Source organism: Rothia nasimurium (genome assembly GCF_928381415.1).
In the GTDB taxonomy this organism is placed as follows: domain Bacteria; phylum Actinomycetota; class Actinomycetes; order Actinomycetales; family Micrococcaceae; genus Rothia; species Rothia nasimurium_H.
Map to the genome: position 1 here is coordinate 173,015 of NZ_CAKMSF010000007.1, position 57,671 is coordinate 230,685.

Genomic DNA, 57,671 nt, shown 5'->3' on the forward strand with positions numbered 1-57,671 from the left:
GGGACGTGGGCTCGGGTAAAACCGTGGTGGCCCTGCGCGCCATGCTGCAGGTGGCAGATAACGGTGCCCAGTCGGCTATGCTGGCCCCCACCGAGGTGCTGGCCGAACAGCACTACCGGTCGGTCTGCGAGATTCTGGGTGACATGCTGGCCCCGCAGGACAGCTCCGGGAGCGCCGGGGCGGGCGTCCGCGTCGTGCTGCTCACCGCCTCCCTCAAAACCAAGGCCAAACGGGAAGCCCTGCTGGCTATCGCCTCGGGTGAGGCAGACATCGTCATTGGTACCCACGCCCTGCTCGGAGACTCGGTGACCTTCGCCGACCTCGGGCTGGTCGTGGTCGATGAGCAGCACCGCTTCGGCGTTGAACAGCGCGATGCCCTGCGCGGACCCGGCGGGGAGCTGCCCCACCGGCTGGTCATGACCGCCACCCCCATACCCCGTACCGTCGCCATGACCGTCTTTGGCGATCTCGACACCTCGGTGCTTGATCAGCTACCGGCCGGCCGCCAAAAAATTACCACCCACGTGGTGCCGCTGGCAGAGCACCCCCGCTGGGCCGACCGCATCTGGGCCCGCGCCCGCGAAGAAATCGACGCCGGGCATCAGGTTTATGTGGTGGTGCCCAAAATCGGCGGGGCCGATACCCCCGGTGACGCCGAGGCGGGCCAGACCCTCTTCGGGGCAGGTGGCCTCACCGGTAAGGGGCTGGGCTCCCAGGCTGCGGCGGGGGAGAGCGCCCGCGGTTCGCTGGCTTCGGTAGAGAGCACCCTGGAGGAGCTCGAGGACGTTCCCGCCCTGGCCGGGGTGCGTATCGAGGGGCTCCACGGGCGAATGGATACCGCCGAGAAGAACCGGGTCATGACCGAATTCTCCGCCGGTCGCGTTGACCTGCTGGTGTCTACCACCGTGATTGAGGTGGGTGTGAACGTGCCCAACGCAACTCTCATGATCATTATGGATGCCGACCGCTTCGGTATTTCTGGCCTCCACCAGTTGCGCGGACGCATTGGCCGAGGCTCCCTGCCCGGCACCTGCCTACTGGTCACCAGGCAGCCGGCGGACGGCGTCAGCCGGGAGCGACTGGCAGCGGTAGCGGCCACCACCGACGGCTTCGAGCTTTCGCGGGTTGACCTGGAACAGCGGCGCGAAGGCGATATTCTCGGCGCTGCCCAGTCAGGGAAGAAGTCCACCCTCAAGCTGCTGCGGGCCCTGACCGATGCCAAACTCATTGAGCGGGCCCGGCAGGACGCCTTCGGAATTATTGAGGCTGACCCCACCCTGGCTAAACACCCCGATCTGGCCCGCACCATCGACCGGGCCCTCGACGCCGACCGCGAGGCCTTCCTAGGGCGTGGGTAGGTTCGGCCAAGGCCGTAGGCCCCCGCATTTATTCTGGTTTACCCGCAACTAGTTGCGGGTAAACCAGAATAAATGCGGTCAACTCAAGTACTCGGCGGGCCCTCCGTCACCGGTCACCCATACCTAACCCTCTCTTTGTTCTCACCAGCCCTACCGGTACCCTTATAACAGTCCCACCCTCTACCACTACGAGCGGAGCGCAGCCGAATGAGCCGCATCATTGCAGGAGCCGCAGGCGGCCTGCGCCTAGCCAACGTCCCCGGCGATAACACCCGCCCCACCACAGACCGGGTCAAAGAAGCCCTCTTCTCCCGCCTGGATACCTACAACATGCTGGACGGCGTGCGCGCCCTCGACCTCTTCGGCGGCTCGGGTGCCCTGGGCTGCGAAGCCCTCTCGCGCGGGGCTGCCCACGTGGACTTCGTAGACCACTACCCCAAGGCCGTTACCGTCATTGAAAAAAACATTGCCGCCGTGGGCAAGACCGCCGGGGGTACTGCCCGCGTACATAAGATGACGGCCCGCACCTACCTTTCGGCGGGGGCGTCCGCCTGGGACCTGGTCTTTATTGACCCGCCCTACGCCGTGACCAACAGCGAGCTCGAAGACCTGCTGGTCCTGCTGGCACCCCGCCTGACCGAGGGGGCGGTGGTGGTTGTTGAACGGGCCTCCCGCACCGACGAGCCCGCCTGGCCCGAAGGCCTTGAAAAGTTTGCCGAGAAAAAATACGGTGAGACCGTGCTCTATTATGTGGAGCCCGCCGTCTAGTTTAGGGTGGAACTATGAGTGAGAACACAAACAACCCCGGGTATCAGCCCCAGCCGACCCCAGAAACGAACCAGGGAGCGTCCGCGCCCCTGCTGACCGAAAACACCCTGGTGGTGCAGCAAACCCGCAGCTTCATGAGCAATGACTTTGAGATGCAGAGCCAGGACGGGCGCGTGCTCGGCCGGGTGCTCACCACCGGCTCAACCGCAGGCCGCCTGCTCAAGGGTAACCGCACCTTTGACCTGGTCGACGGTAACGGGAACCTTCTTCTTAAGATTGTTGACCCCTTTGATTTTGGCCTGGATCGCTACGAACTGCTGAACCCCGATGGTTCCCTCTTTGCCCACGTGCAAAAGCAGTTCTCTTTCATGCGCAAGCGCCTCACCATCGAGCTGCCGGGCCTCACCCTGGAGCTCGAAGGTAGCCTCTTCGAGTACGACTTCAACATCACGGTTAACGGCCATGTAGCTGCCCGCGTTGCCCGCGAATGGGGCGGCCTGGTGGCGGGGCTGCGCGGTAAGAGCCGCTACGGGGTGAACTTCGACCCCGGCGCCCCCGAACCCGTGCGCCTGGCCATGCTGGGCGGTTTGGTTGCCCTTGACCTCATTCGGGCAAAGGACGCCCGCAACTAGGGCTTAGCCGCTATAGGCGCGCAGGCGGGTGGCGGCGTCCTGTAGTACTTCCGGGCGTTTGCAGAAGGCAAAACGCACATAGGTCTGCACCCGCTGCCGGTAGGCCTCGGTCGTAAAGGCTGTCAGTGGAATCAGTGCGACCCCGGCCTGCTCGGGAAGCAGGTGGCAGAGCTCTTCTGCTGAGGTTAGGCCCCGCTCAGCCAGGACCTGCGACACATCAGCTACCGCGAAGAAGGTACCTGCCGGGGGAGTTACCTCCCACGGTGATTCCGCTAGGTTTTCCACCAAAATGCGCCGCTGCTGGGCGTAGCGGGCCTGTACCCCGGTATAGAAGTCATCGCCCAGGCCCACGCCAACAGCCGCAGCTGCCTGCAGGGGAGCGGCCGCCGAGTGCGTGAAATAGCCCTTCACCAGGCGGATGGGGAGTATAAGGTTTTCTGGTCCGGTCATCCACCCCACCCGCCAGCCGGTGGCCGAGTGGGTCTTAGAAATCGCTGAAACCGCCACCGTGCGCTCAGCCGCCCCTGGCAGGGTCTGAATGGGCTGATAGGGGCCGGTAAAGATCAGGTGCTCGTAGACCTGGTCAGCCAGAATCACAGCATCGTACCTGGTCGCCAGCTCCACGATCTTAGTCTTTGCTTCGGTTGAGAAGACCATACCTGTAGGATTGTGCGGGTCGTTGACCACCACCAGGGCTGTGCGGTCAGAAAAAGCTGCTTCGAGGGCGTCCAGGTCGGGTTCAAAGATGGGTGGCACGAGCGGCACGGTGCGGACGCGCGCCCCGGCTAGGGCGGCAGCGGCAGGGTAGAGGTCGTAGTAGGGTTCGAAGAGAACAACCTCGTCGCCCGGTTCTACCAGGGCCGCGATGGTAGCTGCCAGGGCTTCAGAGGCGCCGGCGGTTACCGTGACCTGGGTATCGGGGTTGAGGGTGAGCCCGTAGAAACGCTGCTGGTGCTCGGCAATGGCCTGCCGCAGGGCGGGGTTGCCCGCAATGGTAGCGTACTGGTTGACCCCGCTAGCCAGGGCGTCAGCTGCTGCCCGGAGCATCTCTGCAGGGCCGTCCGTATCTGGAAAACCCTGCCCCAGGTTCAGGGCACCGTATTGGTGGGCAAGGGCCGACATCTCTTCGAAGATGGTAGAGCGCCAGTGGCCGTCCGCCCCCATCAGCCCGGCCGCTAGCCCAACCCGTTCAAAGGCCCGTTGCTTCTTCTCAGTGGCCATCCGGTGCCCACCCCGCTCTCGTCTAGCCCACCATCACAAGTGCAGGGCGGGCGTCCGTATCTTTGTCTGAACCCAAGATTACCGGCCTAGCCCTGTTGCCCAAGAGAGCATGACTTAGTGTGTCATACCTAACCAACCTGCTGTAGCCTAGAGACATGCAATTGGTTGTCTGCCCCGGATCCTTTGACCCCATCCACAACGGTCACGTCGAAATCATCACCCGCGCCGCAAAAATCTACGGTAACGTCATCGTCGCGGTCTCCCACAACACCAAGAAAAAGTACCGCTTCACCCTCGAAGAGCGCGTCGCCATGGTTGAGGAAACCTTCGCCCTCTTCGACGGGGTGAGCGCCAAGGTGCTACCCGAGGGGGAGCTGCTGGCTAACTTCGTGCGCGACCAGGGGTCCGTGCTCATCGTGAAGGGGCTGCGCAATACCGCCGACTATGAATACGAGGCTCCCATGGCCTCGATGAACCGGCACATCGCCGGGGTTGAAACCAGCTTTATCGCCGGGGACCCCAAGTACAACCACATCTCATCGACCATCGTTAAAGAGGTCGCAGGCTTCGGTGGGGACGTGCGGGCTTTCGTCCCGCGCGCGGTGCAGCGAGCCCTCTACCCCGAGCATTAATGTGGTCAGCCAAACAAGAGGTTAAACCTAGAGCGCTTGATTCGGCCGGTCTTAAGCCCCTAAAATAGGTACTTGGTTTAAAACATTCGATAGGGAGTTCGTCATTTCACGAAAAGATTCATCGCCCCTTAAGATCTCGGTTCGAGATCTAGCTCATCGCCCGGGCGCAATGGAGACCCTTGATGAAGTTCTGCCAGCGCCAAGCGACTTTGGCAACGCTCTGATTGAGGCGGAAGAAGGCAGCGACATTGACCTCAATGTTCGCCTGGAATCCGTTTCAGATGGTATCTTGGTAACTGGTACTGCAACTGTCACCGTTTCCGGTGAATGCAGCCTCTGCCTAGACCCGGTTGACTTTGATGTTACAGCCGATGTTCAAGAGCTTTTTGTTTTCGAGAAGGCCCCCGAAGGCGGCCCCGAAGATGAAGTAGATGAGCAGTACGCCGTAGAGAACGATGAAATTGATCTCGAACCGGCGCTGCGGGACGCAGTGATTCTTCAACTGCCGTTCCAACCTGTTTGCAGTGACTCCTGCCAGGGCCTGTGCTCCGAATGCGGCGCACGCCTAGAGGACGACCCTGAGCACCACCATGAGGTCATCGACCCCCGGTGGAACGCGCTATCAGCGCTGCTCGATGCGAACGACAAATAAAACTTATAAAGCAACAAGAGAAAAGAGATAGCTGTGGCTGTTCCCAAGCGGAAAATGTCCCGTGCTAACACCCGCGCCCGCCGTTCCCAGTGGAAGGCTTCCGTTCCTCAGCTGGTCAAGACCGTAGAAAACGGTCGCGTCACCTACTCCCTGCCCCACCAGGCAAAGCTCGTGACTGACTCAGCTGGCAACGAACTCTTCTACGAGTACAAGGGCCGCAAGGTAGCTGACGCCTAATTCGCGCCTTATGACTAACTCTGCATCACAAGAGTTTCTGAAACGTCTCGGTATCGACCTCGATACCGAGACGTTTCAGCTTGCAATGACTCACCGCTCCTACTCCTTTGAAAACGGCGGCATACCCCACAACGAGCGCCTAGAATTCCTGGGCGACTCCGTGCTGTCCCTGGCCGTCGCCTCAGAGCTCTACAAGAAGTTCCCTGACCTGCCCGAGGGCGAGCTGGTCAAGCGCCACCACGTGATTGTTTCTACCCGAACCCTGGCCAACCTGGCCCGCAGCCTCAAGCTGGGGCCCTGCGTCCGCCTGGGTAAGGGGGAGAAGAAAACCGGTGGTGCCGATAAGGACTCCATCCTGGCTGACACCATGGAGGCCGTCTTCGGTGCCGTGTATATGAAGCACGGCCCTGAGGCCGCCCACCAGCTGGTGCTGGCTCACACCTCCCACCTGCTGGATGACAACAAGACCCTGAACATCGGGCGCGACTGGAAGACCGAAATCCAGGAATACGCTGCCGCCCAGGGCACCGGCGAGCCCGTCTACGAGGTTGAGGGCACCGGCCCCGACCATGCCCGCCGCTACACCGCCAAGGTCCTCCTGGCCGGGAAGGTCATGGGGCAGGGCAAGGGCACCAGCAAGAAGGAAGCCGAGCGTATGGCTGCCGAACAGGCCTACTACAGGGTCTACGGCTAGGCCAGGCAAGACTTTACCTACATAAAGAGGGGCGGCCCCACCGAAAGATATCGGTGGAGCCCCCCCTCTTGTCGTGCTACCAGGCTGATGCCTTGCTGCGGCTAGGGCAGGCTAATTTCGTCATCCCTACCCACAATGTTGATAGAGGTGGTCTGGGTGGGAACCTGCTCTAAACGCTCGGCTGCCAGAGCCCGTACTCGCTTGCGGACGGCCAGCCAGCCAACCACCAGCACGGGCACTACCAGAATCATGGCTGCCAGGGCGTAGGTGCCGATGGGGTAGTCGAAGGCAATGAGTACCAGCACACCCACCAGGAAGGCCATGGTGAGCCAGTTGGTGACGGGTGCTAGGGGAGCCTGATACTCGGGGCGGACGCGCTCACCCCGGCGGGCCATGGCCACAAAGCGCTGGTGGGGTAGGGTGATGGCCATCCAGCCAATCACGATACAGACAGCCGAGATGTTCAGGACGATCTCAAAGGCCTCTGAGGGCTTCCAGTAGTTGATGGCCACACCGAGCAGGGCCACGGCGCCGGTGAGTAGGATACCGCCGATGGGTACGCCAGACTTGCTCATAGCTCCGGTGAAGCGGGGAGCTGAGCCGTTCATGGCCATGGAGTGGGTGATACGGCCGGTGGAGTAGAGACCCGCATTCAGCGATGAGGCCGCTGCGGTAATGACCACCAGCTGCATGATGGGGGCGGCATAGTCCACGCCAATAGAGCCGAAGAAGGTGACGAAGGGGGATTCATCGGCCGAGTAGGCGTCGTAGGGTAGCAGCAGGGAGAGCAGCAGTACGGAGCCTACATAGAAGAGGGCGATACGCCAGACCACGGTATTGATGGCCTTGGGGATAGCCTTGCGGGGGTCCTTGATTTCACCCGAGGCTGTACCGACCAGCTCAATACCGGAGTAGGCGAAGATAACGCCCTGGGAGACTACCAGGGCAGCCAGCAGGCCGTTGGGGAGGAAGCCGGACTCGGCGATATGGGTAAAGCCCACGGGGGAACCGGTGGGGGTACCGAAGATGACGAAGAAGATGCCAATCACCATGAAGAGCAGCAGGGAGCCCACCTTGATGAGGGCAAACCAGAATTCGAGTTCACCAAAGATCTTGACCGAAATCAGGTTCATCGAGACCACCACAACAATGACGACCAACGCCACAACCCACTGGTCTATCTGCTCAATAGCCGGGATGTACTGGCCGAACCAGTTGAAGTAGATAGCGATAGCGGTGGCATCGACGATGGCGGTGGCGGCCCAGGAGAACCAGTACATCCAGCCCACGAAGAATGCCCATTTTTCGCCGTAAAATTCGCGGGTGTAGCTCACGAATGAGCCGGACGAGGGGCGGTAGCTGACCAGCTCACCCAGCTGCCGCAGAATCAGGTAGCCGAAAAAACCTGCGATCGCGTAGAGGAAGATGAGGGAGGGGCCAGCGTCGTGCAGGCGTCCGCCCGCGCCGAGAAAGAGGCCGGTTCCGATGGACCCGCCCATGGCAATCATCTGAATCTGCCGGGGCTTGAGGCCCTGCTGGAAGCCCTCTTGCTCGTGGGCGAAGGACGGCACATCAGCGTGCTGCCCCGTGGGGGTTGGGGGTATCGACAAAAGTCTCTCCTTTTACAGAAGGGTTGGTTCTGCCCCTGCCGCCCGCCATCTATCAGTAGGCTGGTGACAGGTGAGAATGCACAGGGTCTATTCTGCACCTGATATGTTCAATATGTGGGCACCACGCGGTGCATATTTTTTCATTTTTGGAAAGGCGGAGTGAATATGCCGGAGTTACCCGAGGTCGAGGTGGTCCGCCGGGGCCTAGCCGGGCACATCCTCGGTGCGGTGCTGGAACGCGTGCAGGTAGTGGACGGACGCTCGGTGCGGCGCCACGAGCCCGGGCCGGTGGATTTCGAGCGGCTGCTGACGGGCCTGCGCGTGGTGGATGTGGCCAGGCGCGGCAAGTACCTCTGGCTGCTCTTTGAGGGCAACGAAGAGTTCGCCCTGGTCATTCACCTGGGCATGAGCGGGCAGGTGCTGCTCAAAGCCCCCGAGCTACCGGCAGAAAAACACCTCAAGGTGCTCATAGACTTAGCAGGCGCCACCGATGAGAGCGGGCGCGAAGCCCCGCTCACCCTGCGCTTTGTGGACCAGCGCATCTTCGGCGGCATGTTTGTAAGCCCCCTGCTGCCCACCCGCAACGCCGCCGGTGAGCCGGTGCCGGGGGCGTCCGCGTCCGCCCTGGGCCTGCCCCTCATCCCGCAGGCCGTTGCCCACATCGCCCGCGACCCGCTCGACCCTCACTTCGACTTCGGGCAGTTCAGACGCACCATGCTGGGCACCTCCACCGGCATCAAGAAGCTCCTGCTCGACCAAAGCGCCATTTCCGGGGTGGGCAACATCTACGCCGACGAAGCCCTATGGCGGGCCAGACTGCACTACGACAAACCCGCCAAGAGCATCCCAGCCTCAACCGCCCGCGAACTGGTGGACGCCGCGCGCACCGTCATGCGGGATGCGCTAGCCCAGGGCGGTACCAGCTTCGATGCACTCTACGTCAACGTCAACGGGGAATCGGGCTACTTTGACCGGTCCCTCAATGCCTACGGGCAGGCAGGAAAACCCTGCCCCCGCTGCCTAGACGCGGGGCGCACCTCGCTGATGGTGCGGGAGCCCTTCGGAGGAAGAAGCTCCTACCGGTGCCCTCACTGTCAGAGAAAGCCCCGTGGAGTGTAACTGCGCATGGAGCAGAAAGACAGGCAGAGCGCCTAGGCCAGCAACCCTCTTGGTCTCGCGCGGGGCGCTCGCCCAATTCACCGCCAGCCCCGGTCCAGCTGGCTGTCGGCGCTCTGCCTGCCTATTCGAAAAGGGCTAGTTATTAGTTCCTACGAAATCTACGCCCGTAGTAGTCGCCCAGCCGCTCGTACCCTTCCTCTAGGGAAACAGCGGGGGACCAGTCCAGGAGTTCCCGGGTGGTGCGCTGGTCGAACCAGTGGGCGGTGGACAGCTGCTTGGCTAAGAAAGAGGTCAGCGGGGGAATCTGCCCGGGGGCACAACGGGCCCAGGCCTTTTCCATCACCAAACCCAGCCCATAGGCCACGGACGCCGGCAACGAGTAGGCCGGGGGCTTGACGCCGCAGGCGGTACACATGCCGGCGATAATCTCGCCGACCGGGCGGGGCTGGCCGTTGGTGACCACCAGGGGCACCCCGCGAATCGCCTCGAGGCGCTGGTAGCCGCGCACAAAAGCGTCCGCCCCGTTATCGATGTAGAGGGTGTCAATCATGGCGGTGCCCTGGTTGAGCAGGGGCAGGCGCCCTGCGGCGGCGCGTTCTAGGACGCGCTCCACCAGCTGGGTATCGCCGGGGCCCCAAACAATGTGGGGGCGTAGCACACCCACCCAGAAGTCGTCCGCATCGTAGCTCAGGGCCAACAGCTCAGACTCGGCCTTAGACCGGGCATAGTTACCGCGGGCCTGGTCGGGGCTGGCGGGCGGGTTGCCTTCACCCACGATAGAGGCTCCGGTGTGGGCTACAGAGGGCGAAGAGGTGTGCAGGAACTTGCCGATACCGACTGCGCGGGCAGCCTCAAGCAGGGTGCGGGTGCCCTCGATGTTGACCTGCCGGTAGTCCTCCCAGTCCCCGACCACAGATACCTTAGCGGCCAGATGAATGATCCCCTGAACACCGGTAACAGCCCGGCGCACCGCCAGCTGGTCGGTGAGGGAACCCTGCACCTGGTCGAAGCGGTCGGCTAGGTGGGCAGGGAGCATTTGGGCTATACCGGAGTCCCCGCGCTGGAAGGCCCGCACAGCATACCCTGCCCGCAGCAGGGCAAAGACAACCTCGCGACCCAGAAGCCCAGAGGCACCGGTGACCAGCACCCGCTCAGACCGGGCAGGCTGGCAGACCTCGGGGGTAAGGGGACGCAGTGAAACTACCACGCGATAACCCCCTTGCCCAGACGGGCCTTTTTCCCCTGGAGGAGTTGCTCAGCCCAGGCAGCAAGAACCGGGCGGTCAATCTTCGAGTTGTGCCGCACATCGGTGGGGTGCTCAGCAACCACCAGCACAGCCGATACCTCTACGCCGGTCTCAGCCAGTACCCGCTCCCGCACCCGCTGGGCCAGGTCAGCCGGAGCCAGACCGTTGCGGGTCTTCTTGCCCCGGAAGGTGGGGCCAACCTCGGCCACGATCAGGACGGACGCTGCCCCGGCCGGGCCGGTAGCAACAGCGGCTGCCCGGCGCACCTCGGTATCGAGTTCGGCTGCCTGTTCCAGGGCAACCGGGGTGAGCACGCCCTGGGCGGTCACCAGCACGTGGGCAAGGCGGCCCTCAACCCAGAGGCGTCCGCTGGCATCGAAATGCCCCATATCGCCGGTACGGTGCCAGCCGGGGGTGGCGCTGGAAGCGCGTTCGGTGACCCAGAGGGTGTCGTAGCGGTCCTTAACATGCGGGGCAGACACCAGAATCTCACCGGTAATACCGGGTTCGCTGGTCACCTGCTCTGAGACTGTGCCGTCCTCGAGCAGGGGAGCAATCTGCAGGGCAGCACCGTGAACGGGTCTACCCACGCACACACCACCGCCAGCTCCGGGAAGCCCGTCTGAAGCGTCCTGCTCAGCCTGCTGAATTTCGGCAAAGGAAACGTCGGTGGTGGGAAGAGCCTCGGTCATGCCGTAGGGGGTATGCAGGGAGGCCGCCGGCAGCAGGGTCTGCAGGCGGGCCAGCAGGGGAGAGGTAATGGGAGCCCCGGCGGAGAGCAGGGTGGCGACCTGCCCCAGGGCAGAGCGCTGCTGGCTGCTCAGGCCATCGACGGTCTCGAGCACGTTCATCAGGGCTGCCGGGGAAGCAAAGACCGTAGTTGCCCCAATTGCCGAAGCTGCCGATGCCAGGGCTGCGGCGGTGAGGGTCTTAGGTTTAGTGACGTCCATGGCCGGGGTGACAGAGGTAGCTCCCAGGGCCGGGCCCAGCAGGGCGAAGGGGGCAAAGCCCGCCACCAGACCGCTGCCGGCAGCCAGATCGTAGGTGGCTGCGATGGTATCCCGCATAGCCGCCAGCTGGCGGTGGGTGTAGACCACGCCCTTAGCCGGGCCGGTGGAGCCTGACGTGTAGAGGATGGCAGCGTCCGCATCGGGGTCAGGGTCGGCTACCGCAAAAATCTCAGGGGCTGCAAAGTCATCGACCGCACCCACCACGCCCAGGGCCCGGGCAGCGGCAGCGGGAAGGGAACCGGCTGCAATACGCTGGCCGGGCCAGCCCAGGGTACGGGCCAAGGTGAGGGCAGCCGGAATACCGATGAGCCAGGACGGGCGGGCCCCCTTGAGCGCGCGCGTCAGCCCCGCAGCGCCCAGGCCGGTATCGGCCACAACAATCACGGCCCCAATTTTGAGGCAAGCATAGATGAGGGTGGTGAGCTTAATGCCGGGTGGCACCAGCAGATTGACCCGGTCGCCGGGCTTCACCCCGAGCCGGTGCAGGCCAGAGGCAACCCGGTCTACTTCGGCAGCTAGTTCAGCCCACGAGAGCTGGGCGGCTACCTCGGTGCCGTCCCCCTTGCTGCTCATATCAACGATAGCTAGGGTGGTGTCGTCAGCCCGGTCTGCCAGCTCGGCTCCCATGGGGCGGTAATGAGCGGACGCCGGTACCCGGGCAGCGCGTGCGGTGAGGTGGAGGTCCCTCTGGGTGGTGCCGGTGACGAAGCGCTCGGTGAGCCAGGCCAGAATGGGGGTTGCGATGTCTTCGTCTTCGGCAACCAGGTGGCTGGCGGTTTCAAAACGGTGGATATCTGCCTGCGGCAGGCGGGTAGCCAGGTCGGCCATGTAACGGCGCTGAAAGACCGGGTCTTTAGTGCCCCAGAGCATCAGGGCAGGTACATCGAGCTCGGTAATACCTTCGGCAATAGAGACCATAGGGCGATAGCTGGCAGCCGCTTCGGTTGCCGGTATGTCGGCCACGAAATTCCGCACACCCACCCGATGCTCGGCGGTGGTGTAGGGCAGCTTGTAGGCCTTCTTGACCGCAGCATCAAGACCGCCCTGGGCCAGGCCCAGAGTCACGTCGATAAAGGCGGTTGATTTTTCGGTCGCCCAGGAATGCAGAGCGGGGTTGAGGGCCGCCTGCAGGGCTACCGGGATCTTCTCACCGGCGTCATGAAAAACAGCGGTGTTGGTCAGCATGACACCCGAGACAATCTCACGGTGGCGCAGAGCCCACCCCAGCGAGATCAGCCCGCCCCAGTCATGGGCCAGCGTGACAAGGGGCAGCTCGGTAGCATCAAGCCCAAGCGCGGCCGTAAAATCACCGAGGTCAGCGATACGGTCTGAGAGCGAGCGTCTCAGGCCGGTGCGCTCCGAATAGCCCATATCGAGCTGGTCTACCGCTACAACGCGCCAGGGCTGCTCGGCAACAGTGGCGGCAGCGATGACCGACCGCCAGAGATAGGACCATGTGGGGTTACCGTGCACCGCCAGTACGGTACCGACCGGGGTGCGCCCGGCGGCCTCGAGCGCCGGGCCATTATCGAGGTAGTGCCAGCGGCGGCTAGCCCCGGCTTCTTCTACCGGGGCGGACGCGGGCACCTGCACCTGCTGGGACCAGGCAGGGTCAACACCGGGCCAGAGGGCAGGAACAGGAGTGAGCTGAGAAAACGTCATAGTGGCTCCTACCAGGTGATTTCCATGAGCGCGGTGTTCAGGCCGGAACCCACACCCATGCAGAGAATACGGTCACCGGCTACGAAGTGGGCGCTTTCCTCAGCCAGGGTCATGGGAAGGGCGGCTGCCGCCACGTTACCCCAGACCGGGAAGGTCATGGGGATGCGCTCGCGGTCGATACCCACGGCCTCAATAATGGCGTTGGTGTGGGCGTTAGAAATTTGGTGGGTTACGTAGGAACGCATGTTGCCCCAGTCCCAGCCGTTCTGGTGGGCTTCTTCCCAGGCCTCAGCGACCAGCTGCAGGCCGTGCTTGAGCAGACCCGCGGCGTCCGTATTCATCCCCTGGTCGGCTTCACCGCCAATGCAGAGGTTGCGGTGCTCGGTTCCCGCGCGGGAGACCGAACCGATAATCTTGTGGCCCGTCGGGTGCAGGTCGGAGCGGCCAATGACGGCGGCCGCAGCTCCCGAGCCCAGGGTCAGGGTAGCGAACTGGGCCAGTACGTCGTCTCGGGTTGAATCGGGGCGGTTGAGCTGGCGCAGGGCGGTGGCGTGCCAGGGGGAGGGGTCTTCGCCGTCGACGATGAGGGCATAGTCGATAGCCCCGGCATCAATCATGGTGGCAGCAACCGTAATGCCGTTAACGAAGCCCAGGCAGGCGTTGGTGATATCGAAGTTCAGGGCGTGGCGGGGCAGGCCCAGGCGGTCGTGAATACCCACGGCCACGGCCGGTTCAAAATTATCGCGGGTGACCGAGGTGTTAATAATCAGTCCGATTTGTTCCTTGCTGATACCGGCCTGGGCGATAGCCTGCTCAGCAGCCTGCACCGCGCCGTCCTCAAAGTGCATGGAAGTGCCCCAGGAGCGGCGCTCGCTAATACCGGCGAGGCGCTCGAGTAGGCCCTTGGGCATCCTCAGCCGCTTGTAGGTGGCCGCTAGTTGCTCGTCAAAGTAGGAGCTGGTGACGACCTCTGGCGGTAGCACCCTGGTTACCGATAGTAGGGAGGCGTTCTTGTGGCGAATATCTGAATTAGCGGTCAATCTACTCTTCTAGCCTTAGTGCGGACTTGGGTAAGCCCTTATTTGAAGAAACAGGGCACTTTTTCAATAATATGCCCCGGCGGGGCAGGTACGGTGATTGATGGTGCGGGTTCATCTCACACCGAACAGGGGCGCGGGCCTGCGGTAAAGTGGTAAGCCGACCCAAACCCGTTTTTACCCAACCGATGGGGCCTACCACTATGTACCTAAAATCTTTGACCGTGCGCGGCTTTAAGTCTTTTGCGTCGGCCACCGTCTTTGAGTTTGAGCCGGGCTTGAATGTGCTGGTGGGGCCGAACGGGTCGGGTAAGTCGAACGTGGTGGATGCCCTTGCCTGGGTGATGGGTGCCCAGGGGGCTAAGCAGCTGCGCGGTGGTGCCATGAAGGACGTCATTTTTGCTGGCGGTGGTTCCCGCGGTGCGCTGGGGCGCGCCAAGGTTGAGCTGGTGATTGATAACGAGGACGGCGCCCTGCCGCTTCCCCACGCTGAGATTCGTCTTTCACGCACCATGTTTTCTGCAGGCGGTTCTGAGTACGAGATCAACGGGGAGCCTGCCCGCCTGGCTGATGTGCAGGACCTACTGGCGGACGCCGGTGTGGGCCGGGAGCTCTACACCCTGGTGGGGCAGGGGCAGGTCGATAAGATTTTGCACGGTACCGCTGATGACCGGCGCGAGCTGATTGAGCAGGCTGCTGGCTTGCTCAAGCACCGTAAGCGCCAGGCGAAGACCGCGAGCAAGCTTGATGATTTGAAGACCAATCTTGACCGGCTGGAGGATTTAGCCGGTGAGCTGGCTGAGCAGCTGGAAGGACGCCGGGAGCAGGCTGACGCGGCCCGGGCAGCTAGCGAGGTGGCGGGCCGTGTTCGCAGCTTGACCGCTGATCTTCTGGCTCACGATGCACGCGCCATGATGCAGGAGCGGGAGGCCGAGCAGGCTGCTGGCCAACAGGCTGAGGCTGCCCGCCTAAGGGCGCAGGAGCGCAGTCGCACCATCGAGGGGCAGCTGGGGGAGTTGGCCGAGGCCCGGCAGGTAGCCCAGCAGGCGCTGGATGAAGTTACCCAGCGGCGCACCTCCCTGAAAGAGGTTGCCCACCTGGTGGAGACGGTTCAGCTGGTGGCTGCTGAACGTTTGTCCGCCTCCCACCATCGGGAAGAAGATCAGGACGCCGCCACCCGCCTGGTTTCGGCTCAGCAGGCCTGTGCCCGTGAGGAAGAAAACCTTGAACGGGCCCGGGAGGCGGGGAAAGCGGCTGAAGAAGAACTTACCGCTGCCCACTCTGCCCTAGAAAAGGCTCGGGCAGAGCAGAGCGCAGCCCAGCAGGCCCTGGCTACGGCCGACCAGCAGGTGCGGGACTATAAGGAGAACCTGTCGCAGCTTACCGCCCAGCTGGCTACCGCCCGCGTAGCTTTTGAGCGAGCCGGTGAAGAGACCGCCCGACGAGTAGCTGAGTATGCCGAAGCTAAAGAGCAGGGGGCTTCAGCCGGTGCTGATACCGAGCGGGCCCAGGCAGCTGTGAACGGCTACCGGGAGCAGCTAGAGCGGGCCGAAGCCGAAGAAGAAAACCTGCGTCGGGCGCGGCAGCAGGCGAATGAAAAAGTGGAATCCAGCCGCAAAGAACTGCATCAAGCTCAGGTAAAGCTTCATGCTGCTCAAGCTCGCTGCGAGGCCCTTGAGGCGGCCTGGCAGCATGACGATGCCGAAAGTGGCGATAGTGAAGGTCTCCGCCAGCAGGCCCTGGAGCAGGGAGCTCAGGAACTTATTTCTCTACTTGAGATTGAAGATACCTGGCAGGCTGCTGTGGCTGCTGCCTTGGGCCCCTATCTGAGGGCCCTCACCCTGACGAGCGGTGAGTCCCTGCCCGCTGGAGTAACCCAGCTTTATTCCTTTGAGGGTGACATTGAGCAGATTGACCTGCATGAACTATCTACATCTCAAGCTGAGGTTTATCAAGCCCGCCCGCTGGCGGACGTCCTGACCGCACCGCAGGCCCTCAGTCGCGCCCTCGCCGTGCTCACCGCCGATATCTACCTGGCTCCCGACGAGGAAGCCGCCCGCGCCCTGGTAGCTGCCCACCCGGGCGTCCGCGCTGTGACCCCCGACGGTACCGTGCTGACCGCAGGCTCAACCCTCTACCCCTCCCAAGAGCGACCCCTGACTGAACGCTACGCTGAACTCACCCGAGCTCAACAGACCCACCGGGAGCTTGCCCAGCAACAGGAGCAGGCAGAGAGAGCCCACCAGCAGGCCGAAGAAGTACTAAAGACTGCCCAGGAGGCTGAAAAAGCCCAGGCCCGCACCACCGGTTCACTCACGGCCCAGCTAACTGCCGCCCGGGCAGACCTTGCCACCCTCACCGGCCGGGCAGAAAGCTCACAGGCGGCCCTTGACCGTCTGCAAGAAGCCGCCACCCGTGCTGAAGAAGCCCAGAAAAAGACCCAAAGGCATGTGGAGGCCGCCCAAGAGGCTCTGGCTCGGGCTCGCAGCACAGAACCCCAAGCCGATAGCGCTACCCTGCGCGAGGCCGTCCGCACCGCAGAAAAAACCCTGGTCGAAGCCCAGGAGGCTAAAACCCTCGCCGAGGCCACAGCAACCTACGCCCGCGAAAAAGAGGAGGCTGCTCAGGCCCGTCTCGCCCAGGCCCAAGAAGCCCTTGCCGCCCTCGAAAAGGCTGAGGAAGCTCGTCAGCTGCGTCAACAAGAGGCCGCTGACGCCCGCCACCAGGCGCGCAAGGTCGCGGCCCGCGGTCAAGCCCTGGCACTGGCTATTGAGCGGGTACAGGCTCTCGAAGATAAGGCGCATCAGAAGGCCCTGAAGAAAGTCCAGGAAGCCAGCAAGGCTCTGAACGCTACCCGTGAAGAACTAGCAGGATCCCAGACTTCGCTTGCTGCCGCCCTGACCCTGCAAGCTGAAGCTGCTGCCCAGGGAGCCCGGGTTGAAGCCCGCTGGGAAGCCCTTGCCCGGCGGGTGGAGAAAGACCTGGGGCTCAGTCTCGACACCCTGCTCGAAACCAGAGAAGTGAGCGACCTGCCCCGCGAATCTCTTGAAGCTCACCTGGTAGCAGCTGAGGCAGAACTGGCCCGCTTTGGAGCCATCAACCCCCTGGCCCTTGAAGAACACGAAGCCCTAGAGCAGCGTCACAGCTACCTGCGCCAGCAGATTAAGGACATCAAGGCATCGCGAGCTGACCTACGGGCCGTGATGAAAGATGTGACCGGTCACATTGAATCCTCTTTCACCCGGGCCTTAGCCGATGTGCAGGTGGAGTTTAGCCGGATTTTTGCTCTGCTCTTTCCCGGCGGGCAGGCCGAGCTGGTACTGGCAGACCCCAACGACCTGGAACACAGCGGCCTTGATATCCGGGTCAAGCCTGCTGGCAAGAAGGTTACCCGCCTTTCCCTGCTCTCCGGAGGCGAGCGCACCCTGGCCTCACTGGCACTGTTGCTGGCAGTCTTTATGGCTCGCCCAGCACCCTTCTATGTGCTCGATGAAGTGGAAGCGGCGCTTGACGACCGGAATCTGGGCCGTCTGCTGGAGGTGCTGGCGCAACTACGGGAGAAGTCCCAGCTGCTGATGATTACCCACCACCAGCGCACCATGGCTCAGGCCGATACCCTTTACGGCATTTCCATGCGGCAGGGGGTTTCGACCGTCCTTTCTCATCGCTTAGAGGACTAAGAGTTGTTCTACCTGCCGGTGTAGCCTTCGTCGGCTATATCGGCCGGGAACTTGGGCCGGTAGCCGGGGAACCAGCCGATAGCTGCAAGAAGTAGCAGGGAACCTGCGACGATGAAGGTGGGGAAGAAGCCCCAGGCATCGATGATAAAGCCAGCTACGAGCGGGCCAACGATGAGGCCGATGTCTGAGACCATTTGGTAGTAGGCCAGGGGCTGACCGCCTGAGCGCTTGTTGCCCACAATGTCTGATACAGCAGCCTGCAGGGAGGGGCCGAGCAGGGCCGAGGCAATGCCCAGAAGTACGGCTGCCCCCACAAAGACAACCGGGTTAGTGATCAGGCCAAAGACGATGGTGACGATACCTGCCAGAATCAGCCCGGAAAAGACCATGGGGCGGCGGCCAATCTTATCGCCCATTTTGCCCGAGTAAATCTGGACCAGGGCGTTCCCGGCTGCGTAGGTGGCCAGGGTGAAACCTGCCAGCTTGGCTCCGGCAACGGCGGCGTCGTAGCCGGCTTCACCGGCGTGCAGGTTGGCGAGGAGGGCTACCGCGGCGAGGGGAACTACGGTGGACTGTAACCCGAAGACGCTCCACCCTACCGCCAGGTTGGTCACGAGGGCTGCTTTGAAGTTGGTGAACTTCAGGGCGTCGGCCAGCTTGAGTTCGGGCTTGGGTACAGCGATACCCTGGGTGTTGAGGTTGACCTCCTGCGGCTCGTCCTTGAGCTGGGTGAGCACCACCAGGGCAGCGCACAGGAGCATTGCCGCATAGACAAAGAAGGGTGCCCGCATACCCAGGGACGAGGCCGCTGCTCCCAGCACGGGCCCCAAAATATTGCCCAGCAGGAAGGACGTAGCAAAGTAGCCCGAGACCTTACCCCGAATCGTCGGGGGTGAGTTGCGCACCAAGATGCCCATGGCGGCCACGGTAAACATGACGGAGCCGGTGCCACCGACAATGCGGGAGGCAATCAGCATGGGGTAGTTAACTGAAAGTCCGGCTCCAATGGATCCCAGCCCCACGATAATGAGGCCCGCCGAGTAGATGCGGCGCTCGCCGAAGCGGGAGATGAGGCGACCGGACGCCGGTGCGAAAGCCAGGCGCGAGAGAGCGAAGGCTGAGACGACGAAGGTCGCTGCCATGGCTCCCACATCGAAGCTGCGGGCAAAGCCGGGGAGCACGGGGGCGACCAGGCCGTAGCCGAGGGCAATGAGGAATGAGGCGGCAATCAGGACTTTAATTTGGGTCGGCACCTTGACGGTTTCGGTGGCGCGGGGCTTTTGGTTGCGGCTTTCCTGCCGTACGGATTCGGGGATGATGGGGATAGCCCCGGTGTCCATAGAGGGGGTGGGAATGTGGTTGCTCATGCGCTTGTGTTCTGCTGCTTCTATGCTGCGTGTATCTGTCTGAAAAGTATCTTAGCTCACAATGCCTGCCGATGCGGGGTGGCAGTGTGCAGAAGTGCATTCTACTCCCATCGCTGGGGCTGTATGGGGCGGGGAGAATATGGCAAGCTAGAAGGGTGAATGATTCTCTAACTCTCATTGTGTACATACTTCTCGGTGTGCTGATTCTAGGGGGTGTGCTCGCGGTTCTGCTGCGCGGCCCTAAGGCCCCTAAGGAAGGCTACGAGGGAACCCGCGATGCCGATGACCTCCCCGCAGACAGCGCTGACGGGCCGGTCACCACGATCGAGCGTCCGGCGTCCGCCCAGGGCCGCCTGGTGCGCCTGCGCGCCCGCCTCTCACGCTCCAATAACCTGCTGGGCAAGGGCCTGCTGGCCCTGCTGTCCCGCGACAAGATTGATCAGGACGTCTGGGACGAGGTCGAGGAGACCCTGCTCCTGGCAGACCTGGGTGCCGAGCCTTCAGCCCGCCTGGTGGAGGCCCTGCAGCAGCGTGTGCGCGTGGAGGGCACTGAGAATCCCGCCCACGTCAAGCAGATGCTGCGTGAGGAGCTTCTTTCAATCGTGGGTGAAGATACCGACCGCTCCCTGGCCCTGGATGGCACTGACGGCAACCCCGGCGTCGTGCTGGTCGTTGGTGTAAATGGTGTAGGCAAGACCACCACCGTGGGCAAGCTGGCCCGCGTGATGGTCGCTGAAGATAAGAACCTCCTGCTGGGTGCCGCCGACACCTTCCGCGCGGCGGCTGCCGACCAGCTCCAGACCTGGGGCGACCGTGTAGGGGTGGATACCGTCCGCTCCGATAAGGACGGCGCCGACCCGGCTTCCGTTGCCTTCGAAGCTATCCGCGAGGGCAAGGCCCGCGGCGTCGATACCGTCATGATTGACACCGCCGGACGCCTGCAAAACAAGGCCGGCCTGATGGACCAGCTGGGCAAAATCAAGCGCGTGGTCGAGAAAGAAGCCCCGGTCACCGAGGTGCTCCTGGTCATTGACGCCACCACCGGCCAGAACGGCATGATCCAGGCCAAGGTCTTCTCCGAGGTCGTTCAGATTACCGGCATCGTGCTGACCAAGCTCGACGGCTCAGCCAAGGGCGGCATCGTGGTCGCTATCCAGGAAGAGCTGGGTGTGCCCGTCAAGCTCATCGGCCTGGGCGAAGGCCCCGACGACCTGGCACCCTTCGAGCCCGGTGCCTTCGTAGACGCCCTGCTCGACTAAGGCGCAGCCCGAGTTTATCGAGGAACCGGGGGAACTGTTTCTAACAGTTCCCCCGGTTTTTCATGCCCGCTAAGAGGGCCGGTAACCTGCCCGTTACCGCCCGAAACACCCCCGTAACCGGTGTTTTCATACCCGCAACACGGGGAGGGCACCTGTAACCGGAGCGAAACTCCACGCGCAAGCAGCCGAAACACGTGCAGAGAACAATAGAAACTGTCAACACACCAAGAGCCGGTCTACCGGCACACAGGTTTTCTTTACGGGTTTTGAAAGGGGTACAGGCATGGAACTCACCGCCAGTGATGTTTGGACCGTGGTTGCCGCGGCACTTGTTCTGTTCATGACGCCGGGTCTCGCTCTCTTCTACAGCGGTATGACGCGAGCCAAGTCAGCACTCAATATGATGATGATGTCGGTCATCTCAATGGGACTTGTCGGCGTGTGCTGGGTGCTCTGGGGCTACAGCATGAGCGGGGGAGATGCCCTCATCCACGACATCGTCGGCTCACCCTTCAACGATTTTGGCCTATCAGCTACGCTTGCGGACGGCGGCACCAACCTCCTCTCGGTAGCCTTTAGCTCCACTTTCGCTATCATCGCGGTGGCTATCATCTCAGGGTCTATCGCAGACCGCGCCCGCTTCGGGGCCTGGTGCATCTTTGTGCCCCTCTGGCTCACGCTGGTCTATTGCCCCCTGGCCTTCATGGTGTGGGGCGGCGGCCTCTTCGGTGAAGAGGGCTTCATCGGGGCTATGTTCGGCGAAGCCATCGACTTTGCAGGCGGCCTGGTCATCCACATCAACGCCGGCGTCGCCGGTCTCATCCTGGCCCTGGTACTGGGTGCTCGCAAGGGCTTTGGGAAAGACCCCAACCAGCGCCCCCACTCCCTGCCCCTGGTCATGCTGGGTGCAGCTATCCTCTGGTTTGGTTGGTTCGGTTTCAACGTGGGGGCTGCTGCGGACGGCGCCCAGGCAGGTCTGATATGGGTCAACACCCTTGCAGCCCCGGCAGCTGCCATGCTCGGCTGGGCCCTGCTGGAGCGCGTCCGTGACGGTCACGTCACCTCCCTGGGCGCGGTGTCCGGTCTGGTCTCGGGTCTGGTCGCTATCACCCCGGCCTGCGCTAACGTTGACCCTGTCGGTGCTCTGGCCTTGGGCTTTATCTCGGGTATCGCCTCAGGCTGGGCTGTGGGCCTCAAGTACCGCTTGGGTTACGACGATTCTCTTGATGTAGTGGGTGTACACCTGGTTTCCGGTCTCATCGGCACTTTGGCTCTGGGCTTTATTGCCACCCCGGCTACCGGTACAGCGGGCCTCTTCTATGGAGGCGGACTGGGGCTGCTGGTCACCCAGACCGTTGCAACCCTGATTTCTATGGCCTACTGCGCGGTTGTGACCCTGCTGATTGTGATTCCGATTCACCGCACCGTGGGTTTCCGGGTCAGCGAGAAGCAGGAGATCCAGGGTATCGACCTGGCTCAGCACGCTGAAACCGCCTACGCCATGTCGAGCGGCACTTCCGGTGCCTTCGCCAAGAACTAAAGGGAGTTGTTGTTATGAAACTTATTACCGCTTTGATTCAGCCCGAAAAATTTGACGACATCCGCCAGGCCCTCGAAAACTTTGGGGTCGACGGGATGACGGTGTCAGAAGCCCAGGGCTACGGACGCCAGCACGGGCACGTAGAGGTCTACCGCGGCAAGGAATACGACATTCGCCTGATCCCTAAGGTTCGCCTGGAAATCCTGGCGGACGCTGACCGGGCCGAGGACATCATCGACCTCATTATCGCCACCGCCAATACCGGTAGCGCCGGGGACGGCAAAATCTGGGTGAGCAGCGTGGACGAGGTAGTTCGAGTCCGCACCGGAGAACGCGGCGTCTCTGCCATCTAAACACAAGCGACATACAAATTTAGGGCAGATCCACGGTTTCGTGGGTCTGCCCTTACTTTTTGCAGTCTGGGTAGGAGAGCTGGCAGGGAGGGGCGGACGTGGGTCAGGGCGGCGGCGGGGGAGCGCCGGGTAGACTAGGGGGCATGAAACTTGTCTCCTGGAATGTTGATTCACTCAATGCTGCACTCACCAGTGAGTCGGCCCGTGCCCTGCTCTCCCGCGATGTCTTTGCCTCCATCGCCCTGCTGAAACCCGACGTCCTTGCCCTGCAAGAAACCAAGCTCTCGGCCAAGGGGCCCACCAAGAAGCATCTCGAAGCCCTGCACGCCTACTTCCCCGACTACAAGATTGCCTGGGTATCTTCCGACGAACCCGCCCGCAAGGGGTACGCGGGCACCATGTTCCTCTACAAACAGGAGCTAGAACCCACCGTCACCTACCCCCGCCTCTCTGCCCCCACCACCATGGATGCCGAAGGGCGCATGATTACCCTGGAATTTGAGGACTTCTACGTCACCCAGGTCTACACCCCCAACGCTTCGGACGGCCTGCGCCGCCTGCCTGAACGCCAGGTCTGGGACCGCCTCTATGCCGACTACCTTGCCGGCCTGGACGCCACTAAACCTGTGCTTGCAACCGGCGACTTCAACGTTGCCCACACCGAAATTGACCTGGCCAACCCCAAGGCTAACCGCCGTTCACCCGGATTCACCGACGAAGAGCGCGAAGGCTTTACCCAGATTCTCTCCCGGGGCTTTACCGACACCTTCCGCCACCTGCACGGGGACGTCACCGGAGCCTACACCTGGTGGGCCCAGCGTTCCCGTACCTCAAAGATCAACAACACCGGCTGGCGCATTGACTACTGGCTGGTATCAGACCGGGTCGCTGAGAAGGTACGAGCCTCAGAAATGATTGATTCAGGCCCGCGCCAGGACCATACCCCGATTCTCCTCGATATCGACCTGGGCTAGGTAAAACCTAATCTAATCGGTTAGAAGCCCGAGGGCCCCTGTACCGCCAGGGGCCCTCGGGCTTTGCTGTGTCCGGGTGATGGGGGCAGGACGGTCGTTCAACAAGGGTGAACTGATATGTGAGAAAAACCGGGGTAAATGTTTAATGTTTTTAAAGTTTTAGAGCGGTAGAAACTGCAGAATCAGGCTTAAGCGGGGGAGCGGCGAAGGCTGCGCCCGTGTATTCTCGGGCTTTTTAATGCGTGGATTATTTCGGCTACGTTTCGCCGACTCTTTGCTGCGGACGAGCGGTGTGTTGCCCAACTTGATGTGACGGGTGCGACTAAATATACTCAACTCAACACGTCAGTATATGTTGGGCATCACAAGCCTGGCAGTATCTGTAAAGGCTCACACACAATGTTCGTTACCCAGAAAGAGTTCGCCTCATGATTAAGTATCTGCTGAGGCGAGCAGCTACCTACGCCGTCATGATCTTCTTAACGACGACCGGTGGCTACTTCCTCGCCGTTACCTCGCTGAACCCCGCCCTGCTTGAACAGGAACGCATTCCCCGCCCCTCACCGGAGCAGGTTCAGCGCAACTTCGCTGCCCTGAACCTCGACCCCACCATGAGTGCCTGGGACCGCTACGTCCAGTGGCTGACCAACGTTGTTCTGCACTGGGACTGGGGCCGCAGCCCCAACGGCGCCTACATCAACGCTGAATTCGGTCAGCGCGTGTGGGTATCAACCCGCCTCTACCTGGTGGCTGTGATTCTCTCCCTCATCATCGGTGTAGCCCTGGGCGTTTACTCAGCAGCTCGTCAGTACAAGTTCTCTGACCGTGTGATTACCGGCTACTCCTACCTGGTCTACATCCTGCCCGCCCCCATTGCCTACTTCCTGGTCCAGCTGGGAGCTGTAGCTATCAACAGTGCAGCGGGGGAGCGTATCTTCTTCGTGACCGGTATTTCCTCGCCAGGCCTCACCCCGGGTAGCTTCGAATACTGGGTAGACTTGGCAGCCCACTACATCGTGCCCACCTTCTGTATCACGATTATGAGCTGGGGCGGCTACCAGATTTCCCAGCGCCAGTACCTGCTCGACAGCGTCAACGCCGACTTTGTGCGCACCGCTCGCGCTAAGGGCCTCACCCGCAACCAGGCCATCCGCCGCCACGCCCTGCGAGTCTCCTTCATCCCGGTAGCCCAGTCCATCGCCTTTACCGTTCCCTCCATCTTCACCGGCGGCTTCTTCGCCGAGGCCATCTTCGCCTGGCCCGGTATTGGTCTCTGGTCAATCCAGGCAATCGGTGCCCAGGACGTCAACGCGGCAGTAGCAACCCTGGCCTACGGCTCCTTCATCTTCGCAGTTGGCGCCATCATCGCTGATATCGCCACCACCATCGTCGATCCCCGAGTGAGGATCTCATGAGCAATTCACCTTCCATCGACCACAACAACCTCACCGGTATTATCACGAGGGTCGATCAGACTAACGCTGACTTCGACATCATCAGCAAGAAGAAGATTATCTTCCGCCGCTTTATGCGTAACAAGACCGCGGTCTTTGGCCTGGTCGTCCTGCTGCTGGTGATAGCTTTCGGTCTCTTTGGCGGCTTCCTCTCCAAGTGGGACACCACCACCATCGACCCCTTCTATATCTCCACCGGCCCCAGCGCCGAGCACTGGTTCGGCACTACCAGCGCAGGTACCGACCTCTACGCCCAGATGGTTGAAGCTGTCCGCACCTCGGTCTTCATCGGTCTGATCGTGGGCGGTGTCTCCGTCATCTTTGCAGCTATCTACGGCTGCGTCATGGCCTACTTCGGCGGCAAGATCGACAAGACCATGCTATTCGTCCTTGAGACCCTGATTATGGCGCCCAGCCTGCTGGTTGTAGCGATTGTCATCAACGGTGCTGGCGGCCAGGCCATCCGCGATAACCTGCCCGGCTGGCTCATCCTGACCATCGTGCTCCTAATCTTCAGCTGGATGTACACCGCCCGTGTGATTCGAGCTATGGCCATGTCGCTCATCTCCCGTGACTACGTCAAAGCCGCCCGCTACATGGGTGTGCACCCCCTCAAGATTGTCTGGCGTCACCTGGTTCCCAACATCGGCTCCCTGATGGTGCTTGAATTCACCCGCGGTATCACCGCTGCAATTCTGGCTGAGGTGTCTTACACCTTCATCGGTATTGGCGTGAAATACCCCAACTTCTCATTGGGGTCACTCATCGCCCAGGCTTCAAGCCAGATCAACACCCTGCCCTGGATGTTCTGGATTCCGCTGCTGTTCTTCTTCCTGCTGGTTGGCCCCCTGGCCCTGATGAACGACGGCTTGCGCGACGCCTTCGATCCCACCTCCCTGTCCGTTGGCAAAGTTAAGAAAAAGAAGAAGTAAATGAGCACTACACCAGTACTGAGCGTCCGAGACCTCAACGTAAAGTTCAATACCGAAAACGGTATTGTGCACGCGGTGCGCGGCATTGACTTCGACCTGTACGCGGGCAAGACGCTGGGCATCGTGGGTGAATCCGGCTCGGGTAAGTCGGTTGCCTCTATGGCGATTATGGGCCTGCACCCCACCACCGCAGACATCACCGGTTCCATCAAGTACAACGGCACCGAACTGCTGGGTCTGACCGATAAGCAGATGTGCGACTACCGTGGCAAAGAGATTTCCATGGTCTTCCAGGATCCGCTGTCATCACTCACCCCGGTCTTCACCATTGGCCACCAGCTGGCTGAGGTACTCAAGGCCCACAACAAGGGTATGAGCGATAAGGCTATTCAGGCTCGCTCCGTGGAGCTCTTGCGTCTGGTCGGCATCCCCTCACCCGAGAGCCGTCTTAAGTCCTTCCCCCACGAGTTCTCGGGCGGTATGCGTCAGCGCGTCATGATCGCTATGGCCATCGCGAACGAGCCGCGCGTACTGATTGCCGACGAACCCACCACCGCGCTGGATGTCACCATCCAGGCTCAGGTGCTTGAGGTGATGCAGAAGGCCCAGGAAGAGACCGGAGCGGCTACCATCATGATTACCCACGACCTGGGTATCGTCGCCGGTATGGCCGATGAAATCATGGTCATGTACGCGGGTAAAGCCGTGGAACATGCCGCAGCTGCTGATCTCTACAAGAAACCCTCCATGCCCTACACCATCGGCCTGCTCGGTGCCGTGCCCCGCGTAGACCGCAAGGAAAAGACCTCCCTGGTACCGATTGAGGGAACCCCGCCCAACCTGCTCAAGCCCGTGGTTGGTTGCTCCTTTGCCCCTCGCTGCCCGGTAGCGACGGACGCCTGCCTCACCCAGGAGCCGGAGCTTAAGCTGATTGCCGGTACCGGTGAGAACCACCGCTCAGCCTGCCTGTATGCGGAAAAGTTCGTGAACGAGCGTCCCGAGCAGATGTTCCCCGTACCGGCTATCCCCACCTCAGCCCTCGACGGTGTTCCCCGCGAGGAGCGTGCCAGCGTCCTTGAGGTAAAGAACGTCAAGAAGTTCTTCCCCCTCACCAAGGGTGCCCTCATCAAGCGCCGTGTGGGCACAGTCAAGGCCGTCAACGGCGTCAGCTTCGATATCCGCGAAGGCGAGTGCTTCTCCATCGTGGGCGAGTCCGGCTGTGGCAAAACCACCACCCTGCTCGAAATCATGGAGTTCTCCAAGGACATCGACGGCGAAATCGTCATCGCCGGTGTCTCCAACAAGCAGGGCCTGCGCGGCTCCGAACTCAACGCCCTGCGCAAGAACCAGCAGATGGTCTTCCAGGACCCAACGGGTGCACTCGACCCCCGCTTCACCGTCTACGAAATCCTGGCTGAGCCCCTACAAAACCAGGGCTGGGCCGTCAAGGACATCAAGAAGCGCGTGCTTGAACTGATGAAGACCGTCGGCCTGCAACCGGACCACGTCAACCGCTTCCCCAACCAGTTCTCCGGCGGCCAGCGCCAGCGTATCGGCATCGCCCGTGCGCTCGCTGTCAACCCCAAGCTGGTGGCTCTCGACGAGCCGGTCTCTGCTCTTGACGTTTCTGTTCAGGCAGGCGTCATTAACCTGCTGGAGAAGCTGCGTGTCGAACTGGGGCTGAGCTACCTGATGGTCGCACACGATTTGGCTGTGGTGCGCCATGCCTCTGACCGTGTGGCCGTTATGTATCTGGGCAGGGTTGTTGAGATTGGCAATGTGGACGAGGTCTTTGATAACCCCGTGCACCCCTATACCCGAGCTCTACTCTCTGCCATCCCTGTGCCCGACCCCGAGGTAGAGGCCAACCGCCAGCGCATTGTGCTCGAAGGCGACCTGCCCACCCCAGTGAATGCACCGGAGGGCTGTGCTTTTGCAACTCGTTGCCCCATCTTCAAGCTTCTTCCTGAAGATAAGCAGAAGAACTGCACCGAGAATGTGCCTGTTCTAAGCCGGGCGAGCGAGGACCACCAGTACGCCTGTCATTATCCTGAACACGAAGTTGCTATGAGTTAAATTACATGTATAGTATGTAATCGAAATCACTTCAAACCCATTTTTGCCCATCCTCTTTACAAAGGAGAAGAGAGAATGAACAAGAACGTAGTTCTGAACCGCCGTACCCTGCTCTGGGGCACCGGTATTCTGGGAACCACTGGTCTGCTCACTGCCTGTGGTGGTTCTGGCGGCAACACCACCAGCGCCGCAACCGCCAGCATGGCAGCAGCCGGTGATGAAATTAAGGTCGAAATCAACGAGCAGGACGTCGCTAACCTGCAGACCGGTGGCGTCGTCAACCTGCCCGTTAGCTCCCTGGGCCCTGATTTCAACATCTCCTCCCAGAACGGTAACTCAGCAAATAACAGCTTCGTTCTCTCCACCTTCCACACTTCGATGACCAGCGGTATCTGGCAGTCAGACTTCGACGGTACCCCCAGCATCAATCCCGACTTCTGTGAGTCCTACGAGTCTGAAACCGTTGATGGCGTGCAGACCATCCGCGTCAAGCTGAACTCCAAGGCTAAGTTCAACGATGGCACCCCCATTGATATTGAGTCCCTGCGCACCTCATGGAACGTCTTCAAGTCCACCGAGGGCGACTACAACATTGTTACCTCGGGCATGTACGAGTTCATCGAGTCCATTGAAGAAGATGGCGATGCCTTCTCTGCTGTTGTGACGATGAAGCAGCCCTACTACCCAGCAGATAACCTCTTTGGTACCCTGCTACACCCTGCCATGGCAGACCCGGCAGTCTTCAACGAGGGCTGGACCGACAACCCCAACCCCGACTACGGCGTAGGCCCCTTCAAGCTGGAAGAATGGAACTCAGCAGAAAAGCGCCTTTCCGTTGTTCCCAACGAAAACTGGTGGGGTACTAAGCCCATCCTGGACCGCATCACCTTCCGCCAGATGGAAGCTGCCGCAGCCCGCGCAGCCTTCCGCAACGGCGAAATCGATGCAGTGGGTGCTCGTACCCTGGCGGCCTACAAGGACGTTGAGGGAACCCCCGATGCTGAGCCCCGTCGCGCTCTGCGCCTCTTCTCCGGCGGTTTGAACCTCAACCCCGCCCGTATCCAGGACGCCGCCCTGCGCCGCGCAATCTTTGCAGGCACCGACCGCAAGGCCCTCTCAGATATCCGTTTCCAGGGCCTGAATTGGACCGAAGAGACCCCGGGCTCCATGCTTCTGTTGCCCATCTCTGAGTACTACCAGGACAACTTCCCCGCCGATCGTGGCGTTGAGGTTGCCCAGAAGATTCTGGAAGATGCCGGTTACACCAAGAACGGCGACTACTACGCTAAGGACGGCGCTAACGCTAGCTTCCGCGTGACCAACTTCGGTGACGACCCTGGCTCAGCTGCCCTGGCTCAGACCATGGTTGAACAGATGAAGACCATCGGCATTGAGTGCTCCATCGACCAGCAGCCCGACGCTAACTTCGCCTCGGTGGTTGGTAACAAGGAATACGACATGACCTTCTCAGGCTTCACTGTTGGCTCCGATGCAACCTCAGTAACCCGTCAGTTCTACCACTCATCTAACCTCGATGGTGCCGCAGGCTCTGAGGAAATCGATGCCATGATCGCCGAGATGGAAAAGATTGAGGACGACGCTGAGCGTAACGCAAAGTGCAACGAGATCGAAAAGAAGTTCATGGCCGAGTTTGCAACCCTCGGTACTGTCTTCAACGGTCCCGATATCCACTACTGCAAGACCAAGCTGGCTAACTACGGTGCCGCTATGTTTGGTGGCCACTCTGCCAACCCCCATCTCTGGGCCCGCCTTGGCTGGATGAAGGACTAAGCTCCTCGAGTCTAGAAATCTCCTAGGGTAAACCCTGACTTGCCCCATCACCTAATGCAGGTGGTGGGGCAAGTTGTTTGTTTAATCTGGGGCGTTATCTCCGCATGCTGTCAGGCCTGTAGGTTGGTGGCCGGGGGAGGAGCTCTGAAGATGTTGAAAACATCAGAAAAATTTAGAGAAGCTAATCTATTTCTGATAAAAATACTCAGCACTTACGGGGCCATTATGTGAAATGCGGGTTGAGAAAGGGTTACAGTGGCGTGAATTACCTGCTAGGGTAGTCTCAATCACACAAAAGGTGTGGCGAACATTAAGTTCTGCTTATCTAAGGATGGCATCATGACTGCACGTATTAACCTTAACCGCAGGTCCTTCTTCATTGTCTCGGGCGTCGCCGGTATGACCGGTCTGCTCGCAGCCTGTGGTGGCAATAGCAATACCTCAAGCGCCGAAACCGGCTCAGCCCTCACCAGCGGAGACGACATCTCAAAGCTCGTGGCTATCAACGAACATGATCGCGCAGACCTGCAGACTGGCGGCGTCCTTAACCTTGCCGTAGCCACCCTGGGCCCCAACTTCAACGTCGCAACCCAAACCGGTTACACCACCAGCAATCTCAACGTCATGGCGGCCGTCAACACCGCCACCGTCAGCGGCCTGTGGAAGACCAATGCCCTGGGTGAATACAGCATCAACACCGACTACTGCACCGCCTACGAAGCCAGCGAAGTTGACGGCGTGCAGACCATCTCCATCAAGCTCAACCCTGAGGCTAAGTTCAACGACGGTACCCCCGTAGACGTCAAGGCCCTGCAGGTTACCCACAAGACCCTGACCGAAGAGGGCTACAACATCGTTGATCCCGGCGTTTATGCCCACATCGCCTCTATCGAAGAAGACGGAGACGCTTACTCGGTCAAGATCACCATGACCGAACCCTATTACCCTATTGAGGGCCTCTTCGGCACCGGCCTGGTCCACCCCGCCATGGAAGACCCCGCAATCTTCAACGACGGCCTGCTCGATACCATCAACAATGACTACCTCTCTGGCCCCTACAAGGTCGATAACTGGGATTCCGCTCAGAAGGTGCTCACCGTCGTCCCCAATGAGAACTGGTGGGGCGAAAAGCCCCTGCTCGAACGTATCACCTTCCGCCAGATGGAAGCTACCGCCGCCCGCGCAGCCTTCCGCAACGGTGAAATCGATGCTGTGACCGCAAACAGCCTGACCGCCTACAACGACATTGACGGCACCAGCGGTGCTGAGCCTCGCCGCGGGCAGAACCTCTATGCTGGCGGCCTGGTCATCAACCCTGAGCGACTCACCGACACCGCCCTGCGCCACGCAATCTTTGCCGCAATTGACCGCCAGGCCATCGCAGCCGTCCGCTTCAACGGCCTGAACTGGACCGAAGAAGTACCCGGCTCCATGATGCTCATGCCCTTTGCTACCGACTACCAGGACAACTACCCAACCGAAACCGGTGCAGAGGCAGCCAAGAAGATCCTGGCCGATGCGGGCTACAGCCAAAACGGTGACTACCTGGCCAACTCTTCAGGCAATGCCAAATTTGCCATCACCACCTTCGGCGATGACCCGGTTTCATCAGCTACCGCCCAGACCATCGTGCAGCAGATGAAGGCTGCCGGTATCGAATGCACCATCGATAACCAGCCCGACGCAAACTTCTCCACCGTCATCGGTAACAAGGAATACGACGTAACCTTCTCCGGCTACGGCATCCTGGGTGAAGACGCATCGGGTTCGGCAGAGTACTTCTACCACTCAGCCACCTATAACGGCATCGGCACCGACGAAATCGACGCAATGTGTGAGCGCCTGCGCACCATCGAATCAATGGAAGAGCGTAACGCCCTGTCCAACGAAATCGAGAAGAAGCATATGGCAGAGGTTGCCACCATGATTCCCATCATTAACGGCCCCGAAATCTGGTTCTGCAAGACCAACCTGGCCAACTACGGTGCCTTCCTCTTTGCTCGCCCCTACGCCAACCCGTCCGCCTACATCAATGCAGGCTGGGTCAAGGAATAGGCCCAACGCCTAAGTTTCCACCCTTTCGCCGGTTTTCGACGGTTTTGCCGTTGAAAACCGGCGAAAGTGTCGAAACAGGGTTTCTAACTCTCAACCGCGCAAACCCGGCGGCTCCTTGCCTATATACGTTATTCTTAATAGCTGATTCTTAAATTTGTTAGCGGGCCGGTTAAGCCCGTGACGCCCATCCAGCCACGAAAGTAGTGCACAGCCCGTGTTTAATTCACTCTCAGACCGGTTGACAGCAACCTTCAAAAACCTGCGCGGCAAAGGCAAGCTGACTGAAGCAGACATTGACGCTACAGTACGCGAGATTCGCCGTGCCCTGCTGGATGCCGACGTCGCCGTCCCCGTCGTCCGTGAATTTACCTCCCACATCAAGGAACGCGCCCTGGGCGCTGAGGTCTCCGAAGCCCTCAACCCCTCCCAGCAGATCGTCAAGATCGTCAACGAAGAGCTGGTCAACATTCTGGGTGGCCAGACCCGCCGTATCAATATGGCCAAGACCGGCCCCACCATCATCATGCTGGCCGGTCTGCAGGGTGCCGGTAAGACTACCCTGGCCGGTAAGCTTTCTCACTGGCTCAAGAAGCAGGGCCACACCCCTATGCTGGTGGCTTCTGACCTTCAGCGCCCCAACGCTGTCAACCAGCTCAAGGTGGTGGGTGAGCGCGCTGGCGTGCCCGTCTACGCCCCGCACCCCGGCGTCACCAGCGAATTCGACGTGCCCACCGGTGACCCCGTTCAGGTCGCCCGCGACGGTGTAGCTGAGGCCCGCGCCAAGCTGCACGATGTGGTCATTGTCGATACCGCAGGCCGCTTGGGTGTTGACGCCGAGCTCATGCAGCAGGCCCGCGACATCCGTGACGCTATTGAACCTAACGAAGTTCTCTTCGTTATCGATGCCATGATCGGTCAGGACGCCGTCAACACCGCTAACGCCTTCAACGAGGGCGTCGACTTTACCGGCGTTGTGCTCTCTAAGCTGGACGGTGACGCCCGCGGTGGTGCCGCCCTGTCGGTTGCTTCGGTAACCGGCAAGCCCATCATGTTCGCCTCAACCGGTGAAAACGTCACCGACTTTGAGCAGTTCCACCCTGACCGCATGGCCAGCCGTATTCTCGACATGGGTGACGTTCTCACCCTGATTGAGCAGGCCGAGCAAACCTGGGACAAGGCCGAAGCTGACCGCATGGCCAAGAAGTTCGTTGACCAGGAAGACTTCACCTTTGAAGACTTCCTGGCCCAGATGCAGCAGATTCGCAAGATGGGGTCCATGAAGAAGCTGCTCATGATGATGCCGGGCGCAGCCCAGATTCGTCAGCAGCTGGAGAACTTTGACGAGAAGGAAATCGACCGCGTCGAGGCTATTGTTCGCTCCATGACCCCGCACGAGCGCGTGGCTCCCAAGATTATTAACGGATCCCGCCGTGCCCGTATCGCTAAGGGTGCCGGTGTGACCGTTTCTGAGGTCAACATGCTTATGGAGCGTTTTGCACAGGCCCAGAAGATGATGAAGAAGCTGGCTAGTGGCAATATGGCCGGTATGCCCGGTGGCATGCAGATGCCCGGTATGGCCGCTGCCGGTGGTGCTGCCCGTAAGAATAAGGGCAAGGGTAAGGGCAAGCAGAAGGCTCGTTCTGGCAACCCGGCAAAGCGCGCCCAGCAGGAGCAGGCAGCTGCGGCTAAGCAGCAGGCCGCTCTGGGCTCGGCCTTTGGTCAGCAGACCCAGGATGTGAAGCCTGAGGATCTGAATCTGCCTAAGGGCTTCGAGAAGTTCCTCAAGTAAAACCTGCTCATAGGGCGGGGGTAAGCAGTTGGCTTACCCTCGCCCTGTGGTTTTTAAGGACGCTTGTGGGTAGGGGCAGTTCTGCTGAGAGAGTGCAAGGGCCCCTCTGCCTTTTACCCGTTTGTCTGGCGCGGTACATTGGGTGTAGTAACCGCCCGTCGAGAAGGAGCAGCACCGTGGTTGATTCTTATCTGCCTGAAGAAGAACTGAAGGCTTTTATTGAAAGTCTGCCCACCCGTCGTCTGGCGGCCGGTGCTGTGATTCGTAATGAAGCGGGGCAGATGCTGCTGGTCAAGCCTAACTATAAGGACGGCTGGACTATCCCGGGTGGCACCGTTGAGGCGGGCGAAGCGCCGCAGCCAGCCTGTTTCCGTGAGGTGGCTGAGGAAGTTGGCCTTACCCTTGAGCCGGGCCGTCTTCTGGTGATTTTCCACGGCCTGCAGATGGGCATTTGGGGCGATTCAACCAGCTATATTTATGACGCCGGTGTACTTCCTGCCGATGCTGTGATTACCCTGCAGGAAGAAGAGCTGACCGCTTATGAATGGGTAGCGCCCGAAGATTTGGGTAACTACTTTGATCAGGGGCAGGCCTACCGTTTGCAGCAGGCTTTCCGTGCCTTGCAGACCGGGGCTGTGTACGAGTTCTCTAGCGATTCACCTGCACGCTAGCTATCCCTGCCTTGTGTGGCCCGGGGCTGAGCTCTGCCCGTTTGATGAAGCGTTGAGAAGGATTGTAAGCATATGACTGAATCACACCGTGACCCCACCCAGCAGGGTGCCTCCCACAGGGAGGTTGTGGGTTCTGATGTGCTGTGGGTACGTCTGCGCATTGACCGTGCCCAGCCCTGGGGGAGCTGGCGGGAGCTAGTGCCCGCCCTGTACAGCGGCGCGTCTGATAGCCCGCAGGGGGCGGACGCCGGTGAGCAGCTTGCCCTGCCTGCTGACGTTGAGCAGCAGGTTCGGGATCAGCTAGAGAGCATTATCGGCATGATTCGGGAGCAGGCTCAGGGAGCTGACCAGAGCTACGAGTACACCGATGAAGACATCAAGAGCGTTGAGGAGCTCGCTGCCGACCCCGATAAGTTCGATGACCTGATTCAGCAGATTATGCAGGCAGAGCAGGGGAGCGAAGAGCTCCTGGCAGAGCCTGACCAGGTTCCTACTGAGGTTACCGCAGAGGAGCTTCAGGCGCTGACCGGCGACCCCACCCCAGAGGATCTGGCCGCGATGGAAGAGCTGAACTGGGAGATCACCCCTCAGCTAGCGGGCTATTTAGAGTCGGTGGCGACGGTGACGGCCCTTGAGACGGACGGACGCCGCGCCCAGCTCTTCGTGCTGTGCGAGCGGGTGCCGGGGCAGGCGTCCTTGCGCACCGTGGAGACCGACAGCACCGGGGTGCTGCTGCCCGGTGTGCCCCTGAACGATTTCCTGAATCAACTGGACGCCCTGTTTCCGGGTGCCGCTGATCTGCTGCCCCAAAAGCCGGGGGAGGACTACCACCTGGCGTCCTTTTCCCAGGGCACCGATTCTCTGAGCCTTGACCCGCACGGGGTGAGCGCTGCGCTGGTGGAACTGTCGATGGCTGATCTTGCCACCTACATGCAGCCTGAGCTCATGGCCGGTGAGGTTGAGGCGGCGCCTGCCGATAAGGGCTGGTCGCTGCTCACCGCCGACCCTTGCACCCTGGCCAACCTGCTTGAAGCTATGAACGTGCCCTCGATTGTGGCTGAGCAGACCCTCTTCGGTCAGAACCTGACCTTCGTGCTCCCGGCCGATTCCACCGGCCCCGAAACCGGTAGCGTCACCGACTGGGTTAACCAGGTCATGGGCACCCCCGACTCGGGTCTGGTGGGCACCGTGCTGACTTTCAGCTGGTCGCCCCTCACAAAAATTGGCTCTGCCCTTGAACGGGTCTCCAGCGAAGTGGGCAACCTGGTCTGGAGTCTGCCCGGCCTACTCCCTGCCCCCTTCAGGGAACTAGCCGCCCGCGACCAGCTTGAACAGCTCATCTGGCTCTACGGGCTCGATGAGCAAACCGCTAACCGCCTGACCAACTACGTGCTGGACTGCGAAAGTTCCGACGGGCTGGAATCCACCATTCATGCCCTCGAACTGCCCGAAGAATTACTGAAGGTGCTCACCGGGGCTGTGCACCTTGACGAGTTCGTGGGCTACCGAAAATTCGCCCCCGATATGAACGGGCTGGAGCGCTTCAAGGAGAGCGTCACCGCCTACCCCAACGGCACCGATACACTCAGCACCGTGAGCCGGGAAATTAGGGAACGCCCCTGGCTTATCACAGCGGACGCCACCGCCCAGCTCGGTGCCTCCGGCGCCCTGGCCCTGTGGGCAGCCCGGCGCGTGGCGCAGGGGCGGTCCCCCCGCGCTGCCCTGATTGCAGCAGCCACCCTCGGGGCTACCGGCGCAGCCGAACTGGTCATCGCGCGGGTCTACCACCGCCTGCAGGAAGCCGAGAAACTGCCCACGGTCGAACACCATCGGGTGCGGCCCCTCTCACTGACTGAAGAGCTCCGGGCCCAGGCCCAGAAGCAGGCAGAAGAAACCTCCGAGCAGCAGGCCCCCAAGGTCGTCCGCAACGCCCAGAAGCTCGGCCGCCAGGCAGGGCAGCTTGCCCGGCAGCAGCTGGGGCGGTTCTTCGGCGCTCGCGACTAAGAGCCCGGCTCCTTCCGCCTCACGGGGGAGCCGCCAGCGCCCCGGTCTTGATACAGTGGGCAGGTGAACACAGTCGCTCGTTTTTCCTTCTCACAGATAGACCCCGACTGGGAGCGCCCCACCCCGCCGGCGGCGTCCTTGCGCCGGGACATGCTGGTCTGGCTTGTGGTGCTTGCCGCAACCCTGCTACTGAACGCCGCCTACCATTCCGCGGGGTTTCTGGGGGACGACGCCCAGCAGGTTCACTACTCCTACTGGGCCGCTGCGGCGATGACGCTGCCGCTTATTTTCCGCCGCGTCTACCCACTCAGCATGATGCTCCTGGCCACCGCCCTCTTCTTTGCCCTGAGCTATGTGTCTGAAATAGCGCCCGCTACCCTGAGCTACCAGCTCTGCTACTTTGCGGTGCTCTATGCCGGTATCGCCTGGGGCAAGAACCGCACGATGACCTGGATTGTTTACGCCCTGGTCTGCACCGCCGCCCTCATCTGGATTGTGCTTGCCTGGGTCGTGACCGACTCGGCCTACAGTATGGCGGGCGTTGAAGGGTACTCAGGCGGCCCTTTTAGCCAGGCCACCGCCGGCTACGTAATGGCTTCCGTAACGAATCTTTTCTACTACGGGTGCGCAGCCCTGATGGGGCGCACGGCCTGGAACCAGGCCTACCAGCGGACCGTCCTTGCGGCCCAAGCCCAGCAGCTAGAGCGGCAGGCTGAGCAGATGGCCCAGGACGCCGTGACCCGCGACCGCCTGCGCATCGCCAGGGAACTCCACGACTCGGTGGGCCACCACGTCTCGTCCATGGGAATTCAGGCTGCAGCAGCCCGCCGGGCCCTGAGCAAGAAACCTGAACTGGCAGCAGAGCCCCTGGCCAACATTGAAAAACTGGCTCGTTCTTCGGTCTCTGAAATGAAGAACCTGATTCGAGTCTTGCGGGCAGCCGGGGAGGCTGAGCACGGCGGCGGTTCGGCGAAAGAACCCCAGGTTGCTGAAATTTTTGATTTGGTAGAGCACATGAGCTCGGTCGGCGTCCAGACCCGGCTGCAGGTAGGGGAGCAGGACCTTGCCCGGCTGACCCACCTTCACCAGGGAACCCAGCTGTCCATCTACCGTATGGCCCAAGAAGCCCTGACCAATGTGCGTAAACATTCAGCTGCCCAGAATGCGGTGCTGGCCCTGCGTACCGGCGGCAGCTTTGGAGCCCACTGGGCTGAATTAGAGGTCACCGATGACGGCCCTGCCACCGGCCCAGAGCGGGGAGAAGGTCAAGAATACATACCCGATCCCAGCCGCCAGGGCTACGGTCTGCAGGGCATCCGGGAACGCGTCACAGCCCTGGGCGGTACCTGCTGGATCGGACGCCGCAGCGGTGCGGACGGCTGGAAGGTACAGGTACGCTTCCCCATAGACATTGACGAAACCCACGACACCCAGGCCTCTAGGAGCACCTCATGACCCTCAAAGTACTGTTAGCTGACGACCAAGACATGGTGAGGTCAGGTTTCGCCCTCATTCTCTCAATGGAGGACGACATCGAGGTAGTCGGCCAGGCCCGCAATGGGGCTGAGGCTCTCGACCTTGCCGTAGCCACCCGCCCCGATGTGGTGCTCATGGACGTTCAAATGCCCGTGATGGACGGAATCACCGCCACAGCCGCCCTCACCGAGAAGCTGCCGGGCACCGCCGTCCTCATTCTCACCACCTTTGACCGCGAAGACTACCTCTTTGCCGCCCTGGCCGCCGGGGCCAGCGGCTTTTTGCTCAAAACCTCGGACGCCGACGAGCTGGTTGAAGCGATCCGCAAGGTAGCTAGCGGTCTGGCCCTGCTCTCGCCCGAGATGACCCTGCCACTCATTGCCCGCTTTGTAGAGCAAACCAAGGGGCAGAATGACGCCGCCCCCGCTACCGGCACCGGGCCTGAAAAGCCCGGGGGAGTGGAGACCACCAAGACACTGAGCCCAGAAGACGCCTTTGCCCTGAGCACCCTCACCCCGCGCGAAAAAGAAACCCTCGAACTCCTCTCCCAGGGGCTGACTAACGCCGAAATCGCCGAGCGCCTCTTTTTGGGAGCGGCCACCGTCAAAACCCACGTCTCAAACATCCTGGCCAAGACCCACAGCCGAGACCGGGTAGGGGCCGTCATCTTCGCCCACCGGGTCGGGCTCACAGGGTAGGGACCACAGCGCCCACACACTAAACCCGCCAATATCCCCCGCCCGGTTCCCCCGCACGGGGGATACGCTCCTACCTGCGCCTTCCTAGACTTGAGATATCGACCACACGAACAACAATCAAGCATAGGGGCACACCCTCATGAGCGAACACACGATAGAAGTTGCAGGCCTCACCAAGGTCTACGGCACCGGCTCAACCGCCAAAACAGCGGTAGAAAACGTCTCCTTCACCGTTGAACCCGGCTCCATGACCGGCTTCCTCGGCGCTAACGGCGCGGGCAAAACCACCACCATGCGCATGATCATGGGCCTACTCGAACCCACCGGCGGGCAGGTACTCTACGGCGGTCGTCCCATCACCGCCGCAGACCGTGCAGGTTTTGGCTACATGCCCGAAGAACGCGGCCTCTACCCCAAGCAGGCTATCCTTGCCCAGCTCGTCTACCTGGGCCAGCTACGCGGTATGAGCGCCAGCACCGCCCGCACCATCGCTACCGATCGTCTCACCGAACTGGGTCTGGGGGAGCGCCTGAACGACAAGCTCGAATCCCTCTCCCTCGGCAACCAGCAGCGGGTGCAAATCGTAGCGTCTATCCTGCACCAGCCCACCGCCCTAATCCTTGACGAACCCTTCTCTGGCCTTGACCCTAAAGCCGTAGACACCATGGTCTCCATGATGCGCGAGCTCATGCGGGGCGGGGTCCCCATCCTTTTCTCATCCCACCAGCTCGACCTGGTTGACCGTCTCTGCGACCGCGTGGTTATTCTGCACGGTGGAACCGTCCGCGCCAGCGGTAGCGCCACCGAACTGCGCGAATCAGGTGCCCCCCGCTACCTCTACCGGGGTGGGGCGGACGCCGCCTGGCTCCGCGACCTGGCCGGGGTAAACGTCCTCGACGTCTCCGGCACCGACGCCGTCCTCGAACTGGCCCCCGGCGCTGACCTGGCCAGCGTCCGCCACCAGATCCTCAGTGCTGGCCTAGAGCACGACATGCACGAGTTCTCCCGCCAGCTTCCCACCCTCGGCGACATCTACCGAAAGGTCACCGGCCAATGAACACCGCACCCACCCGCCCCAGTACCGCCCCCAAAAACGCCTGGCAAATCGTCGCAACCCGCGAAATCATGGTCAAACTGCGCGACAAATCCTTCATCGGCGGAACCATCTTCTCCCTCGTCATCATCCTGGCCGCAATCCTCATCCCTTACTTTATGAGCTCAGGGTCAACCGACTACACCGTAGCCACCAGCGACGACCGAGCCACCTCCCTGGTCGCTGCCGCTGAAGCCAGCAGCGACGAGAACACCAGTTACACCGCCACCCAGGTCGACAGCGCGGACGCCGCCCGCACCCTCGTTGCCGACGGGGACGCGGATGCCTACCTCGCCCCCACAGACCAAGGCTGGGAACTCGTCTTTGACTCTTCCCCCGACAACAGCCTGGTCACTGAACTGGGTGCCGTCATCACCTCCACCGTTACAGCCGAAAACGCAGCTGCCGCAGGCGTTGATCTCGAAGCCCTGGCTGCAGGAACCCAGGTGAGCACCAGCGTCCTCTCCGGCAACAGCAATGCAGGGCTGGCCTTCCTCATCGCCATGGTCTTCGCCATGATTTTCTACATGACTACCGTGCTCTTCGGCGTAGCCATCGCCAACTCCGTGGTCGAAGAAAAACAAAACCGCATCGTCGAAATCATCGCCACCGCCATACCACTCGGCCAACTCCTCGCCGGAAAAATCGTGGGCAACATCGTGCTCGCTATCCTGCAGGTAGCTATCTACGCAGTCGCCGGCCTCATCGGCATGCAAATCACCGGAAGCGCCTCAGAATTCGGCTGGATCCTACCCTCGGTCGGCTGGTTCGCCCTGTTCTACGTCGTTGGCTTCGCAGCTATCGCCACCATCTGGGCCGCCGTCGGCGCCATGGCAGCTCGCACCGAAGACATCGCCAACCTCTCCAACCCCATCACCATGGTGCTCATCGCCGCCCTCTTCGCCGGTATCTACGTCTCAGGAACCTGGCTCAAGATTGTTTCTTTTGTGCCTGTCCTTTCCTCAATTGCCATGCCCCGCCGCCTGCTCACTGAAGACGTAGCCCTCTGGGAGCCCCTACTCGCCCTCGCCCTCACCCTGGCAGTAGCAGTCCTTCTCACCCGGCTCGGCGCCCGCATCTACCGCGCCAACATTATGCGCGGTGGAACCTCGGTCAGCTGGAAGCAGGCGCTGAAGAAATAAACACGGTCAGCTTGCTCACAACACGCTTACTCCATAGAGCGTAACCCTAGATTAAGCGGGGCGGAGCTGGCATACTTGACGGGTACTCGATTTTTCCCGGCCCCTCTCATCCGGGAGAAATTGTGTCCGCAGAGGTCTTGACGAAGCCCGCCCCACGAGCTGACCCCTGACCTCGAACAGTTATAGAAAACAGGAGAAACCACTACAGTGGCTGTTAAAATTCGTCTGAAGCGTTTCGGTAAAATCCGCGATCCCCGCTACCGTGTTGTAGTAGCTGACTCACGCACCAAGCGTGACGGTAAGGCTATCGAGGAAATCGGCATTTACCACCCGACCGAGAACCCCTCACGCATCGAGATCAACTCAGAGCGTGCCCAGTACTGGCTGTCAGTTGGCGCCCAGCCCACCGAGCAGGTAGCTGCTCTGCTGAAGCTGACCGGCGACCTGGCTGCTGCCAAGGGCGAAAAGGCTGAGTCAACCGTAAAGCCCGTTGACGCCAAGCCCGAGTTCGTTGTTCCCGAAAAGGGTTCTGTCATCCTTCCCGAGGCAATCACCCCCAAGGGCGAGGACAAGGCTGAAGAAGCTCCCGCAGAAGAGGCTGCTGAAGAAGCAGCTTCTGAGGAAGCAGCTGAGTAATCATGTTGGCTGACGCTCTCGAACACCTCGTTCGGGGTATCGTCGACAACCCAGACGACGTCCAGGTGCGCGCCAAAACCGGCCGCCGGGGCGAAACCCTGGAGGTTCGCGTGAACCCTGATGACCTTGGCCGTGTGATTGGCCGCTCCGGCCGCACCGCCAAGAGCATCCGCACCGTGGTCAACGCCATCAACGACGGCGACCATGTGCGCGTAGACGTCATCGACACGGACAAGCGACGCTAACTGAATACAAAAAAGTAATCCTGAGTGTATAATATGCTCAGGATTACTTTTTTGTGAGGTTATATAAATGGATTCACCTGTCGAATGGATATCAGCCGATAAGTCTGTGACATCATATCAAGCAGACTCAAATCGAAAAGAACCGCAATCATTAACTTTTGATGAATTTCTCTCATTGAAGCTGGAAGATGGAGGGAAGTTTCACCTCCTGAGTGGTACTGTAATTGATTTTGAATACACAGGTACCAATGAGAAAATAAGTGGATTAATAAAAAAATATAAAGAAAACTATACTGTTGGTCGTAAATCAACTATTGGCCAGTCTTTAGTTGCGTTAGCTTATTTCGGTGGATACAAAAACTTTCTTGAAACTCAAGCCGGAAGCTTACCAATTGCAGGAAATATTAGAGTTAATGATCCTAAGATTTACCATAATTTTCTAGATAATTTCAAAAATTTTGTTGATGAACCTGAATTTCTTGAAATAAAAATGGTTGGATACAGTAGATATGATGAAAAGATTGGGACAACCTCAAGGGTGTTCAGAAATAACAATTTAAATGTTGAATTGGGCTGGTCGGAGGAAAATATGCTTGAGGAAGCTGGTGGTGGATACTCAGATTCTAAATTGGTAATTTCTTCACTAAATACAATTTTAGAGGGCGTAGCCGGCTGTGGAAAAACATATTATCAGAAATCGCTTTTTGATTCTCAAGATATCAACGGCCATTTTGGGTTTGACCCTGAACTAAGCGAAACTGTAGTTTTTCACCCCTCAACCTCGTATGAGGATTTTGTATCAGGTTTGCGTCCTCAGAAAGGCGGAAACTTTTCAGGTAAAGCTGGTATTTTCGTGGAGCTCTGTAACCGTGCTGCAGCAGACCAGGAGAATAACTACCTACTCTTTATCGATGAGATTAACCGTGCCAACACCGCGAAGGTATTCGGTGATCTACTCATGGTAATTGAGGAAGCCAAGCGAACTCCTAAAGAGCTACTCAGTAAGTACGGCCGAGCGGTTCTCACCCGTAAGGAAGCAAAGGAGCTGCAAAGTACCCGCTATGAAGATAAAGATCCGGAGCATGCAGCCGTTCGTTTGCAAACTGCAGTCGATGAGGTCCCCGGCATCTCTAAATTACCTGAAGAACCGCTCGAATATCTAGCTGTTCCTAACAACCTTTACATTGTTGGAACCATGAATTCGACGGACCGTTCTGTGGGAACCATCGACTTGGCCCTGCGGCGTCGCTTTACCTGGCACACCATGGAGCCTATGATGGGCGAAGTGCTTCGTGGTAAGGATAAAGTGAAAGATCGCGATGACCTTGATTCTCTCCTCAGCTGGTATGACGAGGCCAACGAGAAGCTTTACACCAAGGTGGGCCCCGACGCCCGTTTAGGACATTCCTACTTCTTCCAAGACGACAAAACTGCCCAGCAGATTGCCCATGACCTCCTCAAACAACTGGCTGAAATTGCCTACATCTTCCATCTAGAAGATTTAATGACCGAGTCACCCTTCAACCAGACAATTAACGGTCTCCGCCTTGAAATGCCGGGTGATGGTCTGGGCAAGAGAGTCATCGTAGCTTTTGCACCCACCAGTCCAGACACCGAAACCCCGGATGGGGGTGCAGAGCCCCTAGAATCCTCTGATGAGTCTTCAGAAAGCTTAGCTGATGAAGGTTAACGGTGCCCAGACCCAAACTGAAACCACCCGCTGGTTCCAGGTCAGTAGCCGGGGTAACGGGGTAGGGCTAACTGTGATTAGAGTTCCCATATCACCGAACTCCAATGACCATGCAACCTTGATTTTCCATATCCTACCCAAGCTGTGGCGCCCTCAATATGCGAGAACTCTTACCCTCGACCTTGGAGAGCTAAAAGCTCACCAGGAAAATCACTTCGTCCTCAATGAGCAGGACCTTATCGGCGTACACGATTCCTACCTGGTGGAAGTGTTAACCACCCTGGTTGAGAATAAGCCAGTCACGGAAGAGCTCCTTGCAGAAGAAGCAGTTGTTTCTGCTTCTGAAAATGATGACAACTCCAGGCTCTCGCCTCTTTGGTCTGTAACATCTGCACCACAAGGGGGAGTGGGTGGGTCCCTTCTGCCTGAAAATTCACAAGAGCTGGAGGGGCCTATGGCCCTTTGGACCATGTTGGACGCCTATCAGGTTAAAATCGAGCCCATCCCGACTTCCAAAGATTTTGGATCAGCCGGTATGGCTATGTTTGCAACGAGCAGACTGATGAAGCAGTTTGTATACCAACGTTTTATCGAAGAAGTCCTGCTTTCCCTGCGAGACCGACGCCCCCAGTATGTCTTACAGACAGACCATATCGCTACTGTCAAAGGACGGATCACCCCGGAAGGGCTGATCAAAAGGAAGATTACTGGCTCAGCAAAAATTGAGTGTGAATTTGATGAGCTAACCCCGGATAATCACATCTGGCAGGTTATCAGGGCAGCTATCGAACTGTGCGTTCCCGAGCTCAAACGCCACCACATCAAGAATAAAAAGACCAGCTATGCAAAGGCACTGCTAGCAGCAGCCCAGTTACGGGATGTCAGTGTAGCTTCAAGACAGGTCCTTCTGTCGCAAGCAGCATACTACACTGTGCCCCGGCAAGAGTCCTCTGCTGTTCGCACTAGCTACGAACTTGCACGAGCAATCCTGCAGGCTAAATTCAACGCATCAGTCAATAAGCAAGAGGCACCTGGTGTTGTAGCCAACCTCAAATACTCCATGAACGGACTCTGGGAACAAATGGTTCAAGAGCAATTCAATAAGGTTGATAATACTGAGGCTGCTGGACAAAACGAGTCGGCAAAGGTCAATATTTTCTATGACCGGAAAGATGGGCAGTGGGGTAGAGCGTTGGACGGCGGCAAACGACCTGACGTCGTCGTCAAATATACACACAACAACGTAGAATCAGCCTTCTATGTAGACGCTAAATATAAGGCAAACGAACTGGGTATTACTAAGGCCGGGATGGGGGACCAATATCAGATGGCCACCTACGCCTTAAGAACCAAAAGGAACGTATATCTGGCCTATCCCACCTGCAACGCTGACCTGGCCAGAAAAGAACCTGAATTCCAGTACATTCCCTACGCGGACAGGTTTACTGATAGCCAAAAAACACCTGATACAGACGAATTCATTCAGGTGGGCCAGTTCTATCTCCCTTTTCCCTCCCACGAAGACGCTCAACGAAAGAATTTTGTTCCAACAGCAAGTCAACTGACTCCTGAACGGGTTAAGGAGTTATCTCGGACCTCTCTTACCTAGAGATGAAACCAAGAGAAGAAATGGTGAAAGCCCCATACCAGCACTTGCTGGCGTGGGGCTTTTATCTGCCCACCGGCGTCCGCAAAACCCGGTAAAGTTAGACCCAAACCCCACACCACCTTTACCCCCAAGGAGATACGCGTGCAGGTACAGGTCGCCCGCATCGGCAAACCCCACGGCATCCGCGGCGAAGTCACCGTCCAGCTCTTCACCGACGCCCCCGAAGAACGCTTCGCTCCCGGGGCCGTACTCGACATCGAAAACTTCAACCCCGCAAGCCCCGCAGGAGCCATCGCCCCCGCCGGAACCCTCACCGTCAAAAAAGCCCGCTGGAACAAAAAAATCCTGGTCGTAGCCTTTGAAGAAGTCACCAACCGCAACCAGGCCGAAGACCTGCGGGACACCCGCCTCACCTTTGACTCTGCTAGCGAAGCAGAAACCGACGGCGACGATGAAGGCTACTACGAGCACGAACTGCTCGACCTACCCGTCTACCTGGCTGCCGACATCAAGGACGGCTACCTGCCCGAAGAACCCATCGCCATCGTCACCGGCCTGCAGACCATGCCCACCCAGGACCTGCTAGTCCTGGAGAACACCGCAGACGGCGAAGAAGTTATGATTCCCTTCGTGGAAGAACTCGTTCCGGCAATCGATACCGAGGAGGGCTACATCATTATCAACCCGCCCGCCGGCCTGCTCGAACTCAACAGCGATGAAGACGACGAAGCCGACACCGAGAGCGAGCAGGGCTAAACCCCATGCGCTTTGATGTCATCACCATCTTCCCCGAATACCTGGCCCCGCTAGAGCTCTCCCTCATGGGCAAAGCCCGCGAATCGGGCAAGGTTGATTTGCACCTGACCAACCTGCGTGACTTCGCCTTCGACCGGCACAAGACCGTTGACGATACCCCCTACGGCGGGGGAGCGGGCATGGTCATGAAACCCGAGCCCTGGGGCCTCGCCCTGGACCAGGCACTTGCCGCCTCACCGGCGTCCGCACGGGCGGACGGGGGTAAACCCCTGCTCATCGTGCCCTCACCGGCCGGCACCGTCTTCAACCAGCAGCTGGCCTACGACCTGGCAGAAGAAGAGCACATCGTGTTCGCCCCGGCCCGCTACGAAGGCATTGACGAGCGTGTACTGGACTGGGCTGAGCAGGAATTTAGGGTGCTGCCCGTATCCATCGGCGACTACGTGCTCTACGGGGGTGAAGTGGCCGTGATGGTGATGATTGAGGCCATTACCCGCCTGATTCCCGGTGCCATGGGCAACCCCGAGTCCCTGGCCGAAGAGTCCCACACCGGCGGGCTGCTGGAGTACCCGGTCTACACCAAGCCCGCTACTTGGCGAAATCAGCAGGTGCCGCCCGTCCTGCTCTCTGGCAACCATGGCGCCATTGCCCGCTGGCGCCGCGATGAGCAGATTAAGCGCACCTTCGCCCGCCGCCCCGATATGGTCAAGGCCTACCCCGCAGAGAACTGGGACAAGAAAGATCGCAAGCTCTTGCAGGAGCTGCACACCGAGCAGAAAGCTGCCAAAAAAGCTGAGCGCGAGGCCGGGCTTTCAAGCGAAGGCTAGTAAAGTAGGTAAGCTCACATTTAAGTTCAGGACGCCCGCCGCAGCACCCCTGGTGCAGGCGGGTTTTCTGTGGGATAATTTTTCTTTGTGTTCATGCTGGGCACGCCCCTGCCGCAGGGGGAAGAGCGACCTATAACAGCATGAACCACCGGCTCTGACCGTTCAGCGCCGGTGAGACAAGAATTCATCGCAGACAGCATCAGTCTGGCACCACCCGGTGACCCCTAGACACTGCCTGCGACATACACCGAATATGTTTGACCTGCGGCAGAGATATTCACGGAGAAACTCAATGCAGACTCTTGACTTCATTGATAACAAGTCACTTCGCACCGACATCCCCGAGTTCGGCCCCGGCGACACCCTGAACGTACACGTCAACATTGTTGAAGGTAACCGCAGCCGTGTCCAGGTCTTCAAGGGCTTCGTTGTTGGCCGTCAGGGCGCTGGCGTCCGCGAAACCTTCACCGTCCGCAAGGTTTCCTTTGGTGTAGGCGTAGAGCGTACCTTCCCCGTACACTCTCCCGTCATCGAAAAGATCGAGGTTGTCACCCGCGGTGACGTCCGCCGTGCAAAGCTCTACTACATGCGCGACCGCCACGGTAAGGCTGCTCGTATCCGCGAGAAGCGCGAAGCCTAAGCCATTTAGGTTTCAACAGTTTTATGGAGACTGGCGTACACGCCGAATCTTCTGAGGCAAGGCGCCAACCCTTTCTACAGGGCTGGCGCCTTGTTGCTGTTGCCGCAGCCCTGGCCTTCACCCTGCTCCTGCTGGTTCGTTCCTTCCTGATTGATGTGTTCTACATACCGTCAAGCTCCATGGAACCAACCTATGAGCCCGGGGACCGCATTCTCGTCTCAAAACTAGCTACCGAGCCGAAGCGCGGGGACGTAGTCGTTTTCGACGGAACAGGCTCCTTTGCCCCCTATGTGCCGGGTAGCCCCTGGGTGCGGGATCCGCTCACAACCGCTGGCCAATGGTTGGGGCTGGTGGGGTCAGATACGGTCTATATCAAGCGTGTCATCGGGGTGGCAGGCGATAGCGTTGAATGTTGCGATGCCCAGGGGTATCTGTTGGTCAACGGGCAACGCTCCGAAGAACCCTACTTGTACCCTGGGGAGGCTGCCAGCGAGGTGCGCTTTAGCGTGCAGGTTCCCGAAGGACGCATGTGGGTCATGGGAGACCATCGGTCGGCGTCCGCTGACTCCAGGGCCCTCTTAGGGGCACCCGGTGGGGGCATGATTCGCACCGAAAAAATTATTGGCACTCCGGTTTTCATCGCCTGGCCAGCTCAGCGCTTTGGTCAAGCTCCCAGCTAAAACCACTAAACTATCTCTAAACACGTTCACAGCAGAAGGGTGCGGGCTCATGGAGCAGCAGAAGAACTCAGACAGCATCGAGGCAGCGGCACAGGACGCCACCACAGCCTCGACCGACAAGCCCCGCGGCGGTAAGCGCCGCCGCGAAAACAGCGCGGTCAAAGAGTACGCCCTGATTATCCTCTACGCTGTGCTCATCGCCTTCCTGCTGAAAACCTTTGTGGTTCGCGGGTTTTACATTCCTTCTAGCTCCATGGAAGATACCCTGCAGATCAACGACCGCGTTTTTGTGAACGTGGCAGGTGGACTCTTCACCGAAGCCGAGCGCGGTGACATCGTGGTCTTCAAGGACACTCAGGGCTGGATGCCTGTCTCTACCAGCTCTAACCCCGTGCGTGATGCGCTTGCCTTTGTGGGGGTTATGCCCGATAGCTCATCAAACTACCTGGTCAAGCGTGTGATTGGTGTGGGTGGTGACCATATCGTGGGTACTGCCGATGGCCGCATTACCGTCAACGGCGTAGAAATTGACGAGACCTACCTCAAGCCCGGTGTAAGCCCCACCGAGCTTCCTTTCGACGTGATCGTTCCCCAGAACTCCTACTTCGTCATGGGCGATAACCGCTCTAACTCTGCTGACTCCCGCTACCATATTCAGACCGGCACCGAGTTCATCAACGACGCCGACGTCGTGGGCGAAGTCTTTGTGGTCGCCTGGCCCCTGTCTAGCTTCACTTTCATTGGTGGGGCTAGCGATGTCTTTGCCGACGTACCCGATACCGAGTAAGACCGTGCCAGCTAAAGAACCCGCGTCCGCTGACCTGAGCGTCGAAACCCAGCTCTTTGCAGCGGGCAAGACCCTGGTGGCGGGTATGGACGAGGTGGGGCGCGGACCGCTGGCCGGGCCGGTCACCGTTGGGGTCGCCGTGATTGATGCGAACGCCCAGCTCAGCATCGAGGGGCTCATCGATTCAAAGGCCCTGACCGAGAAAAAGCGGGTGGCGATGGCTCCGCAGGTGAAGCAGTGGGCCGTGACCGCGGTGGGGCACGCCAGCCCTGCTGAAATCGATGCTCTGGGTATCACCACGGCCCTGCGTTTAGCGGGGCAGCGGGCTCTTGCCCAGGTGACCCGGGCTGGGGCTTACCCTGACGCCGTCCTCTTGGATGGCAAGCATAACTGGCTTTCTGCTCCCGAGGCTGACCTTTTTGCCGACCTTGACCCGGCAAGCACCCTCTACCGTGGGCTGGTGGCTGAAGCCTGGGCAGGTCTGGCGGGGGAGCCAGGTGGCTGGTTCGGGCCGGTTCAGATGGAGATTAAGGGTGACTACCGCTGTGCCTCTATCGCGGCAGCTTCGGTGGTGGCTAAGGTGGAGCGCGATACCCTCATGGACGAGCTGGACACCCGCTACCCCGGCTACGGCTGGGCGAAAAATAAGGGCTACGGGTCGGGTGCCCACCGCACCGCGATAGAAACGATGGGGCCCACCCCCTTGCATCGGCTGAGCTGGTCGTTGCCGGCTACCGAGGCACAAATCCAGCAGGCTATGGTGGAACGAGAGAAGGAAGAAGTATGAGCCAAGAGGATCTTGAGAGCTACGAGTCAGGTGCCCAGCTAGCCCTGTATGAAGAGTACAAGAATGTAGCTGAGCTCTTTACCTATATCGTTGAGACCGACCGCCGTTTTTACCTGGCCAACCAGGTGCAGGTGACCCCGCGAACTGCTGACGGGTCTCTGTATTTTGAGGTTGAGATGCAGGACGTGTGGGTATGGGATATTTTCCGCCAGTCTCGGTTTGTTAAGAACGTGAAGGTGTATTCGGTGCGCGATGTGAACGTTGAAGAACGCGCTGCCGCCGAAGACCTGGTCGTGCCGACCATGAGTGATTTCGACCCCGGTTCGGCCTAAAAGCTAGCGTGTGAGCCCGCCTCCTTCCCGTGAGGGAAGGGGCGGGTTTTTTGTATGCAGAGATGCGCGGACGCCCGGTGCAGCTGGCTGGGGATAAGGACGCGCGGGGCGTCATGGTTGCGTCACGGCTGTACCGTTTATGAGCGTGAATAGGGGAGCTATCTGGCGCTGACCTGGTGGTATAGGGAAAGGGCGATATCCACAGCCAGCACAGAGGTAGGTAGAACCAGACACAGCAGGTCATGATGGGGCTAACCCTGATACTTGAAGGAGGCCCCTATGAACCCCGCACTACAGCCAGTCTCGCCCCATGCGTCCTTGCGGCCCAAAGAAGTGGGGCGCTGGGGTGAAGATATCGCCCTGGCAGTCTTAGAGCAACAGGGCTATACTCTCTTGGCTCGTAACTGGCGGCCCGCACGAACTGAAGAGCGGCCGAGGTGGAGCGGTGAACTTGATTTGATTATGCGCGATAGCGACCAGACCCTGGTCTTTATCGAGGTTAAAACCCGTTCTGGTGCGGGTTACGGGCACCCTCTTGAATCCATTACTGCCCGGAAATGCCAGATGCTACGACACCTGGCCTACGCCTGGTTAGCAGAAAACCGGGCTCCCTATTCCACCATGAGAGTAGACGCTATTGCCCTGTGCGGGAGCCCCACGGATTTCACCTTTGAGCATCGGCAGGCGGTGGTGTAGCCGTGGCCTTCGCACGAACCTATTCGGTTGCCCTGGTGGGCGTCACCGGCTACCTCGTCGAAGTAGAAGCCGATATCTCATCTGCCCTACCCGGCTTCGTCCTGCTTGGCTTGCCCGATAGTTCTTTGAACGAGGCCAAAGACCGGGTACGGTCTGCCGCGAAGAATTCCGGGCTGCCCCTGCCACCCCAGAAACTCACCATCAACCTCACCCCGCCTACTCTTCCCAAACGCGGCTCGGCATTTGATGTGGCCATGTTGGTTGCAGCCCAGCAGGCGGCGGGGCAGCTAGGTTCATCAGGCCGCACGGTCTTCCTGGGCGAAGTCGGTCTCGATGGGAGCGTGCGACAGGTTCCCGGAGTACTACCTGCCGTCAAAGCCGCCCGCGATGCCGGTCATGAGCGGGTAGTTGTACCCGAAGGCAACGCCCAAGAAGCAGTCCTCATAGAGGGGGTTGAAGTGACCGGGGTCAGCTGTCTCGCTGAAGTGTTTGAACTTCTGGGCTGCCCCGAACCAGAAAAACTCAAAAGACCAGTTCTGGTGGGGAGCCAGAGGACCGTTGCGGAGCCCAGCAGCCCGCAGCAGAGCGCTGATATGGCAGATGTTGCCGGGCAGGCTGAGGGGCGCCTAGCCCTTGAAATAGCGGCTGCAGGGGGCCATCACCTGTTGCTGACCGGCCCACCTGGTTCTGGCAAGACCATGCTGGCAGAACGCCTCCCCGGTATTCTTCCTCCGCTCACACCGCAAGAAGCCCTGGATGTCACCGCGGTGCACTCGCTCTGCCGTTCGGGTGAGCCGCTCACCGAACTGATGACCAGACCGCCTTTCGAAGCACCCCACCACACTGCCAGCGCACCGGCGATTATGGGAGGCGGTGCCGGGCTGCCCAAGCCGGGGTGTATCTCAAAGGCGCACCGGGGCGTCCTTTTTCTCGATGAAGCCCCGGAATTTAAGCGCAGCGTTTTAGATTCTCTGCGCCAGCCCCTCGAAAGCGGCGAAGTTATTATTAGTCGCTCAGCTGCTTCAGCCCGGTACCCGGCTAGGTTTCAACTCGTTTTAGCTGCCAACCCCTGCCCCTGCGGCTACAACGTGGGGCGCGGTCTAGACTGCACCTGTACTAGTCGTGAGCGAAGATCCTACTTCAGCCGGCTATCGGGCCCCCTGCTCGACCGTATTGATCTTCATATCAGCGTCCCTAAAGTAACGGCCGCCGACCTCGCTACCAGCGGCACCAACGAAAGCTCAGACGAGATTCGTTACCGGGTCAGCCAAGCCCGCAAAGCCCAGGCGGAAAGACTAAGCCCGCTGGGCGTGACCACAAACGCTGAGACGAACGGCAAGATTCTGAGAGGCCCTCTCAAGCTTTCAGCTCAACTGACCTCGTCCCTCTCCACCGCCCTGGACCACGGAACCCTCACAGCCCGCGGCTATGACCGAGTGCTACGAACCGCCTGGACCTTAGCCGACTTAGATGGAGCCACCAGCCCCAGCCGAGACCACCTTGACCTTGCCCTCTACTTCCGCAACCACGCCACTGAAAGCTACCAGACATGACACATCACGACCCCCACCACGATATTCGTAGAGCCCGCACCGAGATCCTGCGCATTACCGACCCCGAGGACGTCGCAACCTACACCCTGCTTCGGCTAGTCGGCCCGGTCCGTGCCGCAGACTACCTCACCGGCCGTCAGGAGCTCACCCCGCATCTTCTAGCCCGCCACCTTGAGGAAGCAGGAGCACACGATGTATCTGCGGCACCTGCCCTCGCTAGTGCCATCGGTGAACGGACCCAGCGGTGGAAGAGCAGACGGGCAGGTATCAGCGTCCAACAGGATATGGCTTTAGCCCGGGCCAGCGGCAGCTGGCTATGTATACCCGAAGACCCAGACTGGCCACAGGCCTTGAATGACCTCGCAGAAAAAACTCCGGTTGGCCTCTGGGGCAGGGGAGACCGCCAGCTGCTAGCCCAGCTCACCACCGAAAAGAGTTATGCGGTAGTGGGGTCCCGCGATGTCAGCTCCTACGGTAACTCAGCAACCAGCCACCTGGCCGGTGAACTAGCAAACCGGGGCTATACGGTGGTCTCAGGTGGAGCCTTTGGCGTAGACGCCACCGCCCATCGAGCAGCACTCGCTACAGCAACGTCTTCCCTGCCCACCGTAGCGTTAATGGCGGGAGGTCTTGACCGTCTCTACCCCAAGCCCAATGAACGCCTGCTACACGAGATTATTGAACGGGGCCTGCTGCTGAGTGAGGTTCCTCTGGGGCAGAACCCCACCCGTTACAGGTTCCTCCAACGTAACCGGCTCATCGCCGCTCTCACCGGGGCCAGCATAGTTATTGAAGCCCGCTGGCGCAGTGGCGCGCTCAACACCGCCCATCATGCCCTAGAACTGGGGCGCCCCGTCTACGCTGTACCCGGCCCTATCTTTTCACCGACCTCAGAAGGCTGCCACCGTCTGATTCGAGACGGTCTAGCCCAACTTGTGACCGATGCCCGGCAGATTCTTGACGACAGAACTTCGGAGATAGCTGCAGAACAAACCAGCCTATTTGCAGCTCCTTCTGCCCACCAGCAGCTCCTGGATTCGCTTACCGAAACTCAAAGACGGGTGTGGGACGTACTGCCCCTCCGCACTCCGGCTACCGTCGAACAGCTCAGTGCTGACCTTGCGCTACCTGCCCGAACCGTCATGATTGCCCTATCTCAACTCAACCGACTCAACCTCGCAGAGCAGGAAGGCATGGGCTGGCGAAAAACCAAACCACCGGTGGAAAGCTCCGGGGGATAGAATGAAGACCTCACCTCAGTCACCGGTAGAAAGGAGCGGTATGGTGCACCCTGCAGACCAGCTACCCACCACCCTCAAAATCGGGGCCTCCACGGTTGACGAAGACCGAGAGTTCGTACGAGCCCTTGAAGCCTTTGAACGCTACCTCACCTACGAGCTCCACCGCTCACCCCAAACAATTCGAGCCTACGTCTCTGACCTCACCGATTTCTTTGCCCACGCTCGCAGGCACGGCACCACCCACCTCTCCCACATCACCCTTGAAGTCATTCGAGACTGGCTAGCCTACCATCACCGCAAACAAGCTGCCCGGAGCTCTATGGCCCGACGGACCTCGTCCTTGCGGACCTTCTTCACCTGGGCGGAGGAAGAAGAACTCATCCAAGCCAACCCGGCACTCAAACTCACTACCCCCAAGAAGAGCAACCACCTGCCCTCGGTACTCAGCGAAACCCAGATGCAGGCCCTCACCACAACCCTCACAGCAGCTCTGGAGCAGACCCCGCGGGACGCCCGACTCCTGCGTCTTCAAGCGGTAGTGGAGCTACTCTACGCCAGCGGGCTGCGCATCTCAGAGCTCACCGGTCTCGACCTAGCAAGCATTGACCGTAACCAGCGAACCCTGCGCGTGCTGGGTAAGGGCAATAAAGAGCGGGTTGTGCCGTTCGGGGCCCAGGCTATGCAGGCCCTCAACCGGTGGGTTGTGGCAGGACGCCCGCAGTGGCTTCCCGAGATAGAAGCAGCTAAAAGCGCTCCGGCTCAACACGCCCTCTTCATCGGCCCCCAGGGTAAACGCGCCAACCCCCGGCAGATTCGCCAAGACCTCACCACCCTGCTGGGTACTTTGGGCGACACCGAAGCCACAGGCGCCCACGTCTTCCGCCATACAGCTGCAACCCACATGGTCGATGGTGGAGCAGACATTAGAGCCGTCCAAGAGTTTCTTGGGCACAGTTCTTTAGCAACCACCCAGGTCTACACCCACGTCTCGGTAGACCGCCTTGCCCAGGCCTATAGTAGGGCTCACCCCCGGGCCTAAAGGTAAGGCAGAAGGTATAGGATGGGAAGACCATGTTTTCACCAGCAGAAAAGCCCGGCCAGCCCGTCCCCCTTCCATCAGAGACAACCGGCAACCCTACCGGTGGCTTTATCTTTCTGCTGGCTGTCCCCTCAGCCCTCACAAGCCACGTGACCTGGGCTCTTGAAAATCTCACTGCCCACCGGCTGACCCCCACCTGGCAAGCCCAACCCCAGAAACCGGGCTACCACCGTGCAGATATCAGCTGGCAGGGCAACAGCGGGGGAGCCGCCCTCATCGCCTCCACCCTCCGTCACTTCAAGGGCAGCTACTTTGAAGTCACCGAGCGCCGCACCGCAACCTCCGACGCCTTACGCATCATGCACACCCCCGAACTCGGCATCTGCACCTTACCGGTAGATCTCCAGGGCAACTTCACCGTGACCGAAGACCGCATCCGCTATGCCTTCGAAAAAGCAGCCGGTAATTTTGATGAACTCTACCGGCAGTTCTCTGCGGCCGTTGGCCAGCCCTGGGACGACGACCTTGAGCCCCTGCGTCCTAACGCCTCATCGGCCAGCGCCACCGTCAGGCTCCGGGCCTAAGGCAAGAGCACCCCCGCCCCAGAGCATAGAAAAGAGCCCTTCTGCCCGAACCAGAGTTCGCGTAGAAGGGCCCTCTCTCACAAGCAAGACCAGCACGGTGTTAGTTGCTGACGCTACGGAAAGCCGCTACAGCGTTGTGGCCACCAAAGCCGAAGGAGTTCGAGACAGCAACAATCTCACCGGCAGGAAGATCCCGAGCCTCGGTGACAACGTCGAGGTCAATCTCGGGGTCCTTGTTCTCCAGGTTAATGGTGCAGGGAGCCTTACGGTGGTAAATCGCAAGAACAGTCAGCACAGCTTCAAGAGCACCGGCACCGCCGAGCAGGTGACCGGTCATTGACTTGGTTGCAGATACAGCTACCTTGCCGGTGTGCTCCCCGAAGACCTCACGCAAAGCCAGGGACTCGGGGATATCACCCACGGGAGTAGAGGTTGCGTGCGCATTGACGTGCACTACCTGCTCGGGAGAAATACCGCCATCGGTCAGAGCTTCCTGCAGGGCACGGGTAGCACCCAGAGCAGCCGGGTCGGGAGCGGTGATGTGGTGGGCGTCCGCTGAGACGCCGGTGCCAGCCAGCTCCGCGTAGATACGGGCTCCGCGGGCCAGCGCGTGCTCCTCAGATTCGAGAATCAGTGCAGCACCGCCCTCACCCATCACAAAACCGTCGCGGCCGGTATCGTAGGGGCGGGAAGCTCCAGCAGGGTCATCGTTGCGGGTCGACAGGGCCTGCATCTTTGCAAAGGCGCCAATCGTCATGGGGTGGATTGCAGCCTCAGAACCACCGGCAATCACCACATCAGCCTTACCCGAGCGAATCAGCATCAGGCCCAGCTCCAAAGCCTCGGTCGACGAAGCGCAGGCGGACACCACGGTCTGGGCAGCGCCACGGGCCTTCAGGTTCATCGAGACGGCAGCAGCATTTGAGTTGGGCATCAGCATGGGAACCGTCATAGGCAGCATACGGCGAGGGCCCTTCTCGCGCAGAGTATCCCAGGCATCAAGCAGAGTCCACACACCACCGATACCGGTACCAAAAGCAACCGCGGTCCGCAGCGGGTCGCACTCTTCAGCAGCCTCAGCGTCAGGGCCGCTAAAACCGGCGTCCTCCCAGGCCTCACGCGCAGCAACCAAAGCCAGCTGGCCCGAGGGGTCCAGGCGCTTAGCCTCAACCTTGGTCAGGCGGCCCGACTCAACAGCATCTACAGCCACACGGCCAGCAATCGAAACAGGCAGGTCGAATTCCTCAACCCAGGGCTCTTCAATAGTGGTGATGCCTGAGACACCTGCAAGCGCATTTTCCCAGGTCGTCGGGACATCCCCACCGATGGGGGTGGTGGCGCCGAGGCCGGTGACCACAACTTTACGAGTCATGCTTGATTCCTTCGAATACAGTCTTGGGTTGGGGTAAAGAATAAAAAGCAGGTTGGGCACGATAAGACCGTGCCCAACCTGGTCAACGCGACTTAGGCGTTAGCGATGAAGTTAACAGCGTCGCCGACGGTCTTCAGGTTCTTGACCTCTTCGTCGGGAATGGTAACGCCGAACTTTTCCTCAGCGTTCACAACGATGGTCATCATTGAGATGGAGTCGATGTCTAGGTCTTCGGTGAAGGACTTCTCGAGCTGGACGTCCTCAACCTCTACACCGGTCTCTTCGTTCACGATTTCTGCAAGACCTGCGAGGATTTCGTTCTGATCTGCCATGATGGCTCCTTCGTCTTAGTATGAGTGGCGTGGGGCCACTGATGTAACTCACCGCGCAGGGGTGCGCAGCGGTTGAGGGATAAGCGGGCAGAGCCCACTTTAGCTTCCAAAATTGAGTGTAGCCCCTAGCCCGCACAAAGCTAAGCTGTGACGCCACCTAATTTTTGAAATAAATCTAACATTTTGTCAAAATACGGTGCGGACGCCCCACCGACCCGGCACAGGGCAGGTTAGGGGAGCACAACAACCTGAGCCGCGTAGGCCAGACCCGCACCGAAACCAATCTGCAGGGCAAACTTACCTGAAAGGTCGGGGTTGTCCTGGAGCAGCTGGTGGGCAGCTAGCGGAACAGAGGCAGCAGAGGTGTTACCCGCACACTCAATATCGCGGGCCACCACAACGCTCTCGGGCAGCTTCAGGGTTTTCACCATCTGGTCGATAATGCGCATGTTGGCCTGGTGAGTCACCAGCGCCCCCAGGTCATCTGCGGTAATACCGGCAGTATCGAGAGCCTTCTGCGCAACCTTAGCCATCTCCCACACAGCCCAACGGAAGACCGTCTGGCCGTCCTGACGTAGGGTCGGCCAAAGCTTCTCGCCCTCCTGCACCGGGTTAGCCACAAAATCACGGTTGCGGATATCAAGCATGGAATGGGTCATGCCCACAGCGCCCCAGCGCTCGCCGTCCGACCCCCAGATAGTGGGGCCAATACCGGGCTCATCGGAGGCACCTACGACCGCTGCACCAGCACCGTCACCGAGCAAGAAGGAAATGGTGCGTTCGGTGTTGTCGATGAAGTCTGAGAGCTTCTCAACGCCGATGACCAGAACCTTCTGGGCGGTGCCGGAGCGCACCAGGGCGTCCGCCTGGGCAATGCCGTAGCAGAAGCCTGCACAGGCTGCTGAGATATCGTAAGCGGGAGCCTTGGACCCCACAGCTTCAGCTACCAGGGTCGCGAGGGCGGGGGTTGCGTAGGGGTGGGAGATGGTGGCGACGATGACGGCATCCAGCTCTTCACCCTGCACACCTGAGGCGGTCAGGGCGTCCTGGGCAGCTCCCACAGCAAGATCTGTTACAGAAATCTTTTCTGAGGCACGGTGACGAGTCTTGATGCCGGTGCGCTGAACGATCCATTCATCTGAGGAGTCAATTGGGCCGGCAATATCGTCGTTGGTGACGATCAGGTCGGGGCGGGCAGCCCCGTAGCCCAGAATACGGGAGTAGCGGTTGGGCTCAACCTGCTTGAGAGTAGGCATCGTGAAGTCCTTTCGGGGAAACTTTAGGCCTGAAGAGCCTGGGCTAGGGCGGCAATGTCATCGGGGGTGTTGATGGCGGACGCCGGTGTGCCGCGCATACCGCGCTTGGCCAGGCCCACGAGGGTACCGGCGGGAGCAACCTCAACCAGGCGGGTAACTTCCCGCTCCGCGAGAGTTGCCATGCACAGGTCCCAGCGGACGGGGCGGGTCACCTGGGCAACCAGCGATTCAAGGGCCGCTGTCCCTGAGGCAACGGGCTGGCCGTCGAAGTTTGAGAGCAGCTCAGCAGTCGGTTCTGCGGGGGAGAGGCCTGCCGCAAAGTCTGCCAGGGGCCCCTGGGCTGCCGCCATGTAGTCGGTATGGAAGGCACCGGCTAC

51 protein-coding genes (2 of these 51 running past the window's edge) are annotated in these 57,671 nt (G+C 60.1%); 41 read left to right on the forward strand and 10 right to left on the reverse strand.

What is annotated here, in order from left to right; all coding sequences use genetic code 11:
* From L7A20_RS09620 to L7A20_RS09630, 3 genes are all read left to right on the forward strand, one after another.
* A protein-coding gene (locus tag L7A20_RS09620; RefSeq protein ID WP_237223273.1) for an ATP-dependent DNA helicase RecG crosses the window boundary here: on the forward strand, positions 1-1,358 show its 3' portion. 1,207 nt of this gene lie to the left of the window's left edge; only the last 1,358 of its 2,565 coding nucleotides appear in the window; its start codon lies off the left edge, out of view; it ends in the stop codon at positions 1,356-1,358.
* Between the two features lie 207 nt (positions 1,359-1,565).
* Positions 1,566-2,126, forward strand: a complete 561-nt coding sequence (gene rsmD, locus L7A20_RS09625) for a 16S rRNA (guanine(966)-N(2))-methyltransferase RsmD (protein ID WP_237223275.1) — start codon at positions 1,566-1,568, stop codon at positions 2,124-2,126.
* Positions 2,127-2,140: 14 nt separating this feature from the next.
* Complete coding sequence (locus L7A20_RS09630; protein WP_237204470.1) at positions 2,141-2,758, forward strand: LURP-one-related/scramblase family protein; 618 nt, start codon at positions 2,141-2,143, stop codon at positions 2,756-2,758.
* 3 nt (positions 2,759-2,761) lie between these two features.
* Here L7A20_RS09630 and L7A20_RS09635 read toward each other — a convergent pair whose 3' ends face one another.
* Entirely contained in the window at positions 2,762-3,979 is a 1,218-nt protein-coding gene (locus tag L7A20_RS09635; protein ID WP_237223277.1) for an aminotransferase class I/II-fold pyridoxal phosphate-dependent enzyme, read from the reverse strand.
* Positions 3,980-4,134: 155 nt separating this feature from the next.
* Between L7A20_RS09635 and coaD the strand changes: the two genes are divergently transcribed.
* From coaD to rnc, 4 genes are all read left to right on the forward strand, one after another.
* On the forward strand, positions 4,135-4,611 hold the full coding sequence (gene coaD, locus L7A20_RS09640) for a pantetheine-phosphate adenylyltransferase (protein ID WP_237204468.1): 477 nt from the start codon (positions 4,135-4,137) through the stop codon (positions 4,609-4,611).
* 169 nt (positions 4,612-4,780) lie between these two features.
* Positions 4,781-5,263, forward strand: a complete 483-nt coding sequence (locus tag L7A20_RS09645) for a YceD family protein (RefSeq protein WP_185174525.1) — start codon at positions 4,781-4,783, stop codon at positions 5,261-5,263.
* Positions 5,264-5,296: 33 nt separating this feature from the next.
* Positions 5,297-5,500, forward strand: coding sequence for a 50S ribosomal protein L32 (rpmF, locus tag L7A20_RS09650; RefSeq protein WP_135011069.1), 204 nt, complete (start codon positions 5,297-5,299; stop codon positions 5,498-5,500).
* Between the two features lie 10 nt (positions 5,501-5,510).
* Complete coding sequence (rnc, locus tag L7A20_RS09655; RefSeq protein WP_185174526.1) at positions 5,511-6,194, forward strand: ribonuclease III; 684 nt, start codon at positions 5,511-5,513, stop codon at positions 6,192-6,194.
* A 101-nt stretch (positions 6,195-6,295) separates the two neighbouring features.
* Here the strand turns inward: rnc and L7A20_RS09660 are convergent, their stop codons facing one another.
* Positions 6,296-7,804, reverse strand: a complete 1,509-nt coding sequence (locus L7A20_RS09660; protein ID WP_423817436.1) for an amino acid permease — start codon at positions 7,802-7,804, stop codon at positions 6,296-6,298.
* A gap of 165 nt (positions 7,805-7,969) precedes the next feature.
* Here L7A20_RS09660 and mutM point away from each other — a divergent pair, with 165 nt between their 5' ends.
* Complete coding sequence (mutM, locus tag L7A20_RS09665; protein WP_237223279.1) at positions 7,970-8,923, forward strand: bifunctional DNA-formamidopyrimidine glycosylase/DNA-(apurinic or apyrimidinic site) lyase; 954 nt, start codon at positions 7,970-7,972, stop codon at positions 8,921-8,923.
* A gap of 142 nt (positions 8,924-9,065) precedes the next feature.
* Here the strand turns inward: mutM and L7A20_RS09670 are convergent, their stop codons facing one another.
* Genes L7A20_RS09670 through L7A20_RS09680 form a run of 3 tightly spaced genes read right to left on the reverse strand, consistent with a single transcriptional unit; the run spans position 9,066 to position 13,881 of the window.
* Positions 9,066-10,130: an NAD-dependent epimerase/dehydratase family protein gene (locus L7A20_RS09670; RefSeq protein ID WP_237223281.1), complete on the reverse strand. Its 1,065-nt coding sequence runs from the start codon at positions 10,128-10,130 to the stop codon at positions 9,066-9,068.
* Positions 10,124-12,841: an alpha/beta fold hydrolase gene (locus tag L7A20_RS09675; RefSeq protein ID WP_237223282.1), complete on the reverse strand. Its 2,718-nt coding sequence runs from the start codon at positions 12,839-12,841 to the stop codon at positions 10,124-10,126. The genes L7A20_RS09670 and L7A20_RS09675 overlap by 7 nt, the downstream gene beginning before the upstream one ends.
* An 8-nt stretch (positions 12,842-12,849) precedes the next feature.
* Positions 12,850-13,881, reverse strand: a complete 1,032-nt coding sequence (locus tag L7A20_RS09680) for a 3-oxoacyl-ACP synthase III (protein WP_237194194.1) — start codon at positions 13,879-13,881, stop codon at positions 12,850-12,852.
* A gap of 200 nt (positions 13,882-14,081) precedes the next feature.
* Between L7A20_RS09680 and smc the strand changes: the two genes are divergently transcribed.
* A complete protein-coding gene (gene smc, locus L7A20_RS09685; protein ID WP_237223285.1) occupies positions 14,082-17,558 on the forward strand; it encodes a chromosome segregation protein SMC in 3,477 nt (1,158 codons plus the stop codon).
* 8 nt (positions 17,559-17,566) lie between these two features.
* Here smc and L7A20_RS09690 read toward each other — a convergent pair whose 3' ends face one another.
* On the reverse strand, positions 17,567-18,925 hold the full coding sequence (locus L7A20_RS09690) for an MFS transporter (protein ID WP_237223286.1): 1,359 nt from the start codon (positions 18,923-18,925) through the stop codon (positions 17,567-17,569).
* Between the two features lie 155 nt (positions 18,926-19,080).
* Here L7A20_RS09690 and ftsY point away from each other — a divergent pair, with 155 nt between their 5' ends.
* From ftsY to L7A20_RS09850, 32 genes are all read left to right on the forward strand, one after another.
* Positions 19,081-20,184 carry a signal recognition particle-docking protein FtsY gene (ftsY, locus tag L7A20_RS09695; RefSeq protein WP_237223287.1) on the forward strand — a complete coding sequence of 368 codons (1,104 nt, stop codon included), beginning with the start codon at positions 19,081-19,083 and terminating at the stop codon, positions 20,182-20,184.
* 283 nt (positions 20,185-20,467) lie between these two features.
* Positions 20,468-21,724 (forward strand): ammonium transporter, encoded by a 1,257-nt coding sequence (locus L7A20_RS09700; protein ID WP_237223289.1) that lies wholly within the window; start codon positions 20,468-20,470, stop codon positions 21,722-21,724.
* Between the two features lie 14 nt (positions 21,725-21,738).
* Positions 21,739-22,077 (forward strand): P-II family nitrogen regulator, encoded by a 339-nt coding sequence (locus L7A20_RS09705; RefSeq protein WP_237186081.1) that lies wholly within the window; start codon positions 21,739-21,741, stop codon positions 22,075-22,077.
* Between the two features lie 143 nt (positions 22,078-22,220).
* Positions 22,221-23,051, forward strand: a complete 831-nt coding sequence (locus L7A20_RS09710; RefSeq protein ID WP_237223291.1) for an exodeoxyribonuclease III — start codon at positions 22,221-22,223, stop codon at positions 23,049-23,051.
* Between the two features lie 428 nt (positions 23,052-23,479).
* Positions 23,480-24,466, forward strand: a complete 987-nt coding sequence (locus L7A20_RS09715; RefSeq protein WP_237186083.1) for an ABC transporter permease — start codon at positions 23,480-23,482, stop codon at positions 24,464-24,466.
* Positions 24,463-25,437, forward strand: a complete 975-nt coding sequence (locus L7A20_RS09720; RefSeq protein ID WP_237186084.1) for an ABC transporter permease — start codon at positions 24,463-24,465, stop codon at positions 25,435-25,437. Before L7A20_RS09715 ends, L7A20_RS09720 begins: the two co-directional genes overlap by 4 nt.
* Positions 25,438-27,513, forward strand: coding sequence for an ABC transporter ATP-binding protein (locus L7A20_RS09725; protein ID WP_237223293.1), 2,076 nt, complete (start codon positions 25,438-25,440; stop codon positions 27,511-27,513). It begins immediately after the preceding gene.
* Positions 27,514-27,588: 75 nt separating this feature from the next.
* Positions 27,589-29,304, forward strand: coding sequence for an ABC transporter family substrate-binding protein (locus L7A20_RS09730; RefSeq protein ID WP_237223295.1), 1,716 nt, complete (start codon positions 27,589-27,591; stop codon positions 29,302-29,304).
* A 339-nt stretch (positions 29,305-29,643) separates the two neighbouring features.
* Positions 29,644-31,359: an ABC transporter family substrate-binding protein gene (locus L7A20_RS09735; RefSeq protein WP_237223297.1), complete on the forward strand. Its 1,716-nt coding sequence runs from the start codon at positions 29,644-29,646 to the stop codon at positions 31,357-31,359.
* A gap of 214 nt (positions 31,360-31,573) precedes the next feature.
* Positions 31,574-33,148 carry a signal recognition particle protein gene (gene ffh / locus L7A20_RS09740; protein ID WP_237209934.1) on the forward strand — a complete coding sequence of 525 codons (1,575 nt, stop codon included), beginning with the start codon at positions 31,574-31,576 and terminating at the stop codon, positions 33,146-33,148.
* Positions 33,149-33,324: 176 nt separating this feature from the next.
* Positions 33,325-33,819 carry an NUDIX domain-containing protein gene (locus tag L7A20_RS09745; RefSeq protein WP_237194143.1) on the forward strand — a complete coding sequence of 165 codons (495 nt, stop codon included), beginning with the start codon at positions 33,325-33,327 and terminating at the stop codon, positions 33,817-33,819.
* A 72-nt stretch (positions 33,820-33,891) separates the two neighbouring features.
* Positions 33,892-35,823: a hypothetical protein gene (locus L7A20_RS09750; RefSeq protein ID WP_237223299.1), complete on the forward strand. Its 1,932-nt coding sequence runs from the start codon at positions 33,892-33,894 to the stop codon at positions 35,821-35,823.
* Between the two features lie 63 nt (positions 35,824-35,886).
* Positions 35,887-37,278 (forward strand): sensor histidine kinase, encoded by a 1,392-nt coding sequence (locus L7A20_RS09755; RefSeq protein ID WP_237223300.1) that lies wholly within the window; start codon positions 35,887-35,889, stop codon positions 37,276-37,278.
* Positions 37,275-37,997 (forward strand): response regulator transcription factor, encoded by a 723-nt coding sequence (locus L7A20_RS09760; protein ID WP_237223302.1) that lies wholly within the window; start codon positions 37,275-37,277, stop codon positions 37,995-37,997. The genes L7A20_RS09755 and L7A20_RS09760 overlap by 4 nt, the downstream gene beginning before the upstream one ends.
* A 139-nt stretch (positions 37,998-38,136) precedes the next feature.
* Positions 38,137-39,054, forward strand: a complete 918-nt coding sequence (locus L7A20_RS09765) for an ABC transporter ATP-binding protein (RefSeq protein ID WP_237223304.1) — start codon at positions 38,137-38,139, stop codon at positions 39,052-39,054.
* A complete protein-coding gene (locus L7A20_RS09770; RefSeq protein WP_237223306.1) occupies positions 39,051-40,232 on the forward strand; it encodes an ABC transporter permease in 1,182 nt (393 codons plus the stop codon). The genes L7A20_RS09765 and L7A20_RS09770 overlap by 4 nt, the downstream gene beginning before the upstream one ends.
* A 207-nt stretch (positions 40,233-40,439) precedes the next feature.
* On the forward strand, positions 40,440-40,868 hold the full coding sequence (rpsP, locus tag L7A20_RS09775; protein ID WP_185174544.1) for a 30S ribosomal protein S16: 429 nt from the start codon (positions 40,440-40,442) through the stop codon (positions 40,866-40,868).
* A 2-nt stretch (positions 40,869-40,870) separates the two neighbouring features.
* Positions 40,871-41,113, forward strand: coding sequence for an RNA-binding protein (locus L7A20_RS09780; RefSeq protein ID WP_237186095.1), 243 nt, complete (start codon positions 40,871-40,873; stop codon positions 41,111-41,113).
* A 67-nt stretch (positions 41,114-41,180) separates the two neighbouring features.
* On the forward strand, positions 41,181-42,803 hold the full coding sequence (locus L7A20_RS09785; RefSeq protein WP_237223308.1) for an McrB family protein: 1,623 nt from the start codon (positions 41,181-41,183) through the stop codon (positions 42,801-42,803).
* On the forward strand, positions 42,793-44,412 hold the full coding sequence (locus tag L7A20_RS09790; RefSeq protein ID WP_237223309.1) for an McrC family protein: 1,620 nt from the start codon (positions 42,793-42,795) through the stop codon (positions 44,410-44,412). Before L7A20_RS09785 ends, L7A20_RS09790 begins: the two co-directional genes overlap by 11 nt.
* A 141-nt stretch (positions 44,413-44,553) precedes the next feature.
* Complete coding sequence (gene rimM, locus L7A20_RS09795) at positions 44,554-45,168, forward strand: ribosome maturation factor RimM (RefSeq protein WP_237223311.1); 615 nt, start codon at positions 44,554-44,556, stop codon at positions 45,166-45,168.
* A 5-nt stretch (positions 45,169-45,173) separates the two neighbouring features.
* Positions 45,174-45,995, forward strand: a complete 822-nt coding sequence (gene trmD, locus L7A20_RS09800; RefSeq protein ID WP_237223312.1) for a tRNA (guanosine(37)-N1)-methyltransferase TrmD — start codon at positions 45,174-45,176, stop codon at positions 45,993-45,995.
* A 292-nt stretch (positions 45,996-46,287) separates the two neighbouring features.
* Complete coding sequence (gene rplS, locus L7A20_RS09805; protein WP_135011098.1) at positions 46,288-46,635, forward strand: 50S ribosomal protein L19; 348 nt, start codon at positions 46,288-46,290, stop codon at positions 46,633-46,635.
* A 23-nt stretch (positions 46,636-46,658) separates the two neighbouring features.
* A complete protein-coding gene (lepB, locus tag L7A20_RS09810) occupies positions 46,659-47,315 on the forward strand; it encodes a signal peptidase I (protein WP_237223314.1) in 657 nt (218 codons plus the stop codon).
* A 49-nt stretch (positions 47,316-47,364) separates the two neighbouring features.
* Entirely contained in the window at positions 47,365-48,102 is a 738-nt protein-coding gene (gene lepB, locus L7A20_RS09815) for a signal peptidase I (protein WP_237198609.1), read from the forward strand.
* 4 nt (positions 48,103-48,106) lie between these two features.
* The gene (locus L7A20_RS09820; protein ID WP_237223316.1) at positions 48,107-48,889 is read left to right on the forward strand and encodes a ribonuclease HII; all 783 of its coding nucleotides are present in this window, start codon (positions 48,107-48,109) and stop codon (positions 48,887-48,889) included.
* Complete coding sequence (locus L7A20_RS09825) at positions 48,886-49,221, forward strand: DUF2469 family protein (RefSeq protein WP_185174550.1); 336 nt, start codon at positions 48,886-48,888, stop codon at positions 49,219-49,221. The genes L7A20_RS09820 and L7A20_RS09825 overlap by 4 nt, the downstream gene beginning before the upstream one ends.
* Positions 49,222-49,500: 279 nt before the next feature.
* Positions 49,501-49,917 (forward strand): YraN family protein, encoded by a 417-nt coding sequence (locus L7A20_RS09830; protein WP_237206435.1) that lies wholly within the window; start codon positions 49,501-49,503, stop codon positions 49,915-49,917.
* A 2-nt stretch (positions 49,918-49,919) separates the two neighbouring features.
* Positions 49,920-51,470 (forward strand): YifB family Mg chelatase-like AAA ATPase, encoded by a 1,551-nt coding sequence (locus tag L7A20_RS09835; protein WP_237223318.1) that lies wholly within the window; start codon positions 49,920-49,922, stop codon positions 51,468-51,470.
* Entirely contained in the window at positions 51,467-52,711 is a 1,245-nt protein-coding gene (gene dprA / locus L7A20_RS09840) for a DNA-processing protein DprA (RefSeq protein ID WP_237223319.1), read from the forward strand. The genes L7A20_RS09835 and dprA overlap by 4 nt, the downstream gene beginning before the upstream one ends.
* A gap of 1 nt (position 52,712) precedes the next feature.
* On the forward strand, positions 52,713-53,750 hold the full coding sequence (locus L7A20_RS09845) for a tyrosine recombinase XerC (protein WP_237223321.1): 1,038 nt from the start codon (positions 52,713-52,715) through the stop codon (positions 53,748-53,750).
* Between the two features lie 32 nt (positions 53,751-53,782).
* Positions 53,783-54,334, forward strand: a complete 552-nt coding sequence (locus tag L7A20_RS09850; protein WP_237223323.1) for a DUF3145 family protein — start codon at positions 53,783-53,785, stop codon at positions 54,332-54,334.
* A gap of 100 nt (positions 54,335-54,434) precedes the next feature.
* Here L7A20_RS09850 and fabF read toward each other — a convergent pair whose 3' ends face one another.
* From fabF to L7A20_RS09870, 4 genes are all read right to left on the reverse strand, one after another.
* Positions 54,435-55,706 carry a beta-ketoacyl-ACP synthase II gene (gene fabF / locus L7A20_RS09855; RefSeq protein WP_237223324.1) on the reverse strand — a complete coding sequence of 424 codons (1,272 nt, stop codon included), beginning with the start codon at positions 55,704-55,706 and terminating at the stop codon, positions 54,435-54,437.
* A 92-nt stretch (positions 55,707-55,798) separates the two neighbouring features.
* Positions 55,799-56,038, reverse strand: a complete 240-nt coding sequence (locus L7A20_RS09860) for an acyl carrier protein (protein WP_185174557.1) — start codon at positions 56,036-56,038, stop codon at positions 55,799-55,801.
* Between the two features lie 230 nt (positions 56,039-56,268).
* Positions 56,269-57,294, reverse strand: coding sequence for a beta-ketoacyl-ACP synthase III (locus L7A20_RS09865; protein ID WP_237223326.1), 1,026 nt, complete (start codon positions 57,292-57,294; stop codon positions 56,269-56,271).
* Between the two features lie 23 nt (positions 57,295-57,317).
* Positions 57,318-57,671, reverse strand: the 3' end of a protein-coding gene (locus L7A20_RS09870) for an ACP S-malonyltransferase (protein ID WP_237194100.1). 558 nt of this gene lie beyond the right edge of the window; the window shows 354 of its 912 coding nt (coding positions 559-912); the start codon falls outside the window, past its right edge; it ends in the stop codon at positions 57,318-57,320.

Coding starts and splice junctions, on each gene's coding strand:
- rsmD (WP_237223275.1), top strand. CDS start 1,566: ATGAGCCGCATCATTGCAGGAGCCGCAGGCGGCCTGCGCCTAGCCAAC.
- L7A20_RS09630 (WP_237204470.1), top strand. CDS start 2,141: ATGAGTGAGAACACAAACAACCCCGGGTATCAGCCCCAGCCGACCCCA.
- L7A20_RS09635 (WP_237223277.1), bottom strand. CDS start 3,979: ATGGCCACTGAGAAGAAGCAACGGGCCTTTGAACGGGTTGGGCTAGCG.
- coaD (WP_237204468.1), top strand. CDS start 4,135: ATGCAATTGGTTGTCTGCCCCGGATCCTTTGACCCCATCCACAACGGT.
- L7A20_RS09645 (WP_185174525.1), top strand. CDS start 4,781: ATGGAGACCCTTGATGAAGTTCTGCCAGCGCCAAGCGACTTTGGCAAC.
- rnc (WP_185174526.1), top strand. CDS start 5,511: ATGACTAACTCTGCATCACAAGAGTTTCTGAAACGTCTCGGTATCGAC.
- mutM (WP_237223279.1), top strand. CDS start 7,970: ATGCCGGAGTTACCCGAGGTCGAGGTGGTCCGCCGGGGCCTAGCCGGG.
- L7A20_RS09675 (WP_237223282.1), bottom strand. CDS start 12,841: ATGACGTTTTCTCAGCTCACTCCTGTTCCTGCCCTCTGGCCCGGTGTT.
- smc (WP_237223285.1), top strand. CDS start 14,082: ATGTACCTAAAATCTTTGACCGTGCGCGGCTTTAAGTCTTTTGCGTCG.
- L7A20_RS09690 (WP_237223286.1), bottom strand. CDS start 18,925: ATGAGCAACCACATTCCCACCCCCTCTATGGACACCGGGGCTATCCCC.
- L7A20_RS09700 (WP_237223289.1), top strand. CDS start 20,468: ATGGAACTCACCGCCAGTGATGTTTGGACCGTGGTTGCCGCGGCACTT.
- L7A20_RS09705 (WP_237186081.1), top strand. CDS start 21,739: ATGAAACTTATTACCGCTTTGATTCAGCCCGAAAAATTTGACGACATC.
- L7A20_RS09710 (WP_237223291.1), top strand. CDS start 22,221: ATGAAACTTGTCTCCTGGAATGTTGATTCACTCAATGCTGCACTCACC.
- L7A20_RS09715 (WP_237186083.1), top strand. CDS start 23,480: ATGATTAAGTATCTGCTGAGGCGAGCAGCTACCTACGCCGTCATGATC.
- L7A20_RS09720 (WP_237186084.1), top strand. CDS start 24,463: ATGAGCAATTCACCTTCCATCGACCACAACAACCTCACCGGTATTATC.
- L7A20_RS09725 (WP_237223293.1), top strand. CDS start 25,438: ATGAGCACTACACCAGTACTGAGCGTCCGAGACCTCAACGTAAAGTTC.
- L7A20_RS09730 (WP_237223295.1), top strand. CDS start 27,589: ATGAACAAGAACGTAGTTCTGAACCGCCGTACCCTGCTCTGGGGCACC.
- L7A20_RS09735 (WP_237223297.1), top strand. CDS start 29,644: ATGACTGCACGTATTAACCTTAACCGCAGGTCCTTCTTCATTGTCTCG.
- L7A20_RS09750 (WP_237223299.1), top strand. CDS start 33,892: ATGACTGAATCACACCGTGACCCCACCCAGCAGGGTGCCTCCCACAGG.
- L7A20_RS09760 (WP_237223302.1), top strand. CDS start 37,275: ATGACCCTCAAAGTACTGTTAGCTGACGACCAAGACATGGTGAGGTCA.
- L7A20_RS09765 (WP_237223304.1), top strand. CDS start 38,137: ATGAGCGAACACACGATAGAAGTTGCAGGCCTCACCAAGGTCTACGGC.
- L7A20_RS09770 (WP_237223306.1), top strand. CDS start 39,051: ATGAACACCGCACCCACCCGCCCCAGTACCGCCCCCAAAAACGCCTGG.
- L7A20_RS09780 (WP_237186095.1), top strand. CDS start 40,871: ATGTTGGCTGACGCTCTCGAACACCTCGTTCGGGGTATCGTCGACAAC.
- L7A20_RS09785 (WP_237223308.1), top strand. CDS start 41,181: ATGGATTCACCTGTCGAATGGATATCAGCCGATAAGTCTGTGACATCA.
- L7A20_RS09790 (WP_237223309.1), top strand. CDS start 42,793: ATGAAGGTTAACGGTGCCCAGACCCAAACTGAAACCACCCGCTGGTTC.
- trmD (WP_237223312.1), top strand. CDS start 45,174: ATGCGCTTTGATGTCATCACCATCTTCCCCGAATACCTGGCCCCGCTA.
- rplS (WP_135011098.1), top strand. CDS start 46,288: ATGCAGACTCTTGACTTCATTGATAACAAGTCACTTCGCACCGACATC.
- lepB (WP_237223314.1), top strand. CDS start 46,659: ATGGAGACTGGCGTACACGCCGAATCTTCTGAGGCAAGGCGCCAACCC.
- lepB (WP_237198609.1), top strand. CDS start 47,365: ATGGAGCAGCAGAAGAACTCAGACAGCATCGAGGCAGCGGCACAGGAC.
- L7A20_RS09825 (WP_185174550.1), top strand. CDS start 48,886: ATGAGCCAAGAGGATCTTGAGAGCTACGAGTCAGGTGCCCAGCTAGCC.
- L7A20_RS09830 (WP_237206435.1), top strand. CDS start 49,501: ATGAACCCCGCACTACAGCCAGTCTCGCCCCATGCGTCCTTGCGGCCC.
- dprA (WP_237223319.1), top strand. CDS start 51,467: ATGACACATCACGACCCCCACCACGATATTCGTAGAGCCCGCACCGAG.
- L7A20_RS09845 (WP_237223321.1), top strand. CDS start 52,713: ATGAAGACCTCACCTCAGTCACCGGTAGAAAGGAGCGGTATGGTGCAC.
- L7A20_RS09850 (WP_237223323.1), top strand. CDS start 53,783: ATGTTTTCACCAGCAGAAAAGCCCGGCCAGCCCGTCCCCCTTCCATCA.
- fabF (WP_237223324.1), bottom strand. CDS start 55,706: ATGACTCGTAAAGTTGTGGTCACCGGCCTCGGCGCCACCACCCCCATC.
- L7A20_RS09860 (WP_185174557.1), bottom strand. CDS start 56,038: ATGGCAGATCAGAACGAAATCCTCGCAGGTCTTGCAGAAATCGTGAAC.
- L7A20_RS09865 (WP_237223326.1), bottom strand. CDS start 57,294: ATGCCTACTCTCAAGCAGGTTGAGCCCAACCGCTACTCCCGTATTCTG.